Origin of the sequence: Streptomyces sp. NPDC051172, from assembly GCF_040682555.1 — a bacterium.
Classification (GTDB): domain Bacteria; phylum Actinomycetota; class Actinomycetes; order Streptomycetales; family Streptomycetaceae; genus Streptomyces.
On the sequence record NZ_JBFBBE010000067.1, the window covers coordinates 1 to 52,483 of the forward strand.

The 52,483-nt window shown below is 71.2% G+C and carries 54 protein-coding genes, 1 tRNA gene and 7 pseudogenes; 35 read left to right on the plus strand and 27 right to left on the minus strand.

Annotated features, from left to right (window positions below):
* Positions 1-202 precede the first annotated feature (202 nt).
* Together AB0N07_RS32135 and AB0N07_RS32140 are read right to left on the minus strand one after the other, a co-directional pair.
* The gene (locus tag AB0N07_RS32135) at positions 203-1,390 is read right to left on the minus strand and encodes an SPFH domain-containing protein (RefSeq protein ID WP_365841079.1); all 1,188 of its coding nucleotides are present in this window, start codon (positions 1,388-1,390) and stop codon (positions 203-205) included.
* Between the two features lie 15 nt (positions 1,391-1,405).
* A complete protein-coding gene (locus AB0N07_RS32140; RefSeq protein WP_365841179.1) occupies positions 1,406-1,657 on the minus strand; it encodes a hypothetical protein in 252 nt (83 codons plus the stop codon).
* A gap of 288 nt (positions 1,658-1,945) precedes the next feature.
* Here AB0N07_RS32140 and AB0N07_RS32145 point away from each other — a divergent pair, with 288 nt between their 5' ends.
* Together AB0N07_RS32145 and AB0N07_RS32150 are read left to right on the plus strand one after the other, a co-directional pair.
* A complete protein-coding gene (locus tag AB0N07_RS32145; RefSeq protein ID WP_365841081.1) occupies positions 1,946-2,863 on the plus strand; it encodes an SGNH/GDSL hydrolase family protein in 918 nt (305 codons plus the stop codon).
* A gap of 135 nt (positions 2,864-2,998) precedes the next feature.
* Positions 2,999-4,168 (plus strand): acyltransferase, encoded by a 1,170-nt coding sequence (locus AB0N07_RS32150; RefSeq protein WP_365841083.1) that lies wholly within the window; start codon positions 2,999-3,001, stop codon positions 4,166-4,168.
* Here the strand turns inward: AB0N07_RS32150 and AB0N07_RS32155 are convergent.
* Positions 4,165-4,524: a metalloregulator ArsR/SmtB family transcription factor gene (locus tag AB0N07_RS32155; RefSeq protein WP_365841085.1), complete on the minus strand. Its 360-nt coding sequence runs from the start codon at positions 4,522-4,524 to the stop codon at positions 4,165-4,167. The two genes, AB0N07_RS32150 and AB0N07_RS32155, sit on opposite strands and share 4 nt — an antisense overlap.
* A 110-nt stretch (positions 4,525-4,634) precedes the next feature.
* Here AB0N07_RS32155 and AB0N07_RS32160 point away from each other — a divergent pair, with 110 nt between their 5' ends.
* Together AB0N07_RS32160 and AB0N07_RS32165 are read left to right on the plus strand one after the other, a co-directional pair.
* Positions 4,635-6,614 (plus strand): heavy metal translocating P-type ATPase, encoded by a 1,980-nt coding sequence (locus AB0N07_RS32160; protein WP_365841087.1) that lies wholly within the window; start codon positions 4,635-4,637, stop codon positions 6,612-6,614.
* 219 nt (positions 6,615-6,833) lie between these two features.
* Positions 6,834-7,128: pseudogene (locus AB0N07_RS32165) on the plus strand (DUF1062 domain-containing protein); the annotation flags it as partial.
* A gap of 55 nt (positions 7,129-7,183) precedes the next feature.
* Here the strand turns inward: AB0N07_RS32165 and AB0N07_RS32170 are convergent.
* Complete coding sequence (locus AB0N07_RS32170; protein ID WP_365841089.1) at positions 7,184-7,651, minus strand: helix-turn-helix domain-containing protein; 468 nt, start codon at positions 7,649-7,651, stop codon at positions 7,184-7,186.
* A gap of 101 nt (positions 7,652-7,752) precedes the next feature.
* Here AB0N07_RS32170 and AB0N07_RS32175 point away from each other — a divergent pair, with 101 nt between their 5' ends.
* From AB0N07_RS32175 to AB0N07_RS32215, 9 genes and pseudogenes are all read left to right on the plus strand, one after another.
* Positions 7,753-8,247, plus strand: coding sequence for a PaaI family thioesterase (locus AB0N07_RS32175; protein WP_365841091.1), 495 nt, complete (start codon positions 7,753-7,755; stop codon positions 8,245-8,247).
* Between the two features lie 28 nt (positions 8,248-8,275).
* Positions 8,276-8,419 carry a hypothetical protein gene (locus AB0N07_RS32180; protein ID WP_365841093.1) on the plus strand — a complete coding sequence of 48 codons (144 nt, stop codon included), beginning with the start codon at positions 8,276-8,278 and terminating at the stop codon, positions 8,417-8,419.
* Between the two features lie 99 nt (positions 8,420-8,518).
* Complete coding sequence (locus AB0N07_RS32185) at positions 8,519-10,138, plus strand: serine/threonine-protein kinase (RefSeq protein ID WP_365841095.1); 1,620 nt, start codon at positions 8,519-8,521, stop codon at positions 10,136-10,138.
* A 93-nt stretch (positions 10,139-10,231) separates the two neighbouring features.
* The gene (locus tag AB0N07_RS32190) at positions 10,232-12,976 is read left to right on the plus strand and encodes a glucosidase (RefSeq protein WP_365841097.1); all 2,745 of its coding nucleotides are present in this window, start codon (positions 10,232-10,234) and stop codon (positions 12,974-12,976) included.
* On the plus strand, positions 12,973-14,421 hold the full coding sequence (locus tag AB0N07_RS32195) for an alpha-amylase family glycosyl hydrolase (RefSeq protein WP_365841099.1): 1,449 nt from the start codon (positions 12,973-12,975) through the stop codon (positions 14,419-14,421). The genes AB0N07_RS32190 and AB0N07_RS32195 overlap by 4 nt, the downstream gene beginning before the upstream one ends.
* A 151-nt stretch (positions 14,422-14,572) precedes the next feature.
* Positions 14,573-15,235, plus strand: a complete 663-nt coding sequence (locus AB0N07_RS32200; RefSeq protein ID WP_365841101.1) for an NUDIX domain-containing protein — start codon at positions 14,573-14,575, stop codon at positions 15,233-15,235.
* A 90-nt stretch (positions 15,236-15,325) separates the two neighbouring features.
* The gene (locus tag AB0N07_RS32205; RefSeq protein ID WP_365841103.1) at positions 15,326-16,309 is read left to right on the plus strand and encodes an aldo/keto reductase; all 984 of its coding nucleotides are present in this window, start codon (positions 15,326-15,328) and stop codon (positions 16,307-16,309) included.
* A 119-nt stretch (positions 16,310-16,428) separates the two neighbouring features.
* A pseudogene (locus tag AB0N07_RS32210) lies at positions 16,429-16,584 on the plus strand (flavodoxin family protein); the annotation flags it as partial.
* A gap of 49 nt (positions 16,585-16,633) precedes the next feature.
* On the plus strand, positions 16,634-16,966 hold the full coding sequence (locus AB0N07_RS32215; protein WP_365841105.1) for a DUF2218 domain-containing protein: 333 nt from the start codon (positions 16,634-16,636) through the stop codon (positions 16,964-16,966).
* A gap of 20 nt (positions 16,967-16,986) precedes the next feature.
* On the opposite strand, the gene AB0N07_RS32220 is transcribed toward AB0N07_RS32215, so the two are convergent.
* The 5 genes and pseudogenes from AB0N07_RS32220 to AB0N07_RS32240 all read right to left on the minus strand — a co-directional run bounded on the left by AB0N07_RS32220 (position 16,987) and on the right by AB0N07_RS32240 (position 20,605).
* The gene (locus AB0N07_RS32220; protein WP_365841107.1) at positions 16,987-17,298 is read right to left on the minus strand and encodes an EthD family reductase; all 312 of its coding nucleotides are present in this window, start codon (positions 17,296-17,298) and stop codon (positions 16,987-16,989) included.
* Positions 17,295-17,852 carry a dihydrofolate reductase family protein gene (locus tag AB0N07_RS32225; protein ID WP_365841109.1) on the minus strand — a complete coding sequence of 186 codons (558 nt, stop codon included), beginning with the start codon at positions 17,850-17,852 and terminating at the stop codon, positions 17,295-17,297. The genes AB0N07_RS32220 and AB0N07_RS32225 overlap by 4 nt, the downstream gene beginning before the upstream one ends.
* 64 nt (positions 17,853-17,916) lie before the next feature.
* Positions 17,917-18,855, minus strand: coding sequence for a sigma-70 family RNA polymerase sigma factor (locus AB0N07_RS32230; RefSeq protein ID WP_365841111.1), 939 nt, complete (start codon positions 18,853-18,855; stop codon positions 17,917-17,919).
* A gap of 16 nt (positions 18,856-18,871) precedes the next feature.
* A pseudogene (locus AB0N07_RS32235) lies at positions 18,872-19,565 on the minus strand (FAD-dependent monooxygenase).
* Positions 19,566-19,633: 68 nt separating this feature from the next.
* Positions 19,634-20,605, minus strand: coding sequence for a Clp protease N-terminal domain-containing protein (locus tag AB0N07_RS32240; protein ID WP_365841113.1), 972 nt, complete (start codon positions 20,603-20,605; stop codon positions 19,634-19,636).
* 68 nt (positions 20,606-20,673) lie between these two features.
* On the opposite strand from AB0N07_RS32240, the gene AB0N07_RS32245 reads away from it, so the two are divergent.
* The 3 genes and pseudogenes from AB0N07_RS32245 to AB0N07_RS32255 all read left to right on the plus strand — a co-directional run bounded on the left by AB0N07_RS32245 (position 20,674) and on the right by AB0N07_RS32255 (position 22,334).
* Complete coding sequence (locus AB0N07_RS32245; RefSeq protein ID WP_365841115.1) at positions 20,674-21,033, plus strand: excisionase; 360 nt, start codon at positions 20,674-20,676, stop codon at positions 21,031-21,033.
* A 63-nt stretch (positions 21,034-21,096) separates the two neighbouring features.
* Positions 21,097-21,469, plus strand: a pseudogene (locus AB0N07_RS32250) (MBL fold metallo-hydrolase); the annotation flags it as partial.
* Between the two features lie 34 nt (positions 21,470-21,503).
* On the plus strand, positions 21,504-22,334 hold the full coding sequence (locus AB0N07_RS32255; protein ID WP_365841117.1) for a DUF427 domain-containing protein: 831 nt from the start codon (positions 21,504-21,506) through the stop codon (positions 22,332-22,334).
* Here AB0N07_RS32255 and AB0N07_RS32260 read toward each other — a convergent pair.
* Genes AB0N07_RS32260 through AB0N07_RS32275 form a run of 4 tightly spaced genes read right to left on the minus strand, consistent with a single transcriptional unit; the run spans position 22,297 to position 26,233 of the window.
* Complete coding sequence (locus AB0N07_RS32260) at positions 22,297-22,833, minus strand: NUDIX hydrolase family protein (protein WP_115910498.1); 537 nt, start codon at positions 22,831-22,833, stop codon at positions 22,297-22,299. The genes AB0N07_RS32255 and AB0N07_RS32260 overlap by 38 nt on opposite strands.
* Before the next feature lie 15 nt (positions 22,834-22,848).
* A complete protein-coding gene (locus AB0N07_RS32265; RefSeq protein WP_365841119.1) occupies positions 22,849-23,979 on the minus strand; it encodes an amidohydrolase family protein in 1,131 nt (376 codons plus the stop codon).
* A 2-nt stretch (positions 23,980-23,981) separates the two neighbouring features.
* Positions 23,982-25,385 carry a glutamine synthetase family protein gene (locus AB0N07_RS32270; RefSeq protein ID WP_365841121.1) on the minus strand — a complete coding sequence of 468 codons (1,404 nt, stop codon included), beginning with the start codon at positions 25,383-25,385 and terminating at the stop codon, positions 23,982-23,984.
* Between the two features lie 38 nt (positions 25,386-25,423).
* Positions 25,424-26,233, minus strand: a complete 810-nt coding sequence (locus tag AB0N07_RS32275; RefSeq protein WP_365841123.1) for an SAM-dependent methyltransferase — start codon at positions 26,231-26,233, stop codon at positions 25,424-25,426.
* An 831-nt stretch (positions 26,234-27,064) separates the two neighbouring features.
* Between AB0N07_RS32275 and AB0N07_RS32280 the strand changes: the two genes are divergently transcribed.
* Positions 27,065-28,471: a cytochrome P450 gene (locus AB0N07_RS32280; protein ID WP_365841125.1), complete on the plus strand. Its 1,407-nt coding sequence runs from the start codon at positions 27,065-27,067 to the stop codon at positions 28,469-28,471.
* 79 nt (positions 28,472-28,550) lie between these two features.
* Positions 28,551-29,441, plus strand: a complete 891-nt coding sequence (locus AB0N07_RS32285; RefSeq protein WP_365841127.1) for a Cof-type HAD-IIB family hydrolase — start codon at positions 28,551-28,553, stop codon at positions 29,439-29,441.
* On the opposite strand, the pseudogene AB0N07_RS32290 reads toward AB0N07_RS32285, so the two are convergent.
* Positions 29,438-29,557 (minus strand): annotated as a pseudogene (locus tag AB0N07_RS32290) (DNA-binding response regulator); the annotation flags it as partial. The gene AB0N07_RS32285 and the pseudogene AB0N07_RS32290 sit on opposite strands and share 4 nt — an antisense overlap.
* 206 nt (positions 29,558-29,763) lie before the next feature.
* Here AB0N07_RS32290 and AB0N07_RS32295 point away from each other — a divergent pair.
* The 9 genes and pseudogenes from AB0N07_RS32295 to AB0N07_RS32335 form a co-directional block, all read left to right on the plus strand.
* Positions 29,764-30,256 (plus strand): annotated as a pseudogene (locus AB0N07_RS32295) (sensor histidine kinase); the annotation flags it as partial.
* Positions 30,257-30,351: 95 nt separating this feature from the next.
* Positions 30,352-31,008: a cupin domain-containing protein gene (locus AB0N07_RS32300; protein WP_365841129.1), complete on the plus strand. Its 657-nt coding sequence runs from the start codon at positions 30,352-30,354 to the stop codon at positions 31,006-31,008.
* A 52-nt stretch (positions 31,009-31,060) separates the two neighbouring features.
* A complete protein-coding gene (locus AB0N07_RS32305; RefSeq protein WP_365841131.1) occupies positions 31,061-32,395 on the plus strand; it encodes a Xaa-Pro peptidase family protein in 1,335 nt (444 codons plus the stop codon).
* A complete protein-coding gene (locus AB0N07_RS32310; protein ID WP_365841133.1) occupies positions 32,395-33,375 on the plus strand; it encodes a thiamine pyrophosphate-dependent enzyme in 981 nt (326 codons plus the stop codon). Before AB0N07_RS32305 ends, AB0N07_RS32310 begins: the two co-directional genes overlap by 1 nt.
* Positions 33,363-34,361 (plus strand): alpha-ketoacid dehydrogenase subunit beta, encoded by a 999-nt coding sequence (locus AB0N07_RS32315; protein WP_365841135.1) that lies wholly within the window; start codon positions 33,363-33,365, stop codon positions 34,359-34,361. The genes AB0N07_RS32310 and AB0N07_RS32315 overlap by 13 nt, the downstream gene beginning before the upstream one ends.
* A gap of 22 nt (positions 34,362-34,383) precedes the next feature.
* Positions 34,384-35,751: an amidohydrolase family protein gene (locus AB0N07_RS32320; RefSeq protein WP_365841137.1), complete on the plus strand. Its 1,368-nt coding sequence runs from the start codon at positions 34,384-34,386 to the stop codon at positions 35,749-35,751.
* A complete protein-coding gene (locus AB0N07_RS32325) occupies positions 35,748-36,623 on the plus strand; it encodes a cupin domain-containing protein (protein WP_365841139.1) in 876 nt (291 codons plus the stop codon). Before AB0N07_RS32320 ends, AB0N07_RS32325 begins: the two co-directional genes overlap by 4 nt.
* Positions 36,620-37,309: an SDR family oxidoreductase gene (locus AB0N07_RS32330; RefSeq protein ID WP_365841141.1), complete on the plus strand. Its 690-nt coding sequence runs from the start codon at positions 36,620-36,622 to the stop codon at positions 37,307-37,309. Before AB0N07_RS32325 ends, AB0N07_RS32330 begins: the two co-directional genes overlap by 4 nt.
* Positions 37,306-38,202 (plus strand): NAD(P)-dependent oxidoreductase, encoded by an 897-nt coding sequence (locus AB0N07_RS32335; RefSeq protein ID WP_365841143.1) that lies wholly within the window; start codon positions 37,306-37,308, stop codon positions 38,200-38,202. Before AB0N07_RS32330 ends, AB0N07_RS32335 begins: the two co-directional genes overlap by 4 nt.
* Position 38,203: 1 nt before the next feature.
* Here the strand turns inward: AB0N07_RS32335 and AB0N07_RS32340 are convergent, their stop codons facing one another.
* The 5 genes from AB0N07_RS32340 to AB0N07_RS32360 form a co-directional block, all read right to left on the minus strand.
* Entirely contained in the window at positions 38,204-39,016 is an 813-nt protein-coding gene (locus AB0N07_RS32340; protein WP_365841145.1) for an SAM-dependent methyltransferase, read from the minus strand.
* Positions 39,017-39,073: 57 nt separating this feature from the next.
* A complete protein-coding gene (locus AB0N07_RS32345) occupies positions 39,074-39,721 on the minus strand; it encodes an endonuclease (RefSeq protein ID WP_365841147.1) in 648 nt (215 codons plus the stop codon).
* Complete coding sequence (locus tag AB0N07_RS32350) at positions 39,718-40,050, minus strand: DUF3140 domain-containing protein (RefSeq protein ID WP_365841149.1); 333 nt, start codon at positions 40,048-40,050, stop codon at positions 39,718-39,720. Before AB0N07_RS32350 ends, AB0N07_RS32345 begins: the two co-directional genes overlap by 4 nt.
* Before the next feature lie 42 nt (positions 40,051-40,092).
* Positions 40,093-40,575, minus strand: coding sequence for a DNA starvation/stationary phase protection protein (locus AB0N07_RS32355; RefSeq protein ID WP_365841151.1), 483 nt, complete (start codon positions 40,573-40,575; stop codon positions 40,093-40,095).
* A gap of 99 nt (positions 40,576-40,674) precedes the next feature.
* On the minus strand, positions 40,675-41,484 hold the full coding sequence (locus AB0N07_RS32360; RefSeq protein WP_365841153.1) for a lysophospholipase: 810 nt from the start codon (positions 41,482-41,484) through the stop codon (positions 40,675-40,677).
* Positions 41,485-41,649: 165 nt separating this feature from the next.
* Between AB0N07_RS32360 and AB0N07_RS32365 the strand changes: the two genes are divergently transcribed.
* Both AB0N07_RS32365 and AB0N07_RS32370 read left to right on the plus strand, forming a co-directional pair.
* Positions 41,650-42,837 carry a thiolase family protein gene (locus tag AB0N07_RS32365; RefSeq protein WP_365841155.1) on the plus strand — a complete coding sequence of 396 codons (1,188 nt, stop codon included), beginning with the start codon at positions 41,650-41,652 and terminating at the stop codon, positions 42,835-42,837.
* 283 nt (positions 42,838-43,120) lie between these two features.
* Positions 43,121-43,894 (plus strand): sulfite exporter TauE/SafE family protein, encoded by a 774-nt coding sequence (locus AB0N07_RS32370; protein WP_365841157.1) that lies wholly within the window; start codon positions 43,121-43,123, stop codon positions 43,892-43,894.
* Between the two features lie 4 nt (positions 43,895-43,898).
* Here the strand turns inward: AB0N07_RS32370 and AB0N07_RS32375 are convergent, their stop codons facing one another.
* Positions 43,899-44,726, minus strand: a complete 828-nt coding sequence (locus AB0N07_RS32375) for an HAD-IIA family hydrolase (RefSeq protein WP_365841159.1) — start codon at positions 44,724-44,726, stop codon at positions 43,899-43,901.
* Positions 44,727-44,849: 123 nt separating this feature from the next.
* On the opposite strand from AB0N07_RS32375, the gene rpmG reads away from it, so the two are divergent.
* The 4 genes from rpmG (at position 44,850) to AB0N07_RS32395 (ending at position 46,346) form a co-directional block, all read left to right on the plus strand.
* Positions 44,850-45,014, plus strand: coding sequence for a 50S ribosomal protein L33 (gene rpmG / locus AB0N07_RS32380; RefSeq protein WP_115910518.1), 165 nt, complete (start codon positions 44,850-44,852; stop codon positions 45,012-45,014).
* Positions 45,015-45,086: 72 nt separating this feature from the next.
* The gene (locus AB0N07_RS32385; RefSeq protein WP_365841162.1) at positions 45,087-45,347 is read left to right on the plus strand and encodes a type B 50S ribosomal protein L31; all 261 of its coding nucleotides are present in this window, start codon (positions 45,087-45,089) and stop codon (positions 45,345-45,347) included.
* A 34-nt stretch (positions 45,348-45,381) separates the two neighbouring features.
* Positions 45,382-45,504 (plus strand): type B 50S ribosomal protein L36, encoded by a 123-nt coding sequence (gene ykgO, locus AB0N07_RS32390; protein WP_030935932.1) that lies wholly within the window; start codon positions 45,382-45,384, stop codon positions 45,502-45,504.
* 95 nt (positions 45,505-45,599) lie between these two features.
* Positions 45,600-46,346, plus strand: coding sequence for a cobalt-precorrin-6A reductase (locus AB0N07_RS32395; RefSeq protein WP_365841165.1), 747 nt, complete (start codon positions 45,600-45,602; stop codon positions 46,344-46,346).
* Here AB0N07_RS32395 and AB0N07_RS32400 read toward each other — a convergent pair.
* From AB0N07_RS32400 to AB0N07_RS32410, 3 genes are all read right to left on the minus strand, one after another.
* Positions 46,333-46,818, minus strand: coding sequence for a hypothetical protein (locus AB0N07_RS32400; RefSeq protein WP_365841167.1), 486 nt, complete (start codon positions 46,816-46,818; stop codon positions 46,333-46,335). The genes AB0N07_RS32395 and AB0N07_RS32400 overlap by 14 nt on opposite strands.
* 225 nt (positions 46,819-47,043) lie before the next feature.
* The gene (gene cobF / locus AB0N07_RS32405) at positions 47,044-47,820 is read right to left on the minus strand and encodes a precorrin-6A synthase (deacetylating) (protein ID WP_365841169.1); all 777 of its coding nucleotides are present in this window, start codon (positions 47,818-47,820) and stop codon (positions 47,044-47,046) included.
* An 85-nt stretch (positions 47,821-47,905) separates the two neighbouring features.
* A complete protein-coding gene (locus tag AB0N07_RS32410) occupies positions 47,906-48,448 on the minus strand; it encodes a DUF309 domain-containing protein (RefSeq protein WP_365841171.1) in 543 nt (180 codons plus the stop codon).
* Positions 48,449-48,548: 100 nt separating this feature from the next.
* On the opposite strand from AB0N07_RS32410, the gene AB0N07_RS32415 reads away from it, so the two are divergent.
* Positions 48,549-48,622: transfer RNA gene (locus AB0N07_RS32415), tRNA-Pro, on the plus strand.
* A gap of 98 nt (positions 48,623-48,720) precedes the next feature.
* On the opposite strand, the gene AB0N07_RS32420 is transcribed toward AB0N07_RS32415, so the two are convergent.
* Both AB0N07_RS32420 and AB0N07_RS32425 read right to left on the minus strand, forming a co-directional pair.
* A complete protein-coding gene (locus tag AB0N07_RS32420) occupies positions 48,721-49,365 on the minus strand; it encodes a tyrosine-type recombinase/integrase (RefSeq protein WP_365841181.1) in 645 nt (214 codons plus the stop codon).
* Positions 49,366-49,590: 225 nt separating this feature from the next.
* Positions 49,591-49,713 carry a hypothetical protein gene (locus AB0N07_RS32425; protein ID WP_365841173.1) on the minus strand — a complete coding sequence of 41 codons (123 nt, stop codon included), beginning with the start codon at positions 49,711-49,713 and terminating at the stop codon, positions 49,591-49,593.
* 111 nt (positions 49,714-49,824) lie between these two features.
* On the opposite strand from AB0N07_RS32425, the gene AB0N07_RS32430 reads away from it, so the two are divergent.
* Positions 49,825-50,154 carry a hypothetical protein gene (locus AB0N07_RS32430; protein ID WP_365841175.1) on the plus strand — a complete coding sequence of 110 codons (330 nt, stop codon included), beginning with the start codon at positions 49,825-49,827 and terminating at the stop codon, positions 50,152-50,154.
* A 328-nt stretch (positions 50,155-50,482) separates the two neighbouring features.
* Here the strand turns inward: AB0N07_RS32430 and AB0N07_RS32435 are convergent, their stop codons facing one another.
* Both AB0N07_RS32435 and AB0N07_RS32440 read right to left on the minus strand, forming a co-directional pair.
* Positions 50,483-51,844, minus strand: a complete 1,362-nt coding sequence (locus AB0N07_RS32435; RefSeq protein WP_365841177.1) for a cytochrome P450 — start codon at positions 51,842-51,844, stop codon at positions 50,483-50,485.
* Positions 51,845-51,933: 89 nt separating this feature from the next.
* Positions 51,934-52,483, minus strand: a pseudogene (locus tag AB0N07_RS32440) (hypothetical protein); the annotation flags it as partial.

The window sequence follows — 52,483 nt, forward strand, 5'->3', positions numbered from 1 at the left end:
GCCGCTCACCGGTCTTGGGGTACGCCCGGTCGGGGGTTGAGAACCCTTTCGGGTTTCGCCGCCCGCGCCAAACGGGGGCGCGGGGCAGCATCGATATGCGGCTCCGCCGCGGGGCGCGACCAGCCACAACGGCGCCGCAGCCGACAGACGGCCGATCGCGGCCCCGCGGCGGAGCCGCAAATCGGTACAGCCAGCGGAGCGCCTAGTCGACGTCGACCGGCCCGTCGTCCGACTTCCTCTCCTTGCCCGAGCGCAGCTGGAGCAGCCCGCTGCCGCTGTTCTCCTCGGGCCGGCGCCCGTCCGTGGCGTCCTGGCCGTTCAGGTTCTGCCGGACCGAGTCGAGGATGGTCAGGCCCTGGGAGACCAGGCCCGCGGCGATCTCGCCCAGGCCGTCCGCGCCGTTGAGGACGTTGACGTTGGCGCCGGCCAGGCCACCCGCCGCCTCCTTCACGATCTGTGGCAGCTGGTCGATCAGCATCCGGTCGAGCGCGACCCGGTCGTACGAGGCCGCCGCCTCGGCCTGGATCTTCATGCGCTGCGCCTCCGCGGCCGCCAGCACCCTGACCCGCTCGGCCTCGGCCTCGGCGGGCTTCACGATCTCGGCGACCAGCTGCTGCTCACGCAGCTTGGCCTGGCGCTGTGCCAGCTCGGTCTGCGCGGCGAGCACCTCCTGCTGGGCGTGCGCCTGCGCCAGCGGGCCGGCCTGGGCCGCCTGCGCCTGGGCGCGGTCCACCTCGGCCGAGTACTCCGCCTTCACGACGGCGGTCTGCCGGGCGTACTCGGCCTGCTTGCGGGCCGCCTCCTGCTCCGCCTCGACCGAGGCCTGGGTGGCCTGCGCCTGGGCGATCTGGGCCTGCCGTTGGATGGCCGCCTTGTGCGGCGCGGACATCGCGTCGATGTATCCGGCGTCGCCGTCGTCGATCGACTGGATCTGCAGCGAGTCCACGATCAGACCGATCTTCGCCATCTCGGTCTTGGAGGTGTCCAGGACCTCCGCGGCGAGCTTCTGCCGCTCGGTGACGATCTCCTCGACCGTCATCGAGCCGATGATGGCCCGCAGGTGACCGGCGAAGATCCGGCCGGTCAGGACCGACATCTGGTCCTGGTCGGAGAGGAAGCGCTGGCCGGCGTTGATGATGCTCTCGTGGTCGTTGCCGACCTTGAACGCGATGACCGCGCGGACATGCAGGGCGATGCCCTGCTTGGTCACACAGGTCTCCGTGACCTCGGCCTCGCACATCGACAGGGTGAGGAAGCGGGTCTTGCGGAAGAACGGGATCACGAACTTGCCGTGCCCCGTCACCACTCGGAACGGCGCGCCCCCCAGTCCCCGCCTGCCTCCCGAGATCAACATCGCCTCGTCGGGAGCGGGAACGCGGTATCCGAACATTTTTCTTTCTACTCCTCAGTCGGCGCCGACGGCGTCGCCGCCGATCGCGTCCAATGGATCCACCCACTCGATGACGCCGACCTCACGACATCCGCGCGACTCGATCACCAGCACCGTCGCCCCCGTGGGCAGGGGATCTTCGGACCAGGCGAGGAAGGTCTCGGAACCGCCTCTGACCCGCACCAGGATTTCGCCGGGCCCCGCGGATCCGCGCGTTCCGACGAGCACCTTCCCCGTGCAGCCGATCACGGCTTCGTCCTGCGGCATCATGGCCGCTCTCCTATGTTCTGGCCCACGATTCAGACGATAGACCTACCTGGGTCGGGGACCCAACGGGCTTGTCGATTCGGCGCGTGCCGCAGGGACGCCGTCGTCCGCGGCCGGCAGGGTGTCCGGCCCCCGGAACCGGTGGACTCCCTTTGCCGGAAAGGCCAGTTGCCCGCCTCCCGCCTCTGGCCCCGGAGACATACCGGGCGGTATACAGGCTGCGTCGCGTGTGATGCCGCGCCTCGGTGAGGCTCAGCGCGACGTCCGGGTCTCAGGGGGAGGAATCGCATGGCGGACGACACGCGTTCGGGCTCAGCGGCGAGACGTCGGCGGCGGGGGATGGCGGTGGGGGCGGCTCTCGGCGGCTGTGCCCTCGTCGCGGCGTCCACGACGCCTGCCGCGGCCTACGGAGGGGGACACGGCCGGGACACCCGCTATGTGTCGCTCGGGGACTCCTATACGGCGGGCCCTCTCATCCCGCAGCAGGTGGACGCCAACTGTGCCCGCTCCGACCACAATTACCCCTCGATCGTGGCGGCGGCGCGCAAGGCGACCGCGTTCAAGGACGTGAGCTGCAGCGGAGCGACCACCGACAACATGTGGAAGCCGCAGGGCACCAACGAGCCCCAGCTGGACGCGCTGAACCGCGACACCGGTCTGGTGACGGTCCAGATCGGCGGCAACGACATCGGTTTCAGCTCCATCATCGGCACCTGCGCCCGTCTCAGCTCCCAGGACCCGACCGGCGACCCGTGCCGGCGCCACTACGCCTCGTCCGGCATCGACCAGCTCACGGTCGCCATCGCGCGGACCGCGCCGAAGATCGACGCGGTGCTGCGGGCCGTGCACGCCAGGGCGCCGCACGCCCGGGTGCTCGTCGTCGGCTACCCCGACCTGCTGCCCGACGACGGCAGCGGCTGCTATCCCGCGGTGCCCTTCGCGGCCAAGGACTTCGCGTATCTGCGCGACACCGGCAAGCGGCTGAACCTGATGCTTCGGCTGGTCGCCGAGTGGGACCGCGCGGAGTACGTCGACGCCTACGGGCCCACGGTGGGCCACGACATGTGCAAGGCGCCCGACGTCCGCTGGATCGAACCGCTCCAGCCGGCCTCGCCCGCCGCGCCCGCGCACCCCAACGCCAAGGGTGAGGAAGCGATGGCGCGTGCCGTTCTCGAACGTCTGGGCAAGGGAAATGGCCGCGATTGAGCGGATGTGGTGCCGAGGTTCGGCCCCATTGGTGTGACGTCGGGTACGGGGATGAATGAAAGGGGCTGAACTGGCAAGCTTCCCCTTCATGCCCCGCTTCATGCACAGCACGAAAAGTTCTCTGCAGGTGATTCGATGACGACGGCGACCAGGGCGCCCCGGACGCCATCGACCACCGAAACCACGACCGCCACGAGGAGTTCCCCGTCCGCTCCGGCGCCCTCGCTGCCGTCCCTCACCGGCCTGAGATGGATGGCCGCAGTGCTGGTCTTCGGACTGCACGTGCACAACTTCCACTACTTCGACGGCACCGCCGGCTCCCTCGTCACCTGGGCGTTCGGGGCCGGTGCGACGGGGGTGTCGTTCTTCTTCGTGCTGTCCGGGTTCGTCCTGACGTGGTCGGCCCGGCCGGACGACCGCGCGCCCGCCTTCTGGCGCCGCCGTATCGCCCGCATCCTGCCGGTCCACCTGGTCACCGCCGCGATCGCGCTGCTCATGGCGTACACGCTGGCCCACCAGTCCAAGCCGAGCCTGAGCCAGGGGCTGGCCAACCTCCTGCTGGTGCATTCCTGGTGGCGGCCCTGGTGGCAGACGCTGGACCCGGTCAGCTGGTCGCTGGCCTGCGAGGCCTTCTTCTACGCCGTCTTCCCGCTGCTGGCGCTGCTCCTGCGCCGTCTCGGCGCCCGCGGCGCGGCCGTGCTGGCCGGAGCGTCGGTGCTGGCGGTGCTGGGGCTGGCGTGGGTGGACGCGCACCACTGGCTGGGCCAGCAGATCTACTCCTTCCCCGCCGCGCGGCTGCCCGAGTTCGTCCTCGGCGTCGCCGTCGCCCGGCTGGTGCTGCTCGACCGGTGGCGCGGACCCGGCCTGGAGGCCTCGCTCGCCCTCGCCATCATCGGCTACTTCCTCGTCCCGCACGTCCCGCACATCACCGACGGCTATCCGGCCACCGTCTGCACCGTCATCGGTTTCGCCCTGCTCATCGCGGCGGCGGCCGTCGCCGACCTGCACGGTCTGCCCTCGATGTGGCGCCACCGGCGACTGGTACGGCTGGGGGAGCTCTCCTTCGCCTTCTACATGGTCCACCTGCTCGTGCTGCGGGCCGGGACCAACGTGCTCGGCACGAAACCGCTCTTCGGCCCGACGGCAGGGCTGGCCGCGACGGGCGTCGCGTTCGCCGTGTCCCTCGGTCTGTCCTGGGTCCTGTACGAGGCGGTGGAGCGCCCCGCGAGACGCCTGCTGTTGCGCCGCCGCCCCTCCGCCGAGCGCCGTTCGGTCGTCCGGCAGCCGGACGGCCAGGACGCCTAGGACGTACTGTCGCGCAGGCCCAGCCGCAGATGCTCCACGTGGTAGAGGGCCTGCTCGAGCAGTTCGGCGACATGGTTGTCGTAGAGCGCGTAGATGACCGAGCGGCCGCGGCGCTCGCCGGTGACCAGGCCGAGATTGCGCAGCAGGCGCAACTGGTGGGAACAGGCGGACTGTTCCATGCCCACGGCGTCGGCGAGTTCGGTCGCCGCGCACGGTCCCTCCTGCAGTCGGGCCAGGATGCGCAGCCGGGACGGGGTCGCCAGGGCCTGGAGCGTGGCGGCCACGTCGGCGGCGCCCACTGTCTCCAGACGCTCGCGTGCCGTTGCGGCGGTGGTGGTGTCAGCTCCATGGCCCATGCCGCTCATCCTACGGAGCGTGAGCGGCCTTGGCCCCATACCCATGCACTCCTGAGCATGCGCTCATGAAGAAATGAATTGGTCTTCATGTGTTCCTGTATGGTCGGAGCATGACCTCCACGCTCACTGCGCCCCAGGCCGCCCCGGTCAGGTCCGGGCCCGTGCCCCCGCGGCGCACCCGGATGCTCGCGCTGCCCGAGGTGCGCTGGGCCGTCGCGGCCACCGTGTGCTTCCTGCTCGCGCTGCCGCTGCAGCTGACCGGCGCACCCGCCTGGACCTGGGGGCCGCTGTACACGGCGGCGTACGTCACCGGCGGGTGGGAGCCGGGTTGGGAAGGGCTCAAGGCGCTCCGCGAGAAGAGCCTCGACGTCGACCTGCTGATGGTCGTCGCCGCCCTCGGCGCGGCCGCGATCGGGCAGGTCATGGACGGCGCCCTGCTGATCGTCATCTTCGCCACCTCGGGCGCACTGGAGGCGCTGGCCACGGCCCGGACCGCCGACTCGGTGCGCGGCCTGCTGGACCTGGCGCCCGCCACGGCGACCCGGATCGCCCCGGACGGCTCAGAACGAGCCGTGTCCGTCGAGGAGTTGACGATCGGGGACACGGTTCTCGTGCGGCCCGGTGAGCGGGTCGGCACGGACGGCCGCGTGCTGGACGGGGCGAGCGAGGTCGACCAGGCGACCATCACCGGTGAACCGCTGCCCGTCCTCAAGGAGCCCGGCGACGAGGTGTTCGCGGGGACCGTCAACGGCACGGGAGCGCTGCGCGTCCGCGTCGAACGCGATGCCTCCGACTCGGTGCTGGCGCGGATCGTCCGCATGGTCGAGGAGGCGTCCGGGACGAAGGCGCCCACCCAGCTGTTCATCGAGAAGGTCGAACAGCGCTACTCGCTCGGCATGGTGGCGGCGACCCTCGCCGTCTTCCTCGTGCCGCTCGCCTTCGGCGCCGAGCTGACCGGGGCGCTACTGCGGGCCATGACCTTCATGATCGTGGCCTCGCCGTGTGCGGTGGTCCTGGCGACCATGCCGCCCCTGCTGTCCGCCATCGCCAACGCCGGACGGCACGGCGTGCTGGTCAAGTCGGCGGTGGTGATGGAACGGCTCGGCCAGGTCGACACCGTCGCGCTGGACAAGACCGGCACCCTGACCGAGGGCGCGCCGCGGGTGACCGACGTACGGCCCCTGCCCGGATCCGGCATGGGGGAACGGGAGTTGCTGACACTCGCGGCCGCCGCCGAGCACCCCAGTGAGCATCCGCTGGCGCGGGCCGTCGTGGAGGCGGCGCGCGAGCGGGAGCTGCCACTGCCGTCCGCGCGGGACTTCGACTCGACGCCCGGTGTCGGGGTGACGGCCGGGGTCGACGGGCGGCGGGTCACGGTCGGCGCACCGGCCCGGCTCCTCAGCGGCGCGACCGACGCAGTGGCCGCGCACGCGGCGGTCCATGCGGCGGACCTGGAGGAGTCCGGCCGTACTGCCGTCCTCGTCGTGGCGGACGGCGTCCCCGTCGGACTCCTGGGCCTCGCCGACCGGTTGCGCCCGGACGCCGCCGCCACGGTCGCCTCCCTCACCCACCTCACCGGAACCGCCCCGACCCTGCTGACCGGCGACAACCCTCGCGCGGCGGCGCACCTGGCCGCCGAGGTCGGCATCGAGGACGTCCGGGCGGGACTGCTGCCGCAGCACAAGGTGAGCGCGGTGACGGAACTGGAGCGCACGGGACGCAAGGTTCTCGTCGTGGGGGACGGGGTCAACGACGCCCCCGCCCTCGCGGCCGCCCACACCGGTGTCGCCATGGGCCGGGCGGGATCCGACCTGGCACTGGAGACCGCCGATGCCGTCATCGTCCGCGACGAACTCGCCACCGTGCCCGCAGTGATCGCCCTCTCCCGCCGGGCCCGGCGCCTGGTCGTGCAGAACCTGGTGATCGCCGGGGTCTTCATCGCGGGCCTCGTCGTCTGGGATCTCGCGGGCACCCTGCCGCTGCCCCTCGGCGTCGCCGGCCACGAGGGCTCCACCGTCCTCGTCGGCCTCAACGGGTTGCGGCTGCTGGGGGAGCGGGCTTGGCGGCGGGCGGTCACCGAGGGCGGGTGACGTCCACTCGGGCGGAACTCGGCATGGCCGGGCTCCCGGGTTCGACCGTCGTCGTCTGTCTCAACGCGGCGCAGCCGGGAACCGGCTTGCGCGAGGGCCGCGGTCGAGGACGGCTGATGTCCGCTCGGGCAGTGCTCGCAGCGACCGGCGATACGCATGCGCGCGGCGCTGCCCGGCAGTACGGGCCGGGACCGGTTGCCGGGACGCGGCGAAGCTCCGGCAGCCGAGTTGCTCCAGGATCCGGCCCTGCGGCGCCGTAACCGCTGCAGTCCTCGACCGGGACGACGCCTGGCGCCTCGACACCGGCGGATCGGATCACCTGGACCGCGAAGTGACCGACATCTCGGTGCGCTTCGCGGCGCGGATCCGGGGCCGGCCGGTGCGGCTGATCGCAGACGGCTGCGGTCTCTCCCGGGCCGAGGCCGAGCGACTGGTCACGGACGGGAATCTCGTCTCGGCAGTCCGGCTGAGCGGCAAGCTCTCCGGCGACTTCACCTTCACGCTCAAGCGCTGAGCCCTCCCCGGGACACGGGCCTGTCCGGCAGCTCCGCCGGACGACTCCTCAGCTCTCAGGACTGTAGACGCGCCGCCGGCCCCGGGGTCACCGTGACCTCCCTCGGAGAGAGCTCGGTGTGATCGTCGGGACACTCGACCACGACCCGCACCGGGGCGCCGCAGTCACGGTGCCGGATCTCCAGGACCGGGCCCTCGGGATCCCCGACGTACGCCTCGCCCCACTGCCGCAGCGCCACCATGACCGGCCACAGATCGCGACCCTTGGCGGTGAGGCGGTACTCGTAGCGGGTCCGGCTGCCCTGCTCCTGGTAGGGGACCGTCTGCAGGATTTCGGCCGCGACCAGCTTGCGCAGCCGGTCCGACAGGACCGCCTCCGACAACCCCACATGGCGGCGGAAGTCGTCGAAGCGCCGCACCCCGTTGAAGGCGTCACGCAGGAGCAGCAGCGACCACTTCTCGCCGATCAGGTTGAGGCTGCGCTGGACCGGACAGTTCTCGGTGCTCATCTCGAGCCACTTCATACCGCCATCGTAGAACACCTGGCTTCTACATTGACAGTCAGCTGACGGAAGAGCTAGCTTCGAGAAACATAGTCAGTTGGTCAGGGAGGAACCGCGGCCGCATGGAACGCTCTCGTACGTACGACTGGGACGACCCCGCGATCTCAGCGGGCGCCGTCGGGCAGGGCTCCGGCCTGCACTTCCTCCGCGAGATCCTTGCCGGCCGACTGCCCGCGCCGCCGATCGCCGCCACGCTGGGCATGTCGATCGAGGAGGTCGACCACGGCCACGCGGTGTTCTCCCTGGAGCCCGGTGAGGAGCACTACAACCCCATCGGCAGCGTCCACGGCGGCATCTACGCCACGATGCTCGACTCGGCGGCCGGCTGTGCGGTGCAGTCCACCCTGCCGCCGGGCATGGGCTACACCTCGCTCGACCTGACCGTGAAGTTCCTGCGCCCGATCACCGCCGACACGGGCAAGGTCCGCGCCGTCGGCAGCGTCCTGAGCAGTGGTCGGCGCACCGCACTCGCCGAGGCGCAGCTCTTCGACTCGGCGGACCGCCTGCTCGCACACGCCACCAGCAGCTGCATGCTGTTCCCGGTGCCGGGCGCCTGAGGTCCTCGACCCCCGCGGCGCGCACGCCGTGGCCTGCGGCATCCGGGAGGACCCCGCCGTCGACATCGAGGGGCACGTCGGCCACTACCGCGCCGGCATGAACCGGCGCGCCACGGTCATCCCTGTCCGCTTCCTCACGGTGACGGCTTTCGGGGACAGCCCGCACCATTGAGACGAGGTCGCGGGCGAGCACCCGTGGGTGGACACAGGCACGGGAGGCGGACGTCGGTCCGCGCGTGAGCTGTCAGAGCGGCCCACTAGGCTCCCGCGCATGAGCAACGAGGGCAGAGACGCCCCTGCTAGACGGGTTGTCGACGGACGGTTCGAGCTGACGGCACGGCTCGGAGGCGGCGGCATGGGCATGGTCTGGAGGGCCACCGACCTGATGCTGCAGCGCAGTGTGGCCATCAAGGAGGTACGGCCGTCCGACCCCGGCCTCGCCGAGTACGACCCGGAGGCCGCACGGCTGCTGCGGGAGCGGGTGCTGCGGGAGGCCCGTGCGCTCGCCCGCGTCGACCACCCCAACGTGGTGACGATCCATCACATCGTCGACGGCGGCCCCGGAACCTACCCGTGGATCGTCATGGAACTCGTGACCGGCGGCTCCCTGGCCGACCGCCTCGCCCTCGGCCCGATGAACCCGAGCGAGGCGGCACGCATCGGCCTCGAAGTGCTGGTCGCGCTGCGGGCCGCCCATGAAGCCGGCATCGAACACCGCGACGTGAAACCGGCCAACGTCCTGCTGCGCCCCGACGGCCGCCCTGTGCTCACCGACTTCGGCATCGCCGCCATCCGCGACGCCACCGCCCTCACCGCCACCGGCTCGGTCATCGGCACTCCCGACTACATGGCACCCGAGCGGGTCTCCGGCAAGGACGGTGGCGCGGCCTCGGACCTCTGGTCGCTCGCGATGATGCTGTACGTCGCCGTCGAGGGCCACCATCCACTGCGCCGGGGCACGACCCTTGCGACCCTCGCCGCGGTCCTCACCGACGACATACCGCCGCCGGTCAAGGCCGGCCCCCTGACGGACGTCCTCGCCCGCGTCCTCGTCCGCGATCCGGGGGCCCGCCCCGACTCCCGGCAACTGGAACGGATGCTGGCCGACGCGGCCCGGCAGACCCAGACCGAGACTCCCACGTCCTTCCCCCTGCAGCCCCCGGCCGTGCCACCGTCGGACACCGCGCCGCAGGACGCCCCACCGCCGTACGCCCCACCGGCCACCCCGGTGCCTGCCGGTCGTCGCCGCTGGACGCTGCTCGTCCTGCCCACCGCCGGAGTCGCCCTCGCCGGCGTACTCGTGTGGAACCTGCTGCCGGGGTCGGACACCCATGCGTCCGGGGGCACGGGCTCCCGCACCACGGGCTCCGGCACCACGACGTCGCCCTTGGCCGGCTCCACCGCCTCTCCCACGGCCGAGGAACAGACCGCCACGACCGACCTGCTGACCCCGCAGGGCATCCGCACCGCGATCGCGGCCATCGTGAAGGAGACCGGCCGGGACCGCTTCGGCGACCTGACGGTCTACCCGGGGTACGTCTCGGCCGAGGTGATGGTGAAGGGCAGCAACACCGCGTACGACTCGTACAGCTACCGCCCCGGCCAAGGCGTGCAGAAGGACATCACCAGCGGCACGCTGACCGGCGAGGAGAAACCCGTCCGCCTGGACGGCTTCGACTGGGACAAGGTCCCCTCGCTTCTGGTCCAGGCGAAGAAGAAACTCAAGGTGCCCAAGGCGAACACCCGATACCTGCTGCTGGACCCCCCGGGCAACGCCTTCGACTTTCCCGTCGGGGTGAGGGTCTACCTCACTGACGCCTACGGCCGGACCGGCTATCTCGTGGCGGACAAAGAGGGCGTGATCAGCAGTGTGATGCCGGCCGACAGCTGATCCTCCACGCCACCCCTCCGCCCCCCACCCATTGCGGCCCCGTCCGGGACGTCCGAGTCTGGGAGCAATGCCGGGCTGGGCGAGGAGGCGGCGATGGCGGAGGACAGCGGAACGGTGGGCGCCGAGCGGCAGCGGCTGGCCGAGGCCGACGCGTCCCGGGCGGACTGGCGCCGCTGGGGGCCCTACCTCAGCGAGCGGCAGTGGGGGACAGTCCGGGAGGACTACAGCCCCGACGGTGAGGCCTGGTCGTACTTCACCCATGACCAGGCGCGCTCCCGCGCCTACCGCTGGGGCGAGGACGGCATCGCCGGCATCAGCGACGACAAGCAGCGGCTCTGCTTCTCCCTTGCCCTGTGGAACGGCCGCGACCCGATCCTCAAGGAACGGATGTTCGGCCTGACCAACGCCGAGGGCAACCACGGCGAGGACGTCAAGGAGTACTACTTCCACCTCGACAGCACGCCCACCCACTCGTACATGAAGTACCTGTACAAGTACCCGCAGGGCGAGTTCCCCTACGCCGACCTCGTCGACACCAACAAGGCCCGCGGCCGCCGCGACTTCGAGTACGAGCTGCTCGACACCGGCATCTTCGACGAGGACCGCTACTTCGACGTCTTCGTCGAGTACGCCAAGGCCGGCCCCGAGGACATGCTGATCGAGATCACCGCGCACAACCGCGGCCCCGACGCGGCCACCCTCCACCTCCTGCCGACCCTCTGGTTCCGGCACACCTGGTCCTGGGCCGGCGGCACCGCCGTACCGAGCCTGACGAAGACGGCGGACGCCATCCGCGCAGACCACGAAGAACTCGGCCCGCGATGGCTGTACTGCGACACCGACGCCCCCGCCCTGTTCACCGACAACGAGACCAACAACCAGCGCATCTTCCACAGCCCCAACAGCACGCCCTACGTCAAGGACGGCATCGACCGCTGTGTCGTCCACGGCGAGACCGGCGCCGTCAACCCCGCACAGACCGGCACCAAGGCCGCCCTCCACCACACCCTGACCGTCGCCGCCGGTGCCGGCGCGACCGTCCGGCTACGGCTGTCGGACGCCGAACTCGCCGATCCCTGGGCGGACTTCGCGGCCACCATGGACATCCGCCGGACCGAGGCCGACGCCTTCTACGAGGACGTCGTCCCCGACGGCATGAGCGAGGACGAGCGGCGGTTGGTGCGTCAGGCGCTCGCCGGGATGCTGTGGAGCAAGCAGTACTACTACCTCGACGTCGAGCGCTGGCTGGCCGAGCACGGCGTCGACCCCCTTGCGGCCGACCCGAACGTCCGCAACAGCGCCTGGTACCACATGGTCAACGACGAGGTCATGTCGATGCCGGACACCTGGGAGTACCCCTGGTTCGCGGCCTGGGACCTCGCCTTCCACACCCTCGCCCTGTCCATGGTCGACATCGGCTTCGCCAAGGGGCAGCTGGAGCTCCTCCTGCGCCGCCTCTATCTGCACCCCAACGGCCAGATCCCCGCGTACGAGTGGAACTTCGGCGACGTCAACCCGCCCGTGCACGCCTGGGCGGTCCTGTTCGTCTACGAACTCGAGAAGCACCGCACCGGCCACGCCGACCGCGCCTTCCTCGAGAACGCCTTCCAGAAGCTGACGAAGAACTTCACCTGGTGGCTCAACCGCAAGGACGTCGACGGCAACAACGTCTTCCAGGGCGGCTTCCTCGGCCTCGACAACATCGGCGTCTTCGACCGCAGCGCACCCCTGCCCACCGGCGGCCACATCGACCAGGCCGACGGCACCGCCTGGATGGCGCTGTACTGCCAGAACCTCCTCGACATCGCCATCGAACTCGCCGTCGACAACCCCGTCTACGTCGAGCAGGCGCAGATGCTGTTCGAGCACTTCGCCTGGATCGCGGTCGCCATGAACCGCATCGGCAAGGACAACGCCAGCCTGTGGGACGAGGAGGACGGCTTCTTCTACGACGTGCTGCGACTGCCCGACGGCACCGCCACCCGGCTGAAGGTGCGGTCCCTGGTCGGCTTGATACCGCTGGCGGCGACCAGCGTCATCGGCGGCCGCGCCGACCGTACCTTCCCCGAACTCGTTCAAGGGGCAGAGGAGTTCATCCGGCGTCACCCGGCCGTCGAAGCCGTCGTCCAACGGCACGACCTGGGGACGGCCGACGAGAACGGCCGCTACCTGTTCGCCCTCTTCGGCGAGGACCGGCTGCGCCGCATCCTCGCCCGCATGCTCGACGAGGACGAGTTCCTCGGCCCGCACGGCATCCGGTCCCTCTCCCGCTACCACGCCGAGCACCCGTACCACTTCGACGTCAACGGCCAGACGTACGGTGTCGGCTATCTGCCCGCCGAGTCCGACTCCGGCATGTTCGGCGGCAACTCCAACTGGCGCGGCCCGGTCTGGTTCCCGATGAACCTCCTCCTCATCCGCGCCCTGCTCAACCTGCACGGCTACCACGGCCCCGGCTTCACCGTGGAGTGCCCGACCGGCTCCGGCCGGCAGATGAACCTCTACGAGGTCGCCCGCGAGATCTCCGACCGGCTCACCGCCACCTTCCTGACCGGCGAGGACGGCCACCGGCCGGTCCACGGCTCACAGCCCAAGTTCGCCAAGGACCCCCACTGGAAGGAACTGATCCTCTTCTACGAGTACTTCCACGGCGACAACGGCGCGGGCCTCGGCGCCTCCCACCAGACCGGCTGGACCGGACTGGTGGCCGCCACCGCGACCCTCTTCCACGCCATCAGCGCCGACGAGTGGCACCGCGGCGGCCGGGAGTCCCTGCGCTCCGACCGCGAACGGGATGAGCGGTTCACGGGTTCGAGCGACGAGGAGCCCCTGTCATGACCGTCATCCACGAGATCAACACCCTTGCGTGGTTGGGTGAGTTGAGCGGCCGGTACGGGCGCCGCGTCACCCTCGGCGACGTCCCCGCGGAGGTCTGGGACGAGGTCGCCCTGCCCGGCATCGACACCGTCTGGCTGATGGGCGTCTGGCAGCGCAGCCCGGCAGGCCTCGCGATCGCCCTGCGCGACGAGTCCCTGCTCGCCTCGTTCCGCCAGGTGCTGCCCGATCTGACCCAGGCGGACATCGCCGGATCCGCGTACTGCGTACGGAACTACGTCGTCGACGCCTCCCTCGGCGGTCCGGACGGCCTGGCCGAGGCGCGTGCCCGACTGGCGGCCCGGGGCGTGCGGTTGATCCTCGACTACGTGCCCAACCACGTGGCCCCCGACCACCCCTGGCTCACCGAGCACCCCGAGCGCCTGATCCAGGGCACCCGGGAAGACCTGGCCCGGTCACCCGAGGCCTTCCTCGACGTCGGCGGACACATCTACGCCAACGGCCGCGACCCGTACTTCGCTCCCTGGCCGGACGTCGTCCAGCTCAACGCCTTCAGTGAGGACCTGCGCACGGCGGCCGTCGACACCCTCGTCTCCATCGGCGACCAGGCGGACGGCGTGCGCTGCGACATGGCGATGCTGCTGATGAACGACGTCTTCGCCAAGACCTGGGGCGACCGGGCGGGCCCGCTGCCCGCGGACGACTTCTGGCCGTACGTCGTCCCGCGCGTCCGGGCGCACCACCCGGACCTCCTCTTCGTCGCCGAGGCGTACTGGGACCTCGAATGGGCCCTGCAGCAGCAGGGCTTCGACCACTGCTACGACAAGCGGCTCTACGACCGACTCCTCCACGAGGACGCCGAGTCGACCCGCGCCCACCTCCAGGCCGACCTCACCTACCAGCGCGGTCTGGTCCGCTTCCTGGAGAACCACGACGAGCCGCGGGCCGCCGCCACCATCCCGGGTGTGCAGGAGCGCGCCGCAGCCGTCACCATCGCCACCCTGCCCGGCGCGACGCTCTGGTACGAGGGCCAGTTCGAGGGCCGCAAGGTCCGCCCGCCCGTCTTCCTCGCCCGCCGTCCACAGGAACCGCCCGACGAGCAACTCCGCGCCTTCTACGGCCAGTTGCTCCCCGTGGCGGCGGCCGTACGCGAAGGCGACTGGCGCCTGCTCACCACCACCGGCTGGCCGGACAACGACACCCACCGCAACCTGCTCGCCTGGAGCTGGACCGGCCCCGACAGCCGCCACCTCGTGATCGTCAACTACTCCGGCACCCCGTCCCAGGGCCAAGTCCCCCTGCCCTGGCCCGACCTGTCAGGCCACCCCTGCCGCCTCACCGACCTGCTCACCGACCAGACCTACGACCGCGACGGCGACCAACTGCTCACCCCGGGCCTCTTCGTCGACCTGCCGGCCTGGCGCTCGCACGTGCTGAGCGTGACCTGAACGGCGCCGTGGCGGCAGCGACCAGCAGCGAAGTGCACCCAGTGAGGACGCTGCTTCATCTGTCCCCCATGCCTCCGGGCCTCAGCCGGAGACGGCGTCGGCCATGGTAGACAGCGACCATGACCAACACACGCACGGCCGGCGGTCCGCGATGACCGCCGGCATCGACACCCCGGACCGCCGCGGCCGTACAGGCCTGGACCGTACCGGACTCGACCTGACCGGCAACCCCCGTGTGAAGGTGCGGGAGGTGGAACTGCTCTCCAGCCACTGGTACGTCGAGCGTGCCACCACCTTCGACTTCCGGCACGCCGACGGTACCTGGTCCACCCAGCAGCGCGAGACGCACGACCGCGGCAACGGCGCCACCATGCTGCTGTACGACACCGAACGCGAAACCGTGCTGCTCACCCGGCAGTTCCGCTTCCCGGTGTACGTCAACGGGCACCCCGACGGCATGCTGGTCGAGACCCCGGGCGGACTCCTAGACGACGAGGACGAGCACCCCGAACTCGCCGTGCGGCGCGAGGTGGTGGAGGAGACCGGGCACACCATCGGCGAGGTCCAGCACGTCTTCGACGTCTACATGAGCCCGGGCTCGGTCACCGAACGCGTCAGCTTCTACGCAGCCGCCTACGGACCCTCGACCCGCACCCACGAGGGCGGCGGCCTCGACGAGGAGGGCGAGGACATCGAGATCGTCGAACTGCCCTTCCGCCGGGCCCTGGAGATGATCCGCACCGGCGAGATCGCCGACGCCAAGACGATCATGCTGTTGCAGTGGGCGGCGCTGGAGGGCCCGTTCAGCAAGTAGCGCGGGCGGGGCCCCTTGACTTCGTGTGCGCTTCAAGCTGAAGACTCCCGTTCGTACCCGAAACCGCGGGCGCGAACGGGAGGACCCGACATGAAGTACCGCACCATCGGAACAGACCCGCACACCAGCCGCGAGGTGAGCGTGCTCGCGCTCGGCGCGATGCTGTTCGGCTCGCGGACGGACGAGGAGACGTCGTTCGCCCTGCTCGACCGGTATGTCGAGGCCGGCGGCAACTTCATCGACACCTCCGACAACTACGCCTTCTGGGTCGACGGCGGCCAGGGCGGCCAGAGCGAGGAACTCCTCGGCCGCTGGCGGCGCAGCCGCGGCATCGGCGACGAGATCTTCATCGCGACCAAGCTCGGCGCCCGCCCGCTGGCCCCCGGCACCAGCTACATCGACAACCCGGAGGGCCTGTCCGCGAAGGTCATCCGAGAGTCCGCCGAGCGCAGCCGCGAACGCCTCGGTGTCGACAAGCTCGACCTGCTCTACGCCCACATCGACGACCCGACCGTGCCCCAGCGCGAGACGGTCGAGGGCTTCGCGGAACTGGTCGCCGAGGGCACGGTGGGACTGCTCGGCGTCAGCAACCAGGCCGCCTGGCGGGTGGAGCGGGCCCGCGCGATCGCCGCCGCGGCCGGGCTGCCGGGCTACGAGGTCCTCCAGTACGCGCACAGCTACCTGCGCCCGCGTACCGACGTGCCCAGCGACATGTTCCCGGACGGCAGTCTCGGCCACGCGGGCCCCGACCTGCTGACGTATCTGCGGGCCGAGCCGGGCCTGACCCTGGTCGCGTACTCGCCGCTCCTGAAGGGCAGCTACACGTACCCCGACCGACTCCCCTCGGACTACGACCACCCCGGCGCCCCGGCCCGTCTCACCGTCCTGCACCAGATCGCCCGCGAGACCGGCGCCACCGCCAACCAGGTCGTGCTGGCCTGGCAGTTGGGCGGCGATCTCCCGGTCATCCCGCTGGCCGGTGCCTCGACGCTCGCTCAGCTGGAGGAGAACCTGGCCGCGGTCGACCTGGAACTGACCGGGGAGCAGCGGGCCCGGCTGGACGCCGCGCACTGAGACTGCTCCCCGTCACTTGGCCGGCAGACCCGCGGCGAAGGCGTACCCCTCGTCGATCCACTCGCCGAGCGTCTCGTCCGCGGTCACGGCCGCCGAGTCCACGACCACCCAGCCGCGCCGACTTCACCAACCGCAACAACACGTTCATGACCTGGAACCTGATGCATCCGGCTGCCATGCTGAAGCGAGCCAAGGGCATCCCCGCCCACGGCAACCAGCGTTCCGAGTGGGACGCCGGCTGCCGCTTCGACGCGGAGAACCCCGAACACCGCTGAATCCATACCATCGGCTCCAGCCGCGTCACTGCGAACCCGGGAGTCCGCCATGCCCCGCTCCGAAGCCCGCGTCACCACCGACCGCCCGCACCGCTACGCCAAGCAACTCGCCTCCCACCTCGGCCGCCGCATCCGGACCAGTTGGGACGAGGAGAGCGGGAAGGGCAGCCTGGTCTTCCAGAACGGGACGGGCTCCCTCATCGCGGCCGAGGGAGCCCTGCTGCTCTCGGTGGAGACGGACGCCGAGCACCTCGACCTGCTGGAGGACGTCGTCGGCCGCCACCTGGTCCGCTTCGGCACCAGGGACGAACTGGTCGTCGAATGGCACCGCGACACCGGCGCCCCCGGCACCACCCAGCGCAGGACGGAGGACCCGGCCTGAGCTTCATGACAAGGAGGGCCTCAGGCCTCGCCCACGGTGAAGACCATGCTGCGCACCGGTGCGAGTGTCTGCAGGCGCTCCGAGTCCTCGGCGCAGGCGCGGCCCTCCGGGGAGGCGAACGCTGTGCGCAGTTCCTCCATCGTGTCCCACTCCAACTCGGCGACGAGGCGGGGTGGTTCACCCCCGCGCACGGCGGCGGCCTCGCGGCCGAGTGTGTACCGGCGCAGGCCGGGCAGCTTGCGGGCGAGCGGGAGGTGGACCTCGCGGTAGTGCCGGTCGAATGCCGCGGGGTCGCGCGGAGTCCCGTAGAGGACGAGGAAGCGTGCTGTCATCGCCCGGCCCTGCGGTAGCGCGCGATGACGGCAGGGCCCGTCTGCTCCGCCGACTCGCATTCGAGGTGGACGGGTGGGGTGTCCGTGGGGAAGAGGCGGTCGCCGGTGCCGAGAAGCGTGGGGAAGGTGATCAGGCGGTATTCGTCGATCAGGTCCTCCGCCATCAGCGCATGGACGACGCTGAGGCTGCCGGCGACCACCACGTCACGCTTCTCCTGCTTGACCGCGTCCACCAGGTCGCCCGTGAGGATCTGCGAGTTCGCCCAGGCGGATACGTCGGTGAGGGTGCGGGTGGCGACGAGTTTCCGGGCGGCGTTCATGCGCACGGAGAACGGGTCGTCGCGGTGCGGCCACAGCTGGGAGAACAGCTCCCAGGTGGTGCGGCCCAGCAGCAGGACCCCCTCGTCGAGGGCGGCCCCGAGCCGGAACTTGTCCCCGGCCACCGCTTCGGGGCCGTGCCGGAACATCCAGCCGCCGCCGGGTGTGCCCGCGCGGCCGTCCGGGTCGGAGACGAAGCCGTCCAGAGTGGTGAATGCGATGACGATGACGCTCATGGCGAGGTCCTCTCGGATGTCTCGATCGGTGGTCACCGGTATGTACCGGCGCCACCGCCCGGACTCATCGCCCGCGGTCGAAGTCGTCCGAAGAAATCTCCCCGGGCAGGTCGAACGCCTCGAGGACACGCGGATCCGCGAACACCACGTTCCGCGCGACCCGCCCGCCGGCCACTGTGAACACCTGCAGGGTGTGCAGCCGGTGCCCGCCGTCCTGTACGGGCGCGTAGGCCGCGAGAGCGGGCTGGCCGCCGGCGGTGAGCTGCCGTGTGAGCCACCCCGTCCCGCGCATCTCGAAGACCCGCTCCATGAACAGGCCGTAGTCGCGGCGGCCCCGGTACCACAGCGGCACCGGCGGCATCTCCAGGACGGCCGCGTCGGTCAGGAGCCGCACCAGGGCGGGGACGTCGGCCGCCTCGAAGGCACGCGCGTACCGCTGCACGACCTCCCGTGCCTCGACGTCGTCCGGCTCCTGGACCTCGCCCGGATCGCCTGCGTCGGCGACCGCGGCCCGGGCCCGCTGCAGCGAGCTGTTGACGGCGGCGACCGTCGTCCCGAGCTGCTCCGCCACCTCGGCAGCACTGAACTCCAGCACCTCCCGCAACACCAGCACCGCCCGCTGCCGCGCCGGCAGCAGCTGCATCGCCGCCACCAGCGCCAGCCGCAGATCGGACCGCGTCTCCACGTCGTAGCGGGCCTCGGGGAACGGCTGCAGCCACGGGATGTCGAAGGCCGGCGTGAGCGGCGCCCCCGGGTCCTCGCTCGGCGCACCGAGCCCTGACGGCAACGGCCGCCGCGCCCGCCCCTCCAGCGCGGTCAGACAGACGTTGGTCGCGATCCGGTACAGCCAGGTCCGCACCGACGCGCGCGAGGCGTCGTAACGCTCCCGGGCCTTCCAGGCCCGCAACATCGTCTCCTGCACCAGGTCCTCGGCCTCGTGGAACGAGCCCACCATCCGATAGCAGTACGCCACCAATTCGCCCCGGTACGGCTCAAAGTCCATGGGGGCCATCATGCCCTCAGCCGGGTTGGAAGAACGCGAGCAGTTTCCGGGCGGCGTCCGGTGACGACAGGAGTTGCTGCATGCGCGCCGACTGCCGGCCGGCGGCGCCGGTGCGTTCGAACATCTCGCGTTCGTACTCCTCGACGGCGGCGGGACGGTCGTCCGGGTGCGCGGCCAGGGCGAGGCCGAGCAGGGCGCCGTCGAGCAGTGCCATGTTGGCGCCCTGACCCACCGGCGGCATCAGGTGCGCGGCATCGCCGACCAGCGTGACGTCCGGCCTCGGCGGCCAGGTCAGACCGACCGGGAGGGTGGTCGGCGAAGCGCAGCAGGCCGTTGCCGGCGGATTCGACCGCGTGCCCCCAGCGCACCGTGTGGTCGGGAAGGGAGTCCAGCAGCAGGTTGCGCAGATCGGCACGGTCGACCTCGGGGCGGTCGAGCGGGGCGTCGTCGGGCGTGTCCTCCTGGAGCAGCAGGGTGCCGTCCGGCTCGAGAAGACGCATGTCCTGGCCTTCACCACGGGCGATCGCGTGGAACTGGTCGATCAGACCGGCCTCGCGCAGCGCCCGCTGGCCGGAGTGGATGTCGAGCATGCCGCCCTGACCGCGCGCACCGCGCGACGACTCACGCTCGTACATGACGGCGTCGATGCCGTGCACGTGCAGCACACGGGCAAGTGCCAGGCCGCCCAGGCCGGCTCCGACGATGGCGATGGTTGCGGCCCCCGAGCCGCTGTCCTCTTCTGTCCCACCGGCGGGTTCCGGCTCGCCGACCAGCGGGTTCACCGGCGGAGCCGGGGCGCGAGGACCGTGCGAACGGCCTTGGCCACCTTGCTCGCGGTGGATCCGTCGTCGTCTTCGGGCTCCGGTTCCAGCGTGCGCCGGATCTGCTGCAGCAGCTGGCCGGCCGACCGCCACAGCGGGACGAACAGGCCGGCGACAGGCCCCACGCCCCGGATCGGGCCGCCGGACAGCTCGGTCACCTTCTTGGCCGCAGCGACCGTCGCCGGGTCCCGCAGGATCAGGTGCACCTCGTCGTCGACCAGCCGGATCTCCATCTTGCGGGCGGCGGCCTCCTCCGGGTTCGCGTCCGTGGTCGTCTCCGGGTCCAGTTCGTCGATCTTGGCGGCTACGGCGTCCGGGTCGACGCCGAGTTCGCGCAGCACCCTGGCCGCCATGCTGTTCTCCGCCCGCAGCATCGCCTCCAGCAGGTGATGGCTGCCGACCGGAGCGCCGCCGGCCAGTGCGCCCGCGGTGGACAGGGTGTCCTCGGTGGCGGGTGTGCCGCTCGGCCAGGGGCCGGCCGCAGGGTCCTGCGCCCCCTCCACCGATGCCAGCACGGCGGCACGGATCCTGCTGACCGGATTGATCCGCTCGGCGAGCACCTTCGCGCCGACGCCCTCACCCTCCCTGACCAGGGCGAGCAGGATGTGTTCCGTACCGATGTCGCTGTGGCGGAGCTGCTGCGACTCGCGCAGGGCGAGTTCCAGCACCTTCTTCGCGCGCCCCGCGAACGGGATGTGGCCGCTCAGCTCCTTCGTGCCGGGTTCGACCGCAGCGGCGATGTCGGCCTGCGCGGTCTGTTTGTCGTACCCGAGCTGGTGCAGGACTTGCGCCGCCGTGCCGTCCGGCACGTCGAGCAGCCCCAGCAGGAGGTGCTCCGTGCCGATGTGGCTGTGTTTGAGCAGCCTTGCCTGCTCCTGGGCCGCGACGACCACCCGGCGGGCCTTCACTGTGAACCTCTCGAAAGTCATGTCTCCATGGTCTCAACCCTGTCAATACACTGGTATTGATAGAGTCACCGTGTCGAAGGGAGGGTGCGATGGAGACACCGTCGGACTGGGAGGACCGGCTCGCGCGCTGGCAGAACGAGCTGGAGCTGTTCGAGCAGCTGGACGAGAAACCCTGGGTCACACTGGCCAAGGCCGAAGCCGAGACCGGCGTTTCCCGCTCGGCCCTGCGGGCCTGGTACCGCAACGGCGAGATCCAGTCCCGGCTGGTGGACGGCCCGAACGGCCCGCAGCGCCTGGTCCAGCTGGACGCGGTGATCGAGCGCGCCGCCGCCTCCCCGCGCATTCAGCGCCGGGCGGAGCGGGAAATCAGCCTGGAAGCCCAGGTCACCCTGCTACGGCACCGGGTCGACCAGCTGGAGCTGCGGCTGGCCGCGCTGGAGCGCAAGTGACCGCCTGCTGAGCCGTCAGCGAACGACCGTATGGCCGGGAGGACGGTCCGTCACGCTGGGGGCATGGATGTGATCGAGGTGTTGCCGGGCCTGCGGGTGCTCCGCTTCGCGGTGGGGGCGGCCTGTCTGTGGCGGGACGGCGACGAGCTGATCCTGATCTGATCGTGCTGACGCACCGGCAGGAGGAGAGGCGGCGGGGGCGCCGCCGGTGCCGGAGGACTTCGAGGTGCCGATCCGGGCGGCGCTCCCGCCCCTGCCCCCGGCTCCGCCGTGCCGGGTGGACCGGGAGGTGGAGGATGGTGATGTGCTGGACTTCGGCGGCGGCGCAGTGGTGGTGCCGGTGCCCGGACACACGGACGGGTCGGTCGCCCTCCAGTCGCTGCACCGCCTGGCCGAGTTGAAGGTCGACACGGCGGTCTTCCGCCACGGCGACCCGAGTGCCCTGACGACGAGCCGAAGGAGAGCGGTCCATGAGTGCACTCCCCACCGAACGATCCCTGCGCGCCACCCCCGAAGGCCTCCTGTGGGAGCCCAGCGAACGCTGGGTGCGCGGCCGCAAGGGCGAGGCCACCGTCGTCGACAGCCGGCACCCCGTCCTCGTCTGGGAGCCCTCGCTGCCCGTACCGCAGTACGCCTTCCCGCGCGCGGAGGTACGCGAGGACCTCCTGCGCCCCGCGAAGAACCCGCGGACGGGCGCCCACACCGGCTCCAGGATCTTCTACGACCTCGAAGTCGACGGTGAGCTGCTGGAGAACGCCGCCTGGACCTTCCCGGCCGCCGACCTGGCCGAGTACATCGCCTTCGAGTGGTTCCGGCGCAGCGGCCGGGGCCTGGACCACTGGTACGAGGAGGAGGAAGAGATCTTCATCCACCCCCGTGATCCGCACAAGCGGGTGGATGCCATCGCGAGCAGCCGGCATGTCCAGGTGTCGGTCGGCGGCATGCTCCTCGCCGACACCCAACGGCCCGTGCTGCTCTTCGAGACCGGTCTGCCGACCCGCTACTACCTTCCGCGCGAGGACGTCCGCCTCGACCTCCTCGAACCCACCGAACACCGCACCGGCTGCCCCTACAAGGGCACGGCACAGTACTGGTCGGTGCGAGGCGAGGCCGACGTGCCGCCGAACATCGTCTGGAGCTACCCGCAGCCGCTGCCCGCCGTGGGCACGATCAAGGGACTCCTCGCGTTCTACAACGAGGCGGCCGACATCACCGTGGACGGGGAGCACGTGGAGCGCCCCGCCACACCTTTCAGCACGATGCTCAAACAGAGCAGCCGACGTGAGCGAGGGCCTGCCTGAGCAGCACCCCGTGCCCGCCGGGCATCTCGCTCTGCACGGCCTCCGACACGGCCTCCTGCGGGCTGAACCACACCAGGTCCAGGGCGTCCTGCCGGGGCCGGCAGTCGCCGGTGACCGGGACGACGTAGGCCAGGGACACGGCGTGCTGGCGCGGGTCGTGGTACGGCGTGACGCCCAGCGTCGGGAAGTACTCCGCGACCGTGAAGGGCTGCAGCGAGGCCGGGATCCGCGGCAGCGCCACCGGGCCGAGGTCCTTCTCCAGGTGCCGCAGCAGGGCGTCACGGACCCGCTCGTGGTGCAGCACACGACCGGAGACCAGGGTCCGGCTGACCGTCCCGTCCGGGCCGATGCGCAGCAACAGGCCGACGCTGGTGACTTCGCCGCTGTCGTCGACGCGCACGGGCACGGCCTCGACGTACAGGATCGGCATACGGGCGCGTGCCAGCTCGAGGTCGTCGGAGCTGAGCCAGCCCGGCGTGGTTTCGGTCATGTCAGACATTGCTTGATCATACTTTCAGGAGGGGCCGGAAAGGCCGTAGACCCGGCGCGCATTGTGTGCTCCCGCCCACTCGGCGATGCGCAGCGCGTCCGGCAGACTCAGTTCGTCGGCGTCCACCCGGTCCTGCAGCAGACCGGCCAGACCGCGGCGGAAGGCGAGCGCGCCCAGACAGTAGAACTCGCCCACACCGTACGCGTCGGAGCTGTACAGCAGCTTGCGGAACGGTGTGATCTCCAACGCCTCCTCCAGGACTGCCCGGGCGCGCGCCGGGCCGACGTAGTGGAGGGTGAGGCCCACGTCCAGGTACACGTGCTCGAACACCGCGGCCAGATAGGCGGCCTGGCGCTGGTACGGCCAGCAGTGCAGGAGCAGCACCGGGATCGTCCCGGCGGTCAGATGCAGCCAGTCGGTGAGGCGGGTGGGGTCGACGCGGTGCAGCCGGATGTCGTTGTCGCCGAAGCCGGTGTGGAGCTGCAGGGGGAGGCCGAGATCGACCGCGGTCCACAGCAGGTGCCGTATGAGGACCGGATCGTCCAGCCGGCCGCCGCGCGCCGACCAGTGCCGGGCCGCCTCGGTGACCTCCGCCACGGATGGGCGGGCCGGGTCCAGGTCGAAGCCGGTGCGGTACGCGGCCACGGACTTCACCGCCACCACGCCCGGCCGCCGCACGGCCTCCAGCGCGGCCGCCTGGAAGGCGTCGCCGTAGTCGTGGGGCTCGACGCCCTGCGCCACCACCGCTTCGGCGACGCCCTCCAGCCGTACGACCTCGTACGCCGTCCCGCCTGCGGTCTCGGCGAGTTCCGCGGGCGTGGTGAGGCGCTCCGGGGCGTACCCGGTGTCCACGCAGAAGGTGCTTGTCCGCGCGGAGTTGAGGAAGCGGCGATGTACCTCTTGCCAGCCCAACTCGGCTCGCCGGGCCAGGTATTCATCGGGCGGCGCGTGGCGCGGCAGGTCCAGCAGGGGAGCGCAGTGGCGGCGGATCGACACGCCGGCCGGGCTGTCGAAGGGGGAGAGGCCGGGCCAGGCCGCGCCCTCGGTGATCAGGTCCTCGAAGCCCTCCCGGCGCAGGTCGGCGGTGACGACGCCGTGGCAGTGGTGGTCCACCAACTCCAGTGCGTCGAGCGCCTCCTGGACCGGGCCGGCCATCGTCAGTACTTCCAGCGGTAGGCCGCCGCCAGCCGCTCGTCGTCCAGCCCGTGTGCCGCCGCGATCTCCCCTTGTCGTACGGCGATGACGGCGTCCGCGAGGACCGGGCCGAGCGCGGTCCGCAGCAGTTCGTCCTTGCGGAACTCCTCGACGGCTTCGGTGAGCGAGGTCGGCAGGCGGCGGATGCCCCGGACCGCCGCGTCCGCGGGGTCGAGGCGGGCCGGATCGCCGGTGATCTCCTCGGGCAGGGGCGCGGACGAGGTCAGGCCGTCCAGTCCGGCCGCGATGAGGCAGGCGAGGGCGAGATACGGGTTGGCGGCCAGGTCGACCGGTTTGACCTCCAGGTTCGCGGCCTGGTCGCGCAGGCCCGCGGTGCCCGTGACGACCCGTACCGCGGCCTCGCGGGTCTCGCGGCCCCAGGCGGTGAACACCCCGGCCCACTGTGAGGGTTTGAGGCGCAGATAGCTCGCCGGACTGGGCGCGGTCACGGCCGTGAGGGCCGGGAGGCGGGCGAGCACTCCGGCCGCGAACGACTCGGCGTCTGCGGTCATGCCGTAGCGGCCCTCGCCCCCGGAGTGCAGGTTGACGCCGTCGCGCCAGGCGGAGAGGTGGACGTGGCCGCCGTTGCCGACGCCCTGCGCGAAGACCGCCGGGGCGAAGGACACCACCAGCCCGTGGCGCTTGGCCACCGCCCGGACGGTCTGCCGTACCAGCACGCTTCGGTCGGCCGCCGTCACCGGGTCCAGGGCGCTCACCGAGACCTCGAACTGCCCGGCCGCGTACTCCGGATGGATCTGCTCGACATCCACGCCCTGCGCGGCGAGCGCGGCCAGCAGGTCCGCCGTGCAGTCGCTGAGTTCGACCTGGCGGGTGGCGCTGTAGGCGGGGCCCGTGAGCGCGGGCACGAAGTCGCCGCCCTCCGCCGGGCCCTGCCCGACGGCCCACTCGATCTCGATGCCCGCCTTGAAGGTGAGGCCGTACCGGTCGGCGGCCTGCGAGACGACGCGGCGCAGGACCGTGCGGCTGCAGCCCGGGTGCGGTTCGCCCTCCTGGGTGATCCGGTCGACCGGCGCCCATGCCCAGCCGGGCTGCCCGGCCAGGACGACGAGTCGGTCGAGGTCGGGGTAGAGGCGAAGGTCACCGTCCGGGGAGCCCAGGACGTCGGTGGAGACGATGGAGTCGTTCGCCAGGAACGTGTCGAACACCGGTGACATGCCGACGCCCCAGGCCGCCGCCGACGCGAGCCTGGCCGTGGGGATGGTCTTCACCCGGCCGACGCCCGCGGTGTCGACGTAGGCCAGGACGATGCCGTGCACGCCCCGCCCGGACAGTTCGTCGCCGAGCGCGGTGGCCCGTTCGACGTCACCCGGGCGGCCGCCGGGGACGGGGTCGGCAAGGGTCGTCATACGTCCTCCACGCTCGGCACGTCCGTCAGGCTGCTCCGTCAGGGTTTCACGGCCACCGCGCCGAACTGCGGCACCACGGCGGGCGATCCGGGCTCGGCACGCCACTGGGAGCACGACACCAGGCCCGGCTCCAGGAGGTCCAGCCCCTCGAAGAAGGCGGCGATGTCCTCGCCGCTGCGGGCGGTGATCGGCGGGGTGGCGTTCTCGTTCCAGAACTTCATCGCCGGGATCTGGCCCGCGCCGCCCAGGTCGTCGTCGAAGGTGGGATGGGTCAGGACCAGGAAGCTGCCTGAGGGCGCCGCGGCGACGACCTTCCGTACGATCTCGTGCGCCTTCTCCGTGTCCAGCACGAAGTTCAGGATGCCCAGCATCATCACCGCGACCGGACGGCTGAAGTCGAGGGTGCGGGAGGCGCGTTCGAGGATGGCGTCCGGGTCGTGGATGTCGGCGTCGATGTAGTCGGTGACGCCCTCGTGGGTGCCCGTCAGCAGGGTGCGGGCGTGGGCGAGCACGATGGGGTCGTTGTCGACGTAGACGATGCGGGCGTCGGGGGCGATCCGCTGGGCGATCTGGTGGGTGTTGTCCGCGGTCGGCAGCCCCGTGCCGATGTCCAGGAACTGCCGCACCCCGCGCTCCTCGGCCAGGAACCGCACCGCCCGGCCCAGGAACCAGCGGTCCGCGCGGGCGATCTCCCGGATGATCGGGAACATTCCGGCGACGTGTTCGCCGACCTGCTGGTCGACCTCGTAGTTGTCCTTGCCGCCGATCCAGTAGTTCCACACGCGCGCGTTGTGCGCCACACCGGTGTTCAGTCTCGCCGACCCGCCCGGGGTGTGGCTCTCACTCACAACTCTGCTCCTTCTCAACACCTGTGGCCGTCGCCGCCATTGTGCCGCCCGGTGATCACGCTGTCCCGGGAATCGGCCGATCAGGTGTGCGGAACGGGTCGGTTGAACGGCCGTCAGCCGCTCCGGCCGGGACCGTCGACGGGCGTCTCCCTGCTTGGGCACCGAGGCCGAGGTCACCTGGACCGTCCCGCTTGCCGCCCTTGGCGTCGGTCGCGGTGAACTGGTCGCACTTCACCGGCAGTGTCTTCAACCAGGCGAACGAGGCGCTCAGCCGGACGCGGTTGCAGGCGGCGACCTGGTTCCAGTTGCCATCGAGGTCGTGCCCGGTGGTGAGCGCGGCCTGTGCCGTGGCCCGGTGAGACGGGCGGGGCGGTGGGCGTGTTCTCGGCGTGCGGGGAAACGGTGACCTCGGAGGCCGTCGAACCGCCGCGGCCGACGCGGAGGCGAGCAGGCGGAGGGGACGGGACGGACGACGACGGGTCGTGGCGGACGCCTCCGGGGAAGCCGGGAAGAGGTGGCAGAGGTGGCTTTCTTAGCGCACCATCCGCCCCACGGCCCCACCAGCGCACTGGCCCGTCCGGGTGAGCAGGACCGAGCCGTACGGGCAACTCGAAGGTCCCGCCCGGCATTCTGCTACCGGCCAGTACCCCGCCGTGTGACCCAAGCGACGCCTGAGGTACCGTCCCTGCGGGTTCGCCGGCGCGGCAAGGGCGCGGGGCTGTATCGCATGCGGCTCCGCCGCGGGGGCGCGACCGGCCACGACGGCGCCGCAGGTGATCGGCACATCCCGCGGAGCGCTCTGCAGACGGTGTCGAAGGGGGCGGCGGACGCATGGAGTTCCACTCGGTCGACGAGGACAGCGCGGAGCGGGCCGGCACGCGGCTGGAGGGCCTGGCTCCGGAACCCCTGCTGACCCGGGACTACGAGACCCGTCCCGGGCTCGTCTACGAGCGGCTGCGGGAGCGCCACGGGCCGGTCGCGCCGGTCGACCTGCTGGGCGTGCCCGCGTGGCTCGTGCTCGGCTACCGCGAGTCGCTGCAGGTGCTCCAGGACGACGCCTGCTGGCCCAAGGGCCTGGAGAACTGGCGGGCCCGGACGGAGGGCCGGGTGCCCGCCGACTGGCCGCTCGGCCCGTCCCTCGAGGTCAATCACGTGCTGATCCAGGGCGGCCCCGGCTACCGCACGCTGCGCGGGGCCTGGGACACGGCCCTGCGCCCCTTCCAGGACCCACGCAACCCGCAGGCCAAGCGGCTCAAGGCGGCCGTCACCGGGTACGCCGACGAGCTGATCTCCCTGCTCGCTCAGGGCGGCGGCACGGGCACGGCCGACCTGTCGGCGCAGTTCTCCCGTCCGCTGCCGCTGATGGCGGCGAGCCATCTGCTCGGCTTCCCCGGCTCGCAGGGCGACGACGCCCTGATGGACATGTGGCGGGTGCTGGACGCCGGCCCCGATGCCGAACCCGCCCTGGCCCGCCTGCTGGTGACGCTCGGCGAACTGGCCGCCGCCAAGATCGAGAAGCCGGGCGACGACTTCCCCTCCCATCTGCTGGCCGCCCACCCGGACCTCTCCGTCGACGCGTTGGCCCGCGAGTTGTTCATGCTGCTCGGCATGACCTCCGACCATGTCGGCATCCTCATCTCCAACACGGTCGTCGAGGTGATCGCGGGAGGGAACGAGGGCGGGGTCCGCACCACCCTGTCCGCCGGGATGGTGCGCGAGACCATGAACCGTGTGGTCATGCGCAAGCCGCCGCTGGTGAACTTCGTGCCGAGGTTCGCGGCCGCGGACACCCGGCTCGGCAACTACACCATCCACGCCGGTGACCCCGTGTGGGTCTCCTCCGCCGCCGCCCACGCAGACCCCCTCTTCGCCGGCCGGATGGCACCGGGCGCCGGCATCAGCAGCCGCGCGCACCTGTCGTGGGGCGCGGGGTCCCGCCAGTGCCCGGCCCGCGAGCTGGCGTCGACGATCGCGGCGGCGGGCGTCAGCCGTGTCTTCGAACGGTTCGGGCACCTGGAGCTCGCCCTCCCCGTCGACCAACTGCCGTGGCGTTCCTCGCCGTTCATGCGGGGGCTGCGCTCGCTGCCGGTGCGCTACGAACTGTCCGGGCCGCCGCTGCCTCTCGCGCCGGCGCCCGCGGCGGACGTACCGGATGCACCCGCGGTACCGGACCAGGCCGCCAAGCGGCGCTCCTCGCTGTGGCGCTATCTGACGGGCCTGATCCGGTCCGGAAGCTGAGCGTCCGCGCAGCTCGCGTAGGGTGACGGGACCGCCGTAAGCCATCCGGCGCCCCGCCGCGCCCCACCGGAAGCAGGTCATGTCCTCCGCCGCCTCGCCCCTCCTCACCGCCTCCGGCCCGCCCACCGGTTCCGCCGACATACGCCTCGTCGTCACCGACATGGACGGCACGCTGCTCGACGACGCCAAGCGGCTCCCGCCCGGCCTGTGGGAGACGCTGGCCGAGCTGCGCCGGCGCGGTGTGCTGTTCAGCCCGGCGAGCGGGCGGCAGTACGCCACGCTGGCACGGGAGTTCGCCGAGGTCGCCGAGGGCATGGTGTTCATCGCGGAGAACGGCACGTACGTGGTGCGCGACGGCGTGGAGCTCAGCTCGGACCCGCTGGAGCCGGGTGTCGCGGCCCGCGTCGTGCAGGCCGCACGAGAGCTGGTCGCCGAGGGCGTCGACGTGGGCGCCGTCGTCTGCGGCAAGCGCTCCGCCTACGTCGAGCGCAGCGACGAGGCATTCCTGGCGGAGGTGCGCAAGTACTACGTCGAACACCGCGTCGTGGAGGACGCCACCGCGCTCGACGACGACGTCATCAAGGTCGCCCTCTTCGACTTCGGCTCCGCCGCGCACACCACCGCACCCGCGCTGGAGTCCTTCACCGCCACCCTTCCCCGCTCTCGACTTCGCTCGAGCGGGGGGACCCCCATGGTCGTCGTCTCCGGCGAGCACTGGGTCGACGTCATGAACCGCACCGCCAACAAGGGCGCCGCCCTGCGCCGCCTCCAGCGCGAACTGGGTGTCACACCTGCCCAGACCATGGTCTTCGGCGACTACCTCAACGACCTGGAGATGCTCGACGCCGCCGAGTGGTCCTTCGCCATGGCCAACGCCCACCCGGACGTCATCGCCCGGGCCCGCCACCTGGCCCCGTCCAACAACGACAACGGAGTGCTGCGCACGGTCGCGCGCGTGCTGAACCTCTAGCCGGTCGGCTGCGCATACCCGTTCCGCCACGCCCAGGCCGCGATCTCGACCCGGTTCCGGGCGCCCGGTTCGAGCTGGACGCTGGAGAGGTGGGTCTTGACCGTGGAGAGGGAGACATGGCGGTCGGTGAGGGACTCCGTGGGCGGTAGGGGCCGTGCGGGGACGGCGGTCTTCGGGTCAGCCGTGACGTGCCTGAGCAGACGGACTGCCCGCCGCGCCGCGCCCCTCCGTGGCCTGCTGGACCTGGTCGCCCTGCCGGCGCGAAATGCTCGGCTTCATGGTGGTGGACCTGGCCCTCGCCGGTCCGGTCGCGGGGCTCGCCGCCCACCACGTCACCGGCATCCTGGTGCGGACCCAGGTGGCCGCATGATGGCGGAGAGCCGGCCGCTGGAACTGGACCCCGTCCTGGCCGGCGTCGTGCGCGCCGCGACCGAGGCGCTGCCTCCGGGCGCCGCACGGTCGGCGTGCTGCGTGACACCGGGGAGCAGGCCGACCGCCGCCCGGTGGGCGACCCGGCGGGCTTCGCCGGCCTGACGGAAGACTTCGCCGGCCCCATCCCGAAGGCCACCGTGCACCACGACCCCGCCGTCCCCGACGACCTCTCGCACGAGGTGCAGGCGGCAGCCTTCCGGGTCGTGCAGGAGGCACTGACGAACGTGCGGCGGCACCCGACTGCCCGCCGCGGCCCACGGCGGTTGCTTCGGCCTGGGCGGCCTCAAGGAGCGGGTGACCGCACTCGGCGGCGACCTGCCCGCGGGGCCGCGCGCCGGGCCGACTGGGAGGTACGGGCGGTCCTCCCGGCGCGGGTGCGCTGATCTCCGTACTTCGCTCCTCGCCTGAGACTCTGGCCTCGCGGCCGACCCCGGCTGTTCAATGGTGCTGCACAAGTCCGCCCGAGAGGGGAGCAGCCGTGTCTCCTGCCGCCGTGCCGCCCGTCGGCGCACGCATCCGGCAGGCGCGCCTCGCCAAAGGCGTGAGCCTGCGCTCCCTCGCCCGGGAGATCGGCGTCTCGGCGAGCCTGGTCTCCCAGATCGAGACCGGCAAGAGCCAGCCGTCGGTGAGCACGCTGTACGCGATCACCACCGCACTGTCGGTCTCCGTGGAGGCGCTCTTCGACGGGTACGAGGACGAGGCCGCCGCCTCGCCGGTCGTGGCCGCGGCCGCCGCCCCCGCCACCGTCCTGCACGCCCTCGCGGCCTTCGCCGCCGATCCCGGCCGGCGCATCGGACCGCTGGTCACCCCGGGGGAGCGGGAGCTGCTGGAGCTGGATTCGGGGGTCGTATGGGAGCGGCTCGGGCATGTTCCGGGCACGGACGTCGACTTCCTGCTGGTGACCTACCGGCCCGGCGGCTCCTCCTCCAGCTCCGGCGGCCTGATGCGGCACACGGGCACCGAGTACGGCTATGTGACCTCCGGAGAGCTCGTCCTCACCCTCGGCTTCGACGAGTACAGGCTGGGCCCCGGGGACGCCGTCTGTTTCGAGTCGACGACCCCTCACCGCTACCGGAATGACGGAACGGAACCGGCCGTCGGCGTCTGGTTCGTGTTCAGCCAGAGTGTTCAGTAGCACTTGACACCTGCCCGGCCTGGTCGTTCACTCCGGAGTGGGGGTGGTCGCCATGGCGATCCGCACATATGGACCAGGCGCCGTCGACTGGGAAGAGCGCATCGACCTGGACCGGCTGCGCAAGCAGCGCCTGGCCCGGCTCAACGAGACCCTGAACCGCTCCTCGCTCGGCGCGGTGCTCAGCTTCGACTTCGCCAACATCCGCTACATGACCGCCACACACATCGGCACCTGGGCGATGGACAAGCTGATCCGCTTCGCCCTGCTGGTCCGCGGCGGCGAACCGGTCGTCTGGGACTTCGGCTCCGCGGCCCGCCACCACCAGCTCTACAACCCGTGGCTGGACTACAGCGACGGCAAAGACGGCCCACCCACCGGCGCCCGCGCCGGCATCTCCACCCTGCGCGGCGCCTTCCACCCGCAGGCAGGGATCGCCGAGGACGTCGCCCGCAAGATCGCCACCGAGCTGCGCGAGCACGGCCTCGCGAACGAACCCCTCGGCATCGACGTCGCCGAAATGCCGATCCTGGCCGCCCTGCGCGCCGAGGGAATCGACGTCGTCGACGGCCAGCAGGTCTTCCTGGAGGCCCGCCGCACCAAAACCCGCGACGAGATCTCCCTGCTCACCCAGGCCTGCGCGATGGTCGACGCGGCCTACGAGGAGCTGTATGGCTACCTCCGCCCCGGCGTGCGCGAGAACGAGTGCGTGGGCCTCGTCAGCAAGGTCCTCTACGACCTCGGCAGCGAGTACGTCGAAGGCGTCAACGCCATCTCCGGCGAACGCTGTTCACCCCACCCGCACGTCTACAGCGACCGTCTGATCCGCCCCGGCGACCCGGCCTTCTTCGACATCCTGCACAGCCACCTCGGCTACCGCACCTGCTACTACCGCACCTTCGCGGTCGGCAGCGCCTCCCGCGCCCAGCGCGACGCCTACGTCCGCTGCCGCGCGTACATGGACGAGGCCATCGCCCTGGTCCGCCCCGGCGCCACCACCGCCGACATCGTCCAGGTCTGGCCGCGCGCCGAGGAGTTCGGCTTCGCCGACGAGACCGCCGCCTTCGCCCTCCAGTACGGCCACGGGGTCGGCCTGTCCATCTGGGAGAAGCCCATCTTCAGCCGTCTGGTCTCCCTGGACCACCCCGAAGTCCTCGAAGAGGGCATGGTGTTCGCCCTGGAGACCTACTGGCCGGCCGCCGACGGCTGGTCCGCGGCCCGCATCGAGGAGGAACTGGTCGTCACCGCCGACGGCTGCGAGGTCATCACCAAGTTCCCGGCCGAGGAACTGCTCGTCGCGGGCCGCAAGTACTGGACGGTCGGCGGCGAGCTGAACACCCGCCGCGAGGCCCAGTCCCACCTCAACACCCGCAGCAACGGGGGTGCTTGATGGCCGTCCGCGACGAACTGCTCACCCTGTACGAGCAGATGGCCGTCATCCGCCGTACGGAGAAGGCCGCCCACGACCTCTTCCTGTCCGGACTGGTCAAGGGCACCACCCACCTCGCCGCCGGGCACGAGGCGATCGCCGTCGGCGCGAGCGCGGCCCTGCGCCCCGACGACTACGTCTTCGCCACCTACCGCGGCCACCACCACGCCATGGCCCGCGGCGCCACCCCCGAGGAGTGCCTCGCCGAACTCATGCAACGGGCGACGGGGTTGTGCAGGGCCAAGGGCGGCTCCATGCACCTGACCAAGGCCGCGACGAACATGCTCGGCTCGTACGCCATCGTCGGCGCCCACCTGCCGATGGCGGTGGGGGCGGCCTGGTCGGCCCGGCTGCGCGGCAGCGGGCAGCTAGCGGTCGCCTTCTTCGGCGACGGAGCGACCAACATCGGCGCCTTCCACGAGGCGCTCAACCTGGCCGCCGTATGGAAGCTGCCCGTGCTGTTCGTCTGCGAGAACAACCTGTACATGGAGTACACGCCGATCGCCGACGTCACGGCCGTGGCCCGTCCGGCCGCCGACCGGGCGCCGGCGTACGGCATCCCCGGCGAGGTCGTCGACGGCAACGACGTCCTCGCGGTGAAGGAGGCGGTCGCCCGCCTCGCCGAGCGGGCCCGGGAGGGAGACGGGCCCGCCCTGCTGGAGGCCGAGACCTACCGCCACTTCGGGCACAGCCGCGCCGACCCGGCCACCTACCGCCCGGCCGAGGAGGTCGAACGCTGGCTGAAGCACGACCCCTTGGACCTGGCCCGCGGGCGCCTGGTGGAGCTGGGGGTGGACGAGGCGACGGTCACCGCGGCCGACGAGCGCGCCCGTGACGTCGTACGGGAGGCGGTCGAGGCGGCGAAGAACGCGCCGCCGCCCGATCCGGGCGACGCGTTCACCGACGTATGGGCGGACGGAGGTGCGGCATGGCGGACATGAGCGCGGACCGTGACGTCATCACGTACCGCGAGGCGGTCGCCGAGGGCATCGCGCGGGAGATGCGCCGCGACCCGGCCGTCGTCTGCCTCGGCGAGGACATCGGCGAGGCCGGCGGGGTGTTCAAGACGACCGTCGGGCTGCTCAAGGAGTTCGGCCCCCAGCGGGTGTGGGACACGCCGATCTCCGAACAGGCCATCGTGGGCGCGGCGATGGGCGCCGCGATGACCGGGGTGCGACCGGTCGCCGAGATCATGTTCTCCGACTTCCTGGCCTGCTGCTGGGACTACCTCGCCAACGAGATACCGAAGGTCCGGTACATGACGGGCGGACAGGTCACCGTGCCGCTCGTGGTGCGCACCGCCAACGGCGGCGGCCTCGGCTTCGGGGCCCAGCACTCGCAGGCCACCGAGAACTGGGCACTGACCGTCCCGGGGCTGAAGATCGCCGCCCCCGCCACGCCCGCCGACGTCATCGGCATGATGGCGGCGGCCATTCGGAGCGACGACCCCGTGGTCTTCTTCGAGCACAAGGGGCTGCTGGCGAGCAAGGGTGCGCCCGCGCCGCCGGATCATGTGGTCGAGCTGGGCCGCGCGGCGGTGGTGCGCGAGGGCTCCGACATCACTCTCGTCGCCCTTGCCTCCATGGTCCCGGTGGCGCTCCGGGCCGCCTCGCAGCTGTCCGCGGAGGGCATCGACGCCGAGGTCGTCGACCTGCGCTGCCTCGTCCCGCTCGACGTCGCCACCGTCCTCGCCTCCCTCGACAGGACCTCGCGGCTGGTGACCGTGGAGGAGAACCCCTACCAGGGCGGCTGGGGCGCCACTCTCGTGTCGGTCGTCGCCGACGAGGGCTTCGGGCTGCTGGACGCGCCGGTGCGCCGGGTGGCGGGGGAGTGCGTGCCGCTGCCGTTCGCCGACGCGCTGGAGGAGCAAGTCATTCCCACCGTGGACAAGGTCGTGGCGGCGGTGCGGAGTCTCGCCGCGTACTGAACACCCCTGAGGAGGAAGCGCGATGACCGATCGGATACTGCTTCGCGCGGGGCACGTGCTCTCGATGGATCCCTCCGTCGGGGATCTGCCGAGGGGGGACGTCCTCATCGAGGACGGCAGGATCGCCGCGGTACAGCCGGAGATCAGCGCCGACGCCGAGGTCCTCGACATGACCGGCCGCATCGTGGTCCCCGGCTTCGTCGACACCCACCGCCACACCTGGGAGGCCTCGATCCGCGGTGTCGCCCCCGACGCCACCCTCGACGACTACTTCGTCGACATCCTCGACACCTTCGCCCCGCTGTACACCCCCGAGGACGTGTACGCGGCCAACCTCGCCGGCGCCCTGGAGTGCCTCAACGCCGGTATCACCACGCTCGTCGACTGGTCCCACATCAACAACACGCCCGAGCACCCGGACGCCGCGATCCAGGCGCTGACGGAGACCGGCATCCGCGCCCAGTACGCATACGGCAGCGCCAACACCTCCCTCGCCGACTACTGGTTCGAAAGCAAGATTGCGATCCCCGGAGACGACGTACGCCGGATCCGCGCCACGTACTTCTCCTCCGACGACGGTCTGCTGACCATGGCGCTCGCCACCCGAGGCCCCGGCTTCTGCGTGAGTGACGTCGTCACCTCCGAATGGGCCCTCGCCCGCGAGCTGGACATCCCCATCACCGTGCATGTGGCGATGGGGCGCCTCGCCGGCCGCTTCGGCATGGTGAAACAGCTCAACGACCTCGGACTTCTCGGCCCGGACACCACCTACATCCACTGCTGCTACCTGCACGAGGACGAGTGGCAGATGGTCGCCGACAGCGGCGGTACGGTCTCGGTCGCGCCGCAGGTGGAGACCCAGATGGGGCACGGCTGGCCGCCCGTGATGGCGGCGATCGAGCACGGACTGCGACCGTCCCTGAGCATCGACGTCGTCACCACCGTGCCCGGCGACATGTTCACCCAGATACGCGCGGCCTTCGGCGCCGAGCGCGCCCGGGTCAACGCCGACTGCTGGCAGGCCAACATGCCGGTCCCGACCACCATGTTGACGGCACGGCAGATGCTGGAGATCGCGACGAGCAACGGCGCGCATGTCGCGGGACTGGAGCACCGCACCGGTTCTTTGACCCCCGGCAAGCGCGCCGACGTCGTCGCCCTCGACGCCACCGCACTGAACATCGCGCCGGTGCACGACGCGGCGTCCGCGGTCACGCTGTGCGCGGACGTCTCCAACGTGGAGACGGTCATCGTCGACGGAGTCGTCCGCAAGCGCGACGGCAGGCTCACGGCCGACGTCGCACGCGCCCGGCAACTGGTCGAGGAGTCCCGCGACCGGCTGCTCGCGGCGAAGGAAGCGAAGGCGAAGGAGGCGAAGCCGACCGCATGATCCGGCATCTGGTGCGGCGGGCCGCCGACGCGGCCGAGCCGCCGTACGACGCGCACGGCCACCGGCGCCGCACCCTGGTCGGCGAGGACGACGGCAGCGTGCACACCGGCTTCGGCCTGTGCGAACTGCGGCCCGACGGCGGGGTATCGGCGCATGTGCACTCCTACGAGGAGAGCTTCCACATCCTCGACGGGACCGTGATCCTCGACGTCCCCGACGGCTCGTACCTCCTGGAGGAGGGCGACTACGGCATCCTCCCGACCGGCGTCCCGCACGCCTGGCGCGGCGCCGGGGACACGCCCGCACGCTGGGCGGACATGCTGGCGCCGGTCCCGCGGGCACGCTATGGCCACGACACCCAGGCCGTGCGCGACCTGCCCGCGCGCAACCCCGTCCGCATCGACGTCCGCGACCCGCGCACCCGCACCTTCGGCCACTTCGAGACGGCCCAGATGGACCCCGGCAAACAGTCCCAGGACCTTCTCGCGGTCTCGGCGAGCATGCGCACCGCGCTGCTCGTCTACAGCGGCATCACGGTCAAGATGATGGTCGACAGCGACCTCGGCGCGGTCGCCTCGACGATGTTCATGGTCCAGTACGCGCCGGACGGCGTCGCCGGCACCCACGACCACCCCTTCGAGGAGACGTACTACTTCCTGGAAGGCGAGGCGGACGCGGTGTTCGACGGCGAGCGCCATCGGCTCGGCCCCGGCGACTGCGCGTGGGCGGGCGCGGGCTGCGTGCACGGCTTCGCCAACGCCGGTACGGGGCCGCTGCGTTGGCTGGAGACCCAGGCGCCGCAGCCGCCGCCGCGCCACTCGTACCGGTTCACGCGGGACTGGGAGTACCTGAGGGAGGCCCTGGAGTCATGAGCAGCGTCGTTGTCGTCGGTGGCACGTCGGGCATCGGCCGCGAGTTCGCCCGGGTCCGGGCCGAGCGGGGCGACGACGTCGTCCTCACCGGCCGCGACCCCGACCGCACCGAAGCCGTGGCCAAGGAGGTCGGCGCGCGAGGCCTCGCCCTCGACCTGTCCCGGCCGCGCGAGATCGCCGCGGCTCTGGCGGACGTCGGCCGCGTCGACCACTTGGTCCTCGCAGGCGTCTCCCGCGACGAGAACCGGGCCACGGACTACGACATCACCGCCGCCCTTCGCCTCGTCACGCTCAAGCTCGTCGGCTACACCGAGGTCGTGCACGTGCTGCGGCCGCGCATGACCGACGACAGCGCGATCGTCATCTTCGGCGGTCAGGCCAAGGAGCGCCCCTACCCCGGCGCCACCACGGTGGCCACGGTCAACGCGGGCGTGCGCGGCCTGGTGAACACCCTCGCGGTGGAACTCGCACCGGTCCGCGTCAACGCCGTCCATCCCGGAGTCGTGGGCGACAGCCCCTACTGGCAGTCCAAGCCGGAGGAGGTCCTGGCCGCCCTGCGCGCCAGGACCCCGACCGGACGGCTCGCCACCGTGGCGGACGTCGTGGACTCAGTGGACTTCCTGCTGCGCAACCGGTCCGTCAATGCAGTGGAGTTGAGCGTGGACGGGGGGTGGCTGCTGGGGTGAGCGACACCGGGACGAGCGCTGCGCGACCGCGCGTCGCGATGATCGGCACCGGCCGGATGGGCGCAGCCATGGCCATACGACTGGGCGAGGCAGGCTTCGCGGTGACGGCGTACAACCGCACCCGCGCCAAGGCCGAGGCGACCGGGGCGGCGGTCGCCGGCACGCCCCGCCAGGCGGCCGCGGCCGCGGACGTCGTCCTCGTCTCCCTGGCCGACGACACGGCCGTACGAGAGGCGTACGGCGGGGAGAACGGCTTCGCCGCCGGGCTGCGCGCAGGGGCGGTGGTCGTGGAGACCAGCACCGTCGCCCCCGAGACGGTGACCGCGCTGGCACCCCTGGTCGAGAAGGCGGGCGCGGTCCTGCTGGACGCCCCTGTCTCCGGCAGCGTCGTCTTCGTCGAGCAGGGCAGGCTCACCGTCATGGCGGGAGGGGACGTATCGGCTCTTGAACAGGCCCGACCCGTGCTGGACGTCCTGGCATCCCACGTCGTCCACGTCGGTCCCGCCGGCACCGGCGCGGCGATGAAGCTGGCCGTCAACTCCCTTCTCCTCGGCCTCAACCAGGCCCTCTCGGAGGCGCTCGTCCTCGCCGAGCGAGCCGGGGTGGCCCGGGAGTCGGCGTACGAGGTGTTCGCGGCCGGTGCCGCAGGGGCGCCGTTCGTGCAGTACAAGAAGGACGCGTATCTGCACCCGGAGAGTGCGACGGTCGCCTTCACCCTCGAACTCGTCGCCAAGGACCTCGACCTGGCCCTCGCTCTCGCCGAGCGCGTCGGCGCACCCATGCAACAGGCCGGCGCCAACAGGCGATCGGTGGCTGAAGCTTTGGAACAAGGCTTGGGACAGCGCGACTTGAGCGCACTGGCGGACTTCCTCCGCGGTGACCGGCGTCCCTGAGTCAGCCCTTGACGCCGACGCCCCCGTACAGCGACACGGGGCCCTCGCCGTCCGGTGTCTCGTCCACGGCGAGCTCGGGATGCCAGTCCACCACGGACACGATCCCCGGCTCGATCAGGTCAAGTCCCTTGAAGAAGCCGCCCATTTCGGTGTGCGTGCGGGCCACCAGGGTCACTCCGCCCGCCGCGTAGGCCTCGATGCCCCGGCGTACGTTCTCCGGCTCGAAGTCCGCCGTCATCGCGGACAGGACCAGGCAGCTGCCCGGCGCCAGAGCGTCGACGAGGGTGCCCACCAGGTCGTAGGCGCCGTCCTCGTCCGCGATGAAGTGCAGCAGGGCGATCAGGGACAGGGCGATCGGGCGGTCGAAGTCGAGGATGCGGCCCGCCTGTTCGAGGATCGCAGCGGGGTCACGGGCGTCGGCCTGCAGGTACTCCGTGACGCCCTCCGGGGTGCCGCGCAGCAGGGCACCCGCGTGCGCGAGGACGATCGGGTCGTTGTCGACGTAGACGACGCGCGCGTCCGGTGCTTCGCGCTGGGCGATCTGGTGGAGGTTGGGCTCGGTGGGTATACCCGTGCCGATGTCGAGGAACTGGCGGATTCCCGACTGCTGGACGAGCCTGCGCGTGGCGCGCTGCATGAAGCGGCGGTTGGCGCGGGCGGCCCGCGGCGCGTCGCCCTGCATGGACGCGATCTGCCTGCCCAGCTGCTCGTCGACGGGGTAGTTGTCCTTGCCGCCGAGGTACCAGTCGTAGACGCGGGCCGGGTGCGGCCTGGTCGTGTCGATCCGCGGTGCGGCCGGCTCGGTCCCCGTCACGTGACGCTCCTCTGCTCGACAGGCCCAAAAGGCGTGCGTGCGAGCAGTGTTACACGATCATGCCGCGCGGCGGAGACTGTCTTCGGCCACCTCCTTGTCGAGCGCCGCCCGCACCAACGCTGCGGCGAGCACGGCAGGTTCGGTGTTCCCGGCGAGCTTCACCAGCCGGTCCGGGTCCTTCGGCAGGCCCAGCCGCTCCGCTCCGTCGAGCGCCTTGCGGTCCAGATAGGGTGCGGCTTCCGGCCACACCCGCTGGACCTCGCGCAGGAAGATGTCGGCGCCGGCCGGGCCCAGGCCCGGCACTTCCTGGAGCAGCCGGCGAAGTTCGTCGACATCGCCGTCCGCCTCCTTCCGCATCCGGCGCAGATCCCCGCCCCACCGCTCCGTCAACAGCACGGCGCCGTCGCCGAGTTGAGTGGCGGTGCGCTCGTCGTAGCGTCGGTAGCCGCCGCGGCCCAGCGCGTCCGCCCGCCGCTGCCAGTCGGCCTCGGCCATCCGGCGCGGGTCGCGCAGCCCAGCCCGGTACAGCTCGCGGGCGGAGCCGACGGCGATGGACCCGCGGATGCGGGCACTGAGCAGCAGTGCAAGGACCAGCAGCCGGTACAGCGGCTGCGGGGTGTCCTTGAGCCTGATGCCCGCCTCCTCGGCGAACGTCCGCCCATGTGCGCGCACCAGTTCGCGGACGACGTCCTGCTGGTCGCTCATGGCTTCAGCGGGTCATGGCCGATCGTCATCAGCCGGTGCCGGCGGTCGGTGTCCTCGGCCGCCGGCTCGTTCTCCAGGTCCGACTCCTCCGTGACCGTGTCCACGACCTCGTACATCACCCGGACGTCGTCGTCCGTGAGGTCCGTGCGCCGCTTCTGCAGGATCGCGAGGACGTGCTGCCCGGTGGGCGAGCCCGCCTGCTCGGGCAGGGGCTCCGTGTTCTCGTCGGCGTCGCTCACCCGCAGCCAGGCGGCGAGCTCCTGGGAGGTCATGTTCACCGCGCGGTGGAAATCGTCCCACAGCGCGTCCAGTTCGAGGGCGTCGGTCATCGAGTGCCCCTTCCGTACGTGCATGGTCCGGCCGTCGACGGGTCAGTCCTCGCGAGGCCAGTTCTCCGCGTCGAACATCCACCGCTGCTTCTCGAGCTCCGCGGTGAGGGAGATCAGCAGGTCCTGGGTGACGGGATCCGGCTCCGCGGTCGCGGAGATGCGCTCGCGCAGCCGTCCGATCGCCGCCTCCAGCGCGTCCGCGATCAGCTGGACGACGTCCGTGTCGCGCACCCAGCCGTCCTTCGGACTCGGCAGCGTGTAGGCCGCCGCGATCGTCTCGGGCCGGCCGTCGGGCGGCAGGCCGAGCGCCGAGGAGCGCTCCGCGACCGTGTCGGCGTACGTGCGTGCCGTGGCCACCACCTCGTCGAGCTGAAGGTGGATCGAGCGGAACCGCGGGCCCACGATGTTCCAGTGCACCTGCTTTGCGATCAGTGAGAGCCCGAGAAGATCCACGAGAGTGCTCTGCAGCGCGTCACCGGCGATCTTGCGGGCCGGTTCCGGAAGTGTGCTCTTCACCGCAGTCATCAGGGCGTTTCTCCTTCCAGCCGTTGCGGTCACTCCACGCGATCTCGGGTGCCCATGGCGAAGTGCTGCAAACAAGGCGCGGGCCGCCAGCGCGGTGTCTCAGTCCGTGAGTACGCCGTCCAGGAACCGGGACAGATCCGCGAAGACCTCGGCCTTGTTGGTCTCGTTGAACACCTCGTGCCGGGCACCGGGATAGATCCGCTCGGTGAGGTTGCCACCGCTGAGCTGCTCGACGCCGACGCGGCTCCCGGGGAGCGGGACCAGCCGGTCGTCCTCGCCGTGCAGCCACAGCAGCGGCAGCCGGCCGACATCACCGTTCTTGGCGACGCTCTCCAGCGTCCGGGCGAACGCCTCCACGGTCGGCCGCTTCATCGGACCGTGCCAGACCAGCGGATCGGCCACGTACGCCGCCCCGACCGCCGCATCCCGGGACAGCGAGGCCGGACTGACCGGCGTGTCGGGGATCTCGTCGAGCGCGAGCAGCTGTCCCGGCAGCTCCCACGCGCCGATCACCGGGCCGGACAGCACGAGCGCCGCGAGCCCGTCGCCGTGGCGCTGGGCGTAACGGGCCGAGATCAGCCCGCCCATGGAATGCCCGATCAGCACGACCGGCAGCCCCGGGTACGCGGACCGTGCCATCTCCGTCACGAGGTGGACGTCACCGACCACGTCCTCGAAGTCCTCGACCACCACCCGCTCGCCCGCCGACCTGCCATGCCCCGCATGATCGGGCGCGAAGACCGCGGCTCCGTGCTCGACCAGTACACCGGCCAGTTCCTCGTACCGGCCGGCGTGCTCCCCGTAGCCGTGCACGACCAGCGCCACATACCGGGGCCGCTCCCGGGGCCACTCGCGTACGGCGATCGAACCGTGGCTCCCTGTGACGACGTGCTCGCGGGCGTCGGTCATTGTCTCCTCCAGCTGCATCGGTGAAGGTTTCGGTCTGTGGTTTCGGTTCTGTGGTTCCAGGGGTGGCCTGGTGACTTCCCGGGATCTTCCCAGGCGACGCGGCGGCGGTCTACACTCCAAAACTAGCAGCGCTAATTAAGTGAGCCGTCGGTCAGGAGTCCTGTCGTGCGCCCCGTCCACTTCGCGGCCGCCCGCCGCACCCCCATCGGAAAGCTGCGCGGAGCTCTGTCCTCCGTGCGCCCCGACGACCTGGCCGCGCACGTGATCCGGTCCCTCGTCGCGGAGGTCCCCGCCCTCGACCCGGCGCGCATCGACGACGTGTACTGGGGCGCCGCCAACCAGGCGGGCGAGGACAACCGCAACGTCGCGCGCATGGCCGCCCTGCTCGCCGGCCTCCCCGAATCCGTCCCCGGCGCCACGGTCAACCGCCTGTGCGCCTCCGGCCTGGAGGCGGTGACGACGGCCGCCCGCACCATCGCCGCCGGAGAGGCCGACATCGTCCTCGCGGGCGGCTCCGAGTCGATGAGCCGCGCCCCCTTCGTCCTGCCCCGCCCCGACGAGGCCCTCCCGCACCGCATCGAGACCGTCGACACCCGCCTCGGCTGGCGCCTGGTCAACCCGGCGATGAAGGACCTCCACGGCCTGCTGTCCATGGGCGAGACCGCGGAGGAGGTCGCCGACCGCTACGGCATCACCCGCGAACGCCAGGACGAGTTCGCCCTGCGCAGCCACCAACGCGCCGCGGACGCCCGCAAGAACGGCCACTTCGACGACGAACTCCTGCCGGTGGAACGCCCCGACGGCGTGCTCGTCTCCGCCGACGAATGCATCCGCGAGGACACGTCCTACGAGAAACTCTCCCGCCTGAAGCCCGTCTTCCGCGCCGGAGGCACGGTCACCGCGGGCAATGCCTCCCCGATGAACGACGGCGCCGCCGGCCTCCTCCTGGTCAGCGAGGAAGCCCTCAACGACCTGGGCCTGGAATCCCTGGGCCGCTACGTCGCCGGCGCCTCGGCCGGAGTCCACCCCGATGTGATGGGCATCGGCCCGGTCCCCGCCACCCGCAAGGCCCTGGCCCGCGCCGACTGGACCATCGCCGACGTCCAGGAGGCCGAATTCAACGAGGCGTTCGCCGCCCAGGCCCTCGCCTGCGTCGACCGGCTCGGCATCGATCCCGACCTGGTCAACCCGAGCGGCGGCGCGATCGCCCTGGGGCATCCGCTGGGTTGCTCCGGTGCGCGGATTCTCACGACGCTGCTGCACCGGATGCGGCGGACCGGGGCGGAACGGGGGCTGGCGACGATGTGTGTGGGGGTGGGACAGGGGAGTGCGGTGCTGGTGGAGCGGCACTAAGCCGCCTGCCACATCTGCTGTCTTTTGCCTGCGGCTTCGTTGTGGCCGGTCGCGCCCACGCGGCGGAGCCGCACATCGATACAGCCCCGCGCCCCTGAAGGGGTGCTTCTTGGACGCCGGTCCGTGCACCTCAGCCCGTCCGGCGTTTGAGGACGAGGCCGTTCAGGCCGACAGCGGGGGCCTGGGGGCGGCAGCCCCCAGCGGCGGCCACACCACCGCCGGGTGCCAACCAGCGAGACGGTACTTACCCGCCCCGTTGGCTGCACATAGCATCGGTCCCCGCATGAACACGATGACGCTCTGGCACATAACCGGCTGGGAGTTCGCCGCCCTCGCCTGCGCAGCCCTCCTCGTCGGCTTCTCCAAGACCGCCGTGAGCGGGGCCAACACGGTGAGCCTCGCCATCTTCGCGGCGGTGCTGCCCGCCCGCGCCTCCACCGGCGTACTCCTGCCGATCCTGATCGTCGGCGACGTCCTGGCCGTCCTCACTTACCGGCGGCACGCCCACTGGCCCACGCTGTGGCGGCTGTTCCCCGCGGTCGCGGCGGGCGTGGTGGTCGGCACGGTGTTCCTTATGTGGGCCGACGACGGGATCGTACGGACGTCGATCGGCGCGATCCTGCTGCTGATGGCGGGCGTCACGGTGTGGCGGCGGCGCACGGCGGAGGCCGACGAGGAGCCGGACTCGGTGGCCACGAGGTCCGGCCGGGTCAAGGCCCGCTCGTACGGCGTGCTCGGCGGCTTCACTACGATGGTCGCCAACGCGGGCGGTCCGGTGATGTCGATGTATCTGCTGTCGGCGGGCTTCCGGAAGCTCGGTTTCCTGGGCACGTCGGCGTTCTTCTTCCTGATCGTGAACGTGTCGAAGGTGCCCTTCAGTGCCGGCCTCGGCCTGATCGACGGCCGCTCGCTGTTCCTTGACGCCGCACTCGCGGTGTTCGTCTTGCCCGGTGCGTTGTTCGGCAAATGGGCTGTGAACCGAATCAACCAGCGCCTCTTCGAACAACTCGTGATCGCCGCGACGATCGTGGGCGGCCTGCAGCTGCTGCTGCGCTGACGGGCTATTCCTTGGCCGAACCCCGCAACAACCCCGGCAGGTCCGCAAAAGACTCGATGACGTGATCGGGCGTACCACTCGCATCCCGATGCGTCTCCGGCAGATACTTCCCGGTCTTCACCAGCACCCCGGTGATCCCGGCCCGCTGAGCCGCCAGCACATCGGACTCGATGTCGTCCCCGACCATCAGCGCCTCACCCGCCCCCACCCCGAGCTGCGCCAGCCCCGCCTCGAAGAAGGCCGCCGACGGCTTCCCCGTCACCTCGGCCTCCGTCCGGGCGGCCTGCTCCAGCCCCACCAGGAACGCCCCGGAGTCGAGCTGCAGGCCGGCGTCGGTACGCCAGTACAGATTCCGGTGTACGGCGACCAGCCGGGCTCCGCGCTGCAGATACCCGAAGGCCCGGTTGAGCGCGTCGTAGCCGAACTCCGGCCCCGCACCCCCGACGATCACGACATCCGGCACGCTCTCCGCATCGCCAGGGTCGACATCCGCAGGGTCGAGCAGAGCGACCCCTTCGAGATCCTCCCCGATGTCCCCGCTGTTCAACAGCACACACCGCGCCCCCGGGCAGCGCTCGGCGAGACGGGCCGCGGTGGCGACGGGCGCAGTCAGAATGTCCGCCGCGTCGACGGCGAACCCCGCCTCCCGCAAGGTCCCGGCGATCGACGCCCGGGTCCGCGACGTCGTGTTGGTGACCAGCGCGACCCCGAACCCGGCCTCGCGAATCTCCCGCAACGCCTCGACCGCCCCCGGCAACGGCTGCCACGAGACGGTGAGCACCCCATCGATGTCGATGAGAACGGCACGCACCGACTCACGTACTGACTCCATGCCTGGACGATAACCGCGCAGTGCCCGCCACCCCGGGAATGCGAGGGCCGAAGCCGTTGTTGGACCAGCCGTGATTGGCATGCTCGGATCAATGATCCGTGGCGTGGGCGAAGGGAGAACCTCATGGCACGCAGCACCGCGCGCCCCGTCGTCAAGCTGAAGTCGACGGCCGGAACCGGAGTCACCTACGTGACCCGCAAGAACCGCCTCAACGACCCCGACCGACTCGTCCTGCGCAAGTACGACCAGGTGGCCGGCGCGCACGTCGAGTTCCGCGAGGAGCGCTGAAGCAGCCCGAGACGACCAGGCCACGGCCTTGAGGAACCACCCTCCGGCCGTGGTCCCGGAAAGGAAAACCCCATGAAGCCCCGCATCCATCCCGACACTCGCCACGTGGTCTTCCGCGACCGCGCCGCGGACGTCGCCTTCCTGACCCGCTCCACCGCCGACTCCTCGAAGAGGATCGAGTGGGAGGACGGCAACACCTACCCCGTGATCGACGTCGAGATCTCCTCGGCGTCTCACCCCTTCTACACGGGCAGGTCGCGGGTCCTGGACACGGCCGGCCGGGTGGAGCGCTTCGAGCGCCGCTACGGCCGCCCCGCGGCGACCCGTCACTGACGCGGTCCCGCGCGCTACCCGAGGAGAGCAAACCATGAAGGTCCGCAAGTCCCTGCGCTCACTGAAGTCCAAGCCCGGCGCCCAGGTGGTCCGCCGACGGGGCGTGGTGTACGTGATCAACAAGAAGGACCCCCGTTTCAAGGCCCGCCAGGGCTGAGCGCACTGATGAGACGGCCGCCCGGTGCACCCGCCGGGCGGCCGTCCCGCGTCCCCCGCAACCGCGCCCACCGCCGACCTCGTACGCTCGCACCCATGTCCCCCCACGTCCTGATCCTCGGCGGCACCACCGAGGCCCGCGAACTGGCCGCCGCGCTCACGGCACGTCCCGGCATACGCGTCACGACCTCGCTCGCGGGGCGGGTGACCCGGCCGGGCGCGCTGGCAGGGGAGGTGCGCGTCGGAGGCTTCGGCGGGGCGCAGGGGCTGGCCGACTGGCTGCGCGAGCAACGCGTGGACGCCCTCGTGGACGCCACACACCCCTTCGCCGAGGCGATCACGGCGAACGCGGCGCAGGCGGCATCGGCGACCGGCGTCCCGGCGGTCGTCCTGCGCCGGCCGGGCTGGCAGCCCGGCCCCGAGGACCGCTGGCACATGGTCCCGTCCCTCGCTGCGGCGGCGGACCTGCTGCCGCGCTTCGGTCCCCGCGTCTTCCTGACCACGGGACGCATGGGCCTGTCCGCCTTCGCCCGCCTGACGGACCGTCACTTCGTTGTACGGTCAGTGGAGGCCCCCGAGCCGCCGATGCCGCCGCACACGGAAGTGCTGCTGGCGCGCGGGCCGTTCACGGTGGACGTCGAGACGGCGCTGCTGAGCGAGTACATGGTCGACGTGGTGGTGACGAAGGACAGCGGGGGAGAGGCGACGGCCGCCAAGCTCGCGGCCGCCCGTGGCCTTGGGCTGCCGGTCGTGGTCGTACGCAGGCCGCCGTTGCCGGAGGGCGTGACCGCCGTCCCCGACGTGCCGCAGGCCCTCGCCCGGCTGGGCCTCAGCCCGACATGACCGACGCCCGCAGCCGGTCGATCGCGCGCAGCACCTCGGCGCGGTTCTTGGCGCTCTTGATCCAGGCGGGCAACCTCGCGACCAGCGTCATCTTCCGCCCGCTGTCGTACCAGGGAGCCCGCTCCCGCAGATCGGCGGCGACGAACCGTCCGATCAGGTCGAGGTGTTCGAGGTTGTACGCCCACAGCTCACCGTGTCTGGTCTCCGCCCGCAGCCACAGGGCCGGCCTGTAACAGCCCTGCCCGGGCCGTCGCGTCGTGCAGTGCGGCCCGGTGCCGATGCGGGACAGGCCGCAGGAGCGGCAGACCAGACGCCGTTCCGGATACGTCCGGCCCCGGGCGTCCGCAGCCCGGCCCTCGCGCCGCTCGAAGCGGGCTACGCGGTCGCAGCGCGGGCAGCGCACCAGCGCGTACGCAGCGAAGTCGTATGCCGTGCGGCGGGTGTCGTGGAAGCGGACGGGTGCGGGAGACATGGGGCGAGTATGGCGACCGTGCGCCTCGCGGAGCACCCCGATTTCAGGCGGCTGCCCCACGCCTTGCTGATGACGGCGGCCTCCTGTTCGCCCGCCTCGGTACTTCCGGCGGCAGGTGGCGGCGGGCGGCAAGGCGGAGCGGGGTCCTCGGTCACTGTCGCGAGGTCACGATCACACCGGTGGACCACCCGCGCATGCGGGGCGATCCACTCGGGCTTCGCATGCCTACTGGTCCCCGGGATGCCTGCGCAGCAGATACGTGTCCATGATCCACCCCTTGCGCTCCCGGGCCTCGGCCCGCAGCCGCTCGATCCGCGGCGCGGCCTCACCGATCGGCCCGGAGGCGAGGATCTCGTCCGGGGTGCCGATGTACGCGCCCCAGTAGATGTCCATGTCCTCGTCGGCGTACTGCCGGAAGGTCTGGTGGGCGTCCAGCATCACGACCACGTCGTCCACCCCCTCCGGGAAGCCCTCGGCGAGCCGTCGCCCGGTGGTGATCTGAACGGGCCGGGCCACCCGGTTCAGCCCGGTGCGATGCCGGGCGACGAGCGCGGAGACACTGCTGATGCCCGGCACGACCTCATAGTCGAACTCGACGGCGCCCCGCTCCCGTACCTCCTCCAGAATCCCGATCGTGCTGTCGTACAACGCCGGATCGCCCCACACCAGGAACGCGCCGCTCTCGTCCTCGCCCAGCTCCTCGGCGATCAGCCGCTCATAGATGTCGGCACGGGCACTGCGCCAGTCCCCGACGGCGGGCGAGTAGGCCGCGCCGCCCGCCTTCCGGTCCCGCTCGGGATCCCGCGCCTCGACCACCCGGTACGACGCCCCGTCCGGTATGTGCGCGTCGAGCATGTCCCGGCGCAGGCGGGTGAGGTCGTCCTTCACCTCGCCCTTCTCGAGAATGAAGAACACGTCCGTGCTGCGCAGCGCCCTGACCGCCTGCAGGGTGAGCTGGTCGGGGTCGCCCGCGCCGATACCGATGACATGAATCTTTCGCACACCCCGAGTCTGCCGCACACCACTGACAGTCCGTACACCGCATCCCTACCGAGCGGGTACGGACGGCCGCAGCCTCCACCTGGCCCTACGAGAGCCGCCCGCGCAACCGCGGCGCCCGCGCCCCGGCGTCGATGGCCCCGCCTCCGCCCTCCACGTCGTCCGCCAGCTCACGCCCCCAGCCGACCAGCCCCACGAGGTCCATCCCGTACGGCCGCTGCCGCCCCGATTCCGCCGCCCACTGCTCCACGGCCCCGGCACCCCGCCGCAGCAGCCGGGCGCCACCGGTGACATTCCCCCGAGCGGCATGCGTGAGCCCCACGGCAACCTGGGCCAGCCCCCGCCACAGCTCCCGCTCCTCCTCCGGCCCCGACTTCCACGCATCCTCGAACACTTCATGCGCATGGAAGGGCTTGCCGGCGTCCAGCAGCTCCTGCGCCTCGGCGACGCTCTGCTCCGGGGGGCGCACCACGCCCTCGGGCTGCCGGGCCACTCCGTCCGCGCCGTACGGCAGCGGCCGCCCGAGCCCGTCCCGCGGCCGGGCATTGCGCGCCCGCCCCTCGCCGTCCCGGTCCCGCGCCCCGGCCACCCGGCCCGGCGACGCGCTGCTCCTGCGTCCCGTACTGCCCATACGCCCGATTGTCCCGCGCCCCCGGCCCGCTTCGGCACCACCCCGCACGTGGGGTAAAGTGCTGTTCGCGCGATCACGCGGTTCACCGCGGCAAGCGCACCGGGACGTGGCGCAGCTTGGTAGCGCACTTGACTGGGGGTCAAGGGGTCGCAGGTTCAAATCCTGTCGTCCCGACTGGAGACAGTCGCAGGTCAGGGCCGGTTTCGGAGGCATCCGGAACCGGCCCTTGATCATTCTTGGGGACCAGTTGGGGACCGGCGCTCTTGACCAGGTCAGCGGGTCACGACGATCGGGCTCGGCAGTGAGCGCCGTGCGCGCAGCACGCTGAGGTGTGCGGAGAGCGCTGCTCCGGCGGCCGTGATCTTGTGTACGTCCGGGTGCAGGTAGCGCTGGGTGGTGGTCAGGGATCCGTGGCCGGCGATGCGCCGCAGGACGTGGACCTGGACTCCGACGTCGGCGAACCAGGTCAGTCCGGTGTGCCGGAGGTCGTGGCGGCGCAGGTGCTCGTAGCCGAGCTTGGTGACCACGTCGTCCCAGTGGGTGGCGTCGCGCAGGACGGCGGTGGAGATGCGTCCGCCGCGCGGGCCGGTGAACAGGCGGGCGTCGGGATTGGGTCCGGCGGACAGGACGCGCTGGGCGACGAGGGGGCGGATCTCCTCGACGATGGGAACCTTGCGGGCGCGCTTGCCCTTGGTGCCCTTGTCGGTCAGTCCGCCGGGCGCGGGTGTGGTCTGGCGCCGCACGGTCCAGATCCACTGGGTGGTGTCGATGTCTCCGACGCGGCAGCCTGAGACCTCGCCGATTCGTGCGGCGGTGCATGCGGCGAAGACGACGACGTCTCCCCGGCCGCGGTATTGGTCGTGGGAGGCGGCTACGAGCGCGTCGGCCAGCGTGAGGAGGGTCTCCCAGTCGGGCAGGGGCCAGCGCCCGTGGGTCGAGGAGTTCGTCCTCGGCCTGCTTGTAGAGCTTCTGCCAGCCGGTCACCCGGGCGGGGTTGACCTTGATGATGCCGTCGCGGACTGCCTGCTCCATGACGCGGACCAGGACGGCGATGGTGTTCTTCACTGTGGAGCGGCTGTGCTCGTCGGCGATCCAGTTCTGCACGGTGCGGTCGACGACACCATTGGTGATCATCCGCACCGCTAGGTGGCCCAGGGCGGGACCACGCGCATCCGCCACCCCGACAGGTAGGGGGCCAGCGTTTTCAACTGCAGGCCGCGCAGGGCGAGGTCCATGTTCGCTTCGCCGTATTCGGCGAGATTCATGGTCTCCGGCGACGGGCGCAGGCCGGCCTGTGCGGCCTCGATGATGGCCTGGAGCCATTCTCGCCGCGGCCCGGCCCCTACCAACACCTGGCGGAGGAGTTCGAGCGCCGGTTGACCGAGCTGCGGGACACGGGCGTGGTTCCGGACCCGCGGGCGGCACAGATCGAGCGCCTCAAGGAACAGGTCTCCGGGCTGAAGGAACGCCTCGCCGTGCGTGCCACGCAGGTCGATGGACTCACTGACTTCAGGGAGCGGGCTCTGTCGCAGATCGCCGCTCAGAGGGTGGAGATCGAGCGGCTTCGCGATGTCCTGGCCACACCGTCAAATGTTCGCGCTCTGCCGCACAGTTCAGGTGCGAACGCGCCGTACGGATCCACTGAGCGCGATCCGATACTAAGGGCGGCTGCCCGACCGACGGATGCCGGGCAGTCGCCCCTCTGATGCTGTGTGAGTAGTTGGGGCCCAGGAAGTCCCGACCAATTTGATCTTGGTTCACTACCCGGGACTCAACCGGTTGTCGCACCTCTTCGTGGAAATGGTCAACGCCGCGACGTCGCCCACGGCTACGCAGTACCGGACCGTCGTTCATGCCTGTCAGCAGGTGTCACTTCTGGTGCGAATCACCGATGACCGTACAGACCCTTGGCCAGCTCGATTGTTTCCCACGATCGACGTGAGGGACGGTCATTACGGACGGGTTGATGTGGATCCGGCCCGGGGCATGACTCCGCCGCCTACCTCGGGCGTCGGGTTGTTCGTGGGCGCGGGGTCAGGTCCTTCGGTGGCGCGGCTGGAGGTGGAGGTGGAGGTTGCGGGGGCGGATGACAATGTCCCTTTCGTAGCGGACGCGTGCGGCGGTGGCGGGTGTGAGCTGCCAGCGGCGGGTGAGGGCTGCGAGGGCCAGCGTGAGTTCGCCGATGCCGAGGGCGTCGCCGATGCACTTGCGGGCTCCCAGACCGAAAGGGATGAGGGAGCCGGGAACGGGGGGTGTGGGGTGCGGGGGCGCCCAGCGGTCGGGGTCGAAGCGGTGGGGGCTCGGGTGGGCTGAGGGGAGGTGTTGGACGAGGTAGGCGCTGATGACGAGGGTGTCTCCGGCGTTCAGGGGGTGGCTGCCGAGGGTGGTGTGGCGGGTGACGGTACGGGTCAGGAGCCAGACGGGCGGGTAGTGCCGCAGGGCTTCGGTGATCACGCGGCCGGCGAGTTCCAGGGCGGGCAGGTGAGTATGAGTGAGGGGGCCCGGGGGTACGGCCGCGGCTTCGGCGTGCACGTGTTGTTGGAGGGCGGGGTCCTGGGCGAGGTGGTGTGCGGCCCAGGCAAGGGCGTTGCCCGTGGTTTCCATTCCGGCGATGAAGAAGGTGATGACCTGGTCGCTGACGTCCCTGTCGGACAGGGTGTGGCCGTCAGGACCGGGTTCGGTCAGGAGGCTGAGGAAGGCGCCGTGGTCGGTGGTGCGGGAGCGGTGTTCGGTGATGATGCGGCCCAGGGTGGTGCGCAGGTTCCTCTGGGCGCGGGCGTAGCGGCGGTTCGCGGGCAGGGGCAGGCGGGTGTACGCGGCGGGGAGCAGAGCGTGGGTGTAGATGCCGGCGGTGATCGCGGACATGTCCTGGACCATGGTGGTGACGGTGGCGGGGTCCAGGGTGCCGTCGAAGAGGGTGGCGACGATCGCGCGGGCGGTCAGGGTCTGGGCCTGGGCGGCCATGTCCAGGGTGCGGTCCGGCTGCCACTGGTCGATGCCGTGGGTGATTTCGGCGGCCATGAGGTCGAGGTGGGCGGGCAGCCGGTCTTTGTGGAAGACGGGTTGGAGCAGGCGCCGTTGCTGTCGGTGGCGGGAGTGGGGGCAGGCGAGCATGCCGTTGCCCATGACGTCGGCGATGCGGTCGTAGAGGGGTCCGCCCTTGTCGTAGAGGGCGTCGTCGAGGAGGACTTCCCGGGTGAGAGCGGGGTCGCTGACGAGGGTGGCGGTCAGCGGGCCCAGCCGGACGTGGGAAAGGGGCCCGTGGGCGGGTGCGGCGGTGAGGAACCCTGCCGGGTCGTTGAGGAGGCGCAGGGCGTGCCCGACCAGGGGCAGCGCACCGGGCAGCAGGGGTGGGGCCGCGGGGGTGTCCGAGGTCCGGGAGGTGGTGAAGGTCATTGATTCTCCTGATGGAGCGCTGGGCGAGATGTGAACGGCGCCGGGCGCCGCGGGGCTGTGGCCGTGCCGGTGTGCGATGTGCGTGTGGGTCAGGTGTTCCACCACCAGGCGGCGACCGGTGTGGTGAGGCGCTGGCCGAGGTGTGCGGGGTCGGCGGGCCGGGTGACGATGGCGGGCATCTGAATGCGGGGGGCCACCGCCTGGCCGGGGTTGTTGGGGTCGTTGTAGCGGCCGCTGGTGAGGTGCCAGTGCAAGCTGCCGGCGACCCAGTCAGTCAGGGCGCGGGCGTAACGGGCGAGCCTGGGGTATTCGCCTTCGGTGATGCGCTGGGCGAGGTGGTGGAGTTGGTGCATGGCCCGGTCGTGCATCAGCGTCGCCTCGCGCAGGGCCTGCTGGGGGGTGCAGCCGTGGTGGCGGGCGAGGACGGGCACCAGGTTCATGGCTTCGGGGTAGCCGAAGTGCTGCTCGCGGAACAGTTCCTTGTTGTATGAGGTGGTGTCGTTGTGCCAGGCGATAAGCGCGACGCACAGGTCGTGAAGGACGTGGTTCTGTCGACGATCTTGTGATCCGGATAGTTCAGACTCACCGTGCGAGTAGGACGCGTTTGCGTAGGAGATCGAGGCTGGCCCTGCCGAACAT

What these genes read in the sequence shown, in the direction of transcription:
- AB0N07_RS32135 (WP_365841079.1), bottom strand. Translation starts at nt 1,390, where the DNA reads ATGTTCGGATACCGCGTTCCCGCTCCCGACGAGGCGATGTTGATCTCG.
- AB0N07_RS32140 (WP_365841179.1), bottom strand. Translation starts at nt 1,657, where the DNA reads ATGCCGCAGGACGAAGCCGTGATCGGCTGCACGGGGAAGGTGCTCGTC.
- AB0N07_RS32145 (WP_365841081.1), top strand. Translation starts at nt 1,946, where the DNA reads ATGGCGGACGACACGCGTTCGGGCTCAGCGGCGAGACGTCGGCGGCGG.
- AB0N07_RS32150 (WP_365841083.1), top strand. Translation starts at nt 2,999, where the DNA reads ATGACGACGGCGACCAGGGCGCCCCGGACGCCATCGACCACCGAAACC.
- AB0N07_RS32155 (WP_365841085.1), bottom strand. Translation starts at nt 4,524, where the DNA reads ATGGGCCATGGAGCTGACACCACCACCGCCGCAACGGCACGCGAGCGT.
- AB0N07_RS32160 (WP_365841087.1), top strand. Translation starts at nt 4,635, where the DNA reads ATGACCTCCACGCTCACTGCGCCCCAGGCCGCCCCGGTCAGGTCCGGG.
- AB0N07_RS32170 (WP_365841089.1), bottom strand. Translation starts at nt 7,651, where the DNA reads ATGAAGTGGCTCGAGATGAGCACCGAGAACTGTCCGGTCCAGCGCAGC.
- AB0N07_RS32175 (WP_365841091.1), top strand. Translation starts at nt 7,753, where the DNA reads ATGGAACGCTCTCGTACGTACGACTGGGACGACCCCGCGATCTCAGCG.
- AB0N07_RS32185 (WP_365841095.1), top strand. Translation starts at nt 8,519, where the DNA reads ATGAGCAACGAGGGCAGAGACGCCCCTGCTAGACGGGTTGTCGACGGA.
- AB0N07_RS32190 (WP_365841097.1), top strand. Translation starts at nt 10,232, where the DNA reads ATGGCGGAGGACAGCGGAACGGTGGGCGCCGAGCGGCAGCGGCTGGCC.
- AB0N07_RS32195 (WP_365841099.1), top strand. Translation starts at nt 12,973, where the DNA reads ATGACCGTCATCCACGAGATCAACACCCTTGCGTGGTTGGGTGAGTTG.
- AB0N07_RS32200 (WP_365841101.1), top strand. Translation starts at nt 14,573, where the DNA reads ATGACCGCCGGCATCGACACCCCGGACCGCCGCGGCCGTACAGGCCTG.
- AB0N07_RS32205 (WP_365841103.1), top strand. Translation starts at nt 15,326, where the DNA reads ATGAAGTACCGCACCATCGGAACAGACCCGCACACCAGCCGCGAGGTG.
- AB0N07_RS32215 (WP_365841105.1), top strand. Translation starts at nt 16,634, where the DNA reads ATGCCCCGCTCCGAAGCCCGCGTCACCACCGACCGCCCGCACCGCTAC.
- AB0N07_RS32220 (WP_365841107.1), bottom strand. Translation starts at nt 17,298, where the DNA reads ATGACAGCACGCTTCCTCGTCCTCTACGGGACTCCGCGCGACCCCGCG.
- AB0N07_RS32225 (WP_365841109.1), bottom strand. Translation starts at nt 17,852, where the DNA reads ATGAGCGTCATCGTCATCGCATTCACCACTCTGGACGGCTTCGTCTCC.
- AB0N07_RS32230 (WP_365841111.1), bottom strand. Translation starts at nt 18,855, where the DNA reads ATGGACTTTGAGCCGTACCGGGGCGAATTGGTGGCGTACTGCTATCGG.
- AB0N07_RS32240 (WP_365841113.1), bottom strand. Translation starts at nt 20,605, where the DNA reads ATGACTTTCGAGAGGTTCACAGTGAAGGCCCGCCGGGTGGTCGTCGCG.
- AB0N07_RS32245 (WP_365841115.1), top strand. Translation starts at nt 20,674, where the DNA reads ATGGAGACACCGTCGGACTGGGAGGACCGGCTCGCGCGCTGGCAGAAC.
- AB0N07_RS32255 (WP_365841117.1), top strand. Translation starts at nt 21,504, where the DNA reads ATGAGTGCACTCCCCACCGAACGATCCCTGCGCGCCACCCCCGAAGGC.
- AB0N07_RS32260 (WP_115910498.1), bottom strand. Translation starts at nt 22,833, where the DNA reads ATGTCTGACATGACCGAAACCACGCCGGGCTGGCTCAGCTCCGACGAC.
- AB0N07_RS32265 (WP_365841119.1), bottom strand. Translation starts at nt 23,979, where the DNA reads ATGGCCGGCCCGGTCCAGGAGGCGCTCGACGCACTGGAGTTGGTGGAC.
- AB0N07_RS32270 (WP_365841121.1), bottom strand. Translation starts at nt 25,385, where the DNA reads ATGACGACCCTTGCCGACCCCGTCCCCGGCGGCCGCCCGGGTGACGTC.
- AB0N07_RS32280 (WP_365841125.1), top strand. Translation starts at nt 27,065, where the DNA reads ATGGAGTTCCACTCGGTCGACGAGGACAGCGCGGAGCGGGCCGGCACG.
- AB0N07_RS32285 (WP_365841127.1), top strand. Translation starts at nt 28,551, where the DNA reads ATGTCCTCCGCCGCCTCGCCCCTCCTCACCGCCTCCGGCCCGCCCACC.
- AB0N07_RS32305 (WP_365841131.1), top strand. Translation starts at nt 31,061, where the DNA reads ATGGCGATCCGCACATATGGACCAGGCGCCGTCGACTGGGAAGAGCGC.
- AB0N07_RS32310 (WP_365841133.1), top strand. Translation starts at nt 32,395, where the DNA reads ATGGCCGTCCGCGACGAACTGCTCACCCTGTACGAGCAGATGGCCGTC.
- AB0N07_RS32315 (WP_365841135.1), top strand. Translation starts at nt 33,363, where the DNA reads ATGGCGGACATGAGCGCGGACCGTGACGTCATCACGTACCGCGAGGCG.
- AB0N07_RS32320 (WP_365841137.1), top strand. Translation starts at nt 34,384, where the DNA reads ATGACCGATCGGATACTGCTTCGCGCGGGGCACGTGCTCTCGATGGAT.
- AB0N07_RS32325 (WP_365841139.1), top strand. Translation starts at nt 35,748, where the DNA reads ATGATCCGGCATCTGGTGCGGCGGGCCGCCGACGCGGCCGAGCCGCCG.
- AB0N07_RS32330 (WP_365841141.1), top strand. Translation starts at nt 36,620, where the DNA reads ATGAGCAGCGTCGTTGTCGTCGGTGGCACGTCGGGCATCGGCCGCGAG.
- AB0N07_RS32345 (WP_365841147.1), bottom strand. Translation starts at nt 39,721, where the DNA reads ATGAGCGACCAGCAGGACGTCGTCCGCGAACTGGTGCGCGCACATGGG.
- AB0N07_RS32350 (WP_365841149.1), bottom strand. Translation starts at nt 40,050, where the DNA reads ATGACCGACGCCCTCGAACTGGACGCGCTGTGGGACGATTTCCACCGC.
- AB0N07_RS32355 (WP_365841151.1), bottom strand. Translation starts at nt 40,575, where the DNA reads ATGACTGCGGTGAAGAGCACACTTCCGGAACCGGCCCGCAAGATCGCC.
- AB0N07_RS32360 (WP_365841153.1), bottom strand. Translation starts at nt 41,484, where the DNA reads ATGACCGACGCCCGCGAGCACGTCGTCACAGGGAGCCACGGTTCGATC.
- AB0N07_RS32370 (WP_365841157.1), top strand. Translation starts at nt 43,121, where the DNA reads ATGAACACGATGACGCTCTGGCACATAACCGGCTGGGAGTTCGCCGCC.
- AB0N07_RS32375 (WP_365841159.1), bottom strand. Translation starts at nt 44,726, where the DNA reads ATGGAGTCAGTACGTGAGTCGGTGCGTGCCGTTCTCATCGACATCGAT.
- rpmG (WP_115910518.1), top strand. Translation starts at nt 44,850, where the DNA reads ATGGCACGCAGCACCGCGCGCCCCGTCGTCAAGCTGAAGTCGACGGCC.
- AB0N07_RS32385 (WP_365841162.1), top strand. Translation starts at nt 45,087, where the DNA reads ATGAAGCCCCGCATCCATCCCGACACTCGCCACGTGGTCTTCCGCGAC.
- ykgO (WP_030935932.1), top strand. Translation starts at nt 45,382, where the DNA reads ATGAAGGTCCGCAAGTCCCTGCGCTCACTGAAGTCCAAGCCCGGCGCC.
- AB0N07_RS32395 (WP_365841165.1), top strand. Translation starts at nt 45,600, where the DNA reads ATGTCCCCCCACGTCCTGATCCTCGGCGGCACCACCGAGGCCCGCGAA.
- AB0N07_RS32400 (WP_365841167.1), bottom strand. Translation starts at nt 46,818, where the DNA reads ATGTCTCCCGCACCCGTCCGCTTCCACGACACCCGCCGCACGGCATAC.
- AB0N07_RS32410 (WP_365841171.1), bottom strand. Translation starts at nt 48,448, where the DNA reads ATGGGCAGTACGGGACGCAGGAGCAGCGCGTCGCCGGGCCGGGTGGCC.
- AB0N07_RS32425 (WP_365841173.1), bottom strand. Translation starts at nt 49,713, where the DNA reads ATGAATCTCGCCGAATACGGCGAAGCGAACATGGACCTCGCCCTGCGC.
- AB0N07_RS32435 (WP_365841177.1), bottom strand. Translation starts at nt 51,844, where the DNA reads ATGACCTTCACCACCTCCCGGACCTCGGACACCCCCGCGGCCCCACCC.